Source organism: Streptomyces sp. NPDC002104, assembly GCF_053593795.1.
In genome coordinates this window covers 1-55857 of record NZ_JBSFDF010000042.1, presented here as the reverse complement: position 1 = coordinate 55857, position 55857 = coordinate 1, and the positions used below count along the sequence as shown (strand labels likewise).

The following is a 55857-nucleotide window of genomic DNA, read 5'->3' as shown; positions in this document are numbered from 1 at the left end:
TCGCGCCCGGCAGGCATCGGGGACACCTGCTCGGCGAGATCGATCAGCTCGTCCGTCGTGTCGCCCATCGCGGAAACCACGACGACCACTTGGTGGCCGTTCTTCTTGGCATCCACGATCCGCTTGGCAACACGCTTGATGCCTTCGGCATCGGCTACGGAGGAGCCTCCGTACTTCTGCACGACAAGGCCCACGTGCGCTCCTCGCTCAGTCCGTCTCATTGCTGGTGCAGTCTAACGAGAGGTCGCCATACGACCGCCTCGTACCACATCATGAGACGAAAGGATCAGCAGACGGGTTCCCCCGCCGATGGGATTCCGGGTGGATTTCGGCGGATGTCACCGCCGGCCGAGTTGGCCGAGCTCCTCCGCCATGACCTGGCCTGCCTGCTCCGCGAGCTCGTCCTCCGCCAGGTCCTCGTCCGTGTCCAGCCCGTCCAGGGCGGCCAGCGGCTGGTCGAGCCGGACGTGCGCGATCAGCGACTGCAGGGCGCGCAGCGTGGCCGATGCCGTCGGACCCCAGTTGGTGAAGTACGAGAACTGCCACCACCACAGCGCCTCGGTGATCCGGCCCGCCTGGTGGTGGATGAGGCCGTGCCGCAGGTCGGCGACCATGTCGGCCAGGTCGTCGGAGATCCGGTGCGGGACGGGCGCCTTGCGCGGCTCGTAGGGGTCGAAGACCTCCGAGTACACGTCGACCGGCTCCAGCATCACGGAGAACCGCTCGCGCAGGTCCTCCACGTCCGGCTCCGGGCCCAGGTCGGGCTCGTAGCGCTCGTCGGGCAGGACGTCCTGGTACGCGCCCAGCCGGCCGCCCGCCAGCAGCAGCTGGGACACCTCCAGGAGGAGGAAGGGCACCGCGCTGTCCGGGTCCTCGCCCTTGGCCACCTCGGTGACCGCGACGATGAAGGACTCGATCTGGTCCGCGATCGAAGCCGCGAAATCGTCCGGATCCAGTCCCAGGGCGTGCAGCGTTGCGTCAGACATCGAGAAGTCGCCTTCCTTCAAAGGCCCGCCCCAGCGTGACCTCGTCCGCGTACTCCAGATCTCCCCCGACGGGGAGCCCGCTGGCCAGGCGGGTGACCTTGAGGCCCATGGGCTTCATCATGCGGGCGAGGTAGGTGGCGGTCGCCTCGCCCTCCAGGTTCGGGTCGGTCGCGATGATCAGCTCGGTGACCGAACCGTCCGCGAGCCGCGCCAGCAGCTCCCGGATGCGCAGATCGTCCGGTCCGACGCCCTCGATCGGGCTGATCGCACCGCCGAGGACGTGGTACCGGCCCCGGAACTCGCGGGTCCGCTCGATCGCGACGACGTCCTTCGACTCCTCGACCACACAGATGACCGTCAGATCGCGGCGCGGATCGCGGCAGATGTTGCACCGCTCCTCCTGCGCCACGTTCCCGCACACCGCGCAGAACCGGACCTTGTCCTTGACCTCCAGCAGCGCGTGCGCGAGGCGGCGGACATCGGTGGGCTCGGCCTGCAGGATGTGGAAGGCGATCCGCTGCGCGCTCTTGGGCCCGACGCCGGGCAGCCTGCCCAGTTCGTCGATCAGGTCCTGGACCACGCCTTCGTACAACGGACTGCCTTCTTTCGGTACGGGAGGAATACCGAGCCGGCCGGGGAAGGCGGCTCGGGAAGGGGGCTAGAACGGCAGGCCGGGGATACCGCTGCCGCCGCCCAGGCCCTGCGCCAGCGGGCCCAGCTTCTGCTGCTGGAGCGCCTGCGCGTTCTCGTTGGCCGCCTGGACCGCCGCGACCACCAGGTCCGCGAGCGTCTCGCTGTCCTCGGGGTCCACGGCCTTCGGGTCGATCACCAGCGCGCGCAGTTCACCGGAACCGTTGACGGTCGCCTTCACCAGGCCGCCGCCGGCCTGGCCCTCGACCTCGGTGCGCGCCAGCTCGTCCTGCGCCACCGCGAGGTCCTGCTGCATCTTCTGGGCCTGCTGGAGCAGCTGCTGCATGTCGGGCATGCCACCACCGGGAATCACAGGTCACTCACTCCGTAGCGTCGGGCCAAGCGCCGGCGGCTTGGTCAATCCGAGCCTACGTGCTCCCCGGGCGCCGCGCCCTACGCCGTGAGGACCAACTCTTTCGAGTGAGGGAGCGGGCCTGCGCGTACCTGATGACGCCCCCCTTGCGGGCGGAAATCCCGGGAATCGTCGCCCATCGCGTCTCATTCGAAGGTAGGAAGAGCATGCGCATCATTGCGCACACGCGCACCACCACACGTTCAGCGCAGGCAAGAGGGAGTGCCCGGGTGAGTCAGCCGGAGATGCAGCCCGAGGGGCCACCCCGGGATCCCGCTGAGGACGGCGACCTTACCGGCCGGCCGTTTCCTCTCGGGGACTGGGGCGAGCCCGCCGAGCGGCTCGACGAGCTCTACCGACGGGTCGAGGCCGATGCGCTGCGCACCGCCGAGTGGTACCTGTCGGACCGGGCGTGGAAGCGCCGGGGGGCCCGGATCCTGCGGATCGGGGCCGCCGCCGGCGCGGTCACGGGCGCCGCGATGCCGCTGCTGGAGCTGACCGGCTCGCTGCCGGGAGCGGCCTCGTACGGCTATCTCGCGCTGCTCCTGGGCGCGGCCTGCCTGGCCTGCGACCGGTTCTTCGGCCTGACCTCCGGCTGGATGCGGGACGTGGCGACGGCGCAGGCCGTGCAGCGGCGGCTGCAGACCCTGCAGTTCGACTGGGCCACGGAGAACGTGCGCGAGATCCTCGGCCCGACGGAGGGCACCGCCAGCGAGGCCGCGGAGCGGTGTCTGACCGTGCTGCGGCGCTTTTCGGAGGACGTGACGGAGCTCGTGCGCTCCGAGACGGCGGAGTGGATGGTCGAGTTCAGCTCCGGCCCCGCCCCGCTGGTCATGCAGTCCCTGGGCGCGGGCGGATCCCGCTCGGAGGCGTACGTCCCGCCGGCCCGCTTCCCGCTCCCCCCGGGCACCCGCCCGAACATGCCCCGGCAGAGACCGCCGGAGCAGCCGCGCTGAAGGGGGACGGGGCCGGTTCCACCGCGTGGAACCGGCCCCGTCGTACGGACCCTGCGGGGCCCCGTCAGGGGCGGGATCCCCGTCAGCTGAAGATGATCATCGAGCCCTGGCCGAGGCTCCGGGTGGCCGCCGCGTGCAGGCCCAGCCATACGTGCCGCTCCCGCGCGAAGGGGCTGTCGTCGTACGGGATCGGCCCGGCCGGCTCCTCCAGCGACGTCGGCCGCCCCGGGGGCGCGGGCGCCAGCGGCGGGTTCAGGGGGTCTATCCCGATCGCGGGAGCCACCACCGCCAGCTCGCGCAGCAGGCCCTGCGCCGACCCCAGCGGCCCGCCCCCGGCCAGCAGCTCCTCATTGGCCAGCGGGTGCGCGAAGTCCACGGGGACGTAGGCCCCCGCGTGGTCGTAGTGCCACACCAGGTGCGACTGCTGAGCCGTCGGCTCGAACATCTCCAGCAGTTGCTCGTAGTCCCCGCCCAGCTCGTCCACCGGCGTCACCGGCAGCCCGCAGATCTGGAGCAGGTACGCCCGCCGCAGGAAGTGCAGGGCGTCGTAGTCGAAACCGGCCACCGGGGCGACGTCCCCGGACAGCCCCGGCATGTAGGCGAACACCGGCACGGACGGCAGTCCGGCCTCGCCCAGCGCCTTGTCGTACGAGGCGATCTCTTCCGCGAAGGGGTTGTCGGGGCTGTGGCACAGCACGTCGACAAGGGGGACCAGCCACAGGTCACAGGCCACTCGGCCTCCGATCAGTCGTTGCCGCCGATCGGGCCAGCGTAATGCGCCGGACACGCTCAGCGAAGGGGTGAGCAGAACCCAAGGTACGCAGGACGCGAACCCGCGCCGGATCCGCGCCGGATCCGCGCCGGATCCGCGCCGGTGGTGGGCCGGTGGTGGGCCGGGTGTACCGGCCGTTACGGCACGCCGAGTTCGAAGATGACGTAGCCGGCGTACCAGCCCGAGGTGACGGCGGCCGTGCCGAGGACGGTCAGCGCGGACGTCCGGCTCACCCGGCTGAGGGCGACGGCGATCGGGATGAACAGCGGGAAGGCGGGGAGCAGGTAGCGGGAGGTGTTGCCGAACATCTGCTGGCTGCCGAGGACCAGCACGATGGTGACCACGGTGTAGACGAGGAGGAAGACGGGCACCCGCAGCCGGACGAGCAGGACCAGCAGGACGGGCAGGGTGAAGACCAGGAAGACGGCGATCAGGTCCTCGGTCCCGAAGGCGAACAGGTAGTCGCCGTGGCCGAAGAGCACCCCGCGCAGCACGCGCAGGGTGTGCTGTCCGTAGTCGAAGTAGTGCAGCCAGGCGCCGCGCTGCAGGGTGAAGTAGCCGGTCAGGTCACCCATCCGCCAGCCGACCCAGGTGATGTACGCGACCATGCCGAGGGGCGCGATGACCATGGCCGCGACCGGGCCGAGGACGCCGTCCCGGCGCCGGTACAGGGCGATCAGGGCGGCCACGCCGAGCGCGGCGATCAGGGCGGAGGCGGTCGGCCGGTTGAGGCCCGCGACGAAGGTGATCGCGCCGGCCTGCAGCCAGCGGTGGGTCAGCACCATGTAGCAGGCCCAGACGGCCAGGGCGACGAAGAGCGAGTCGGAGTAGACCGCCCACTCCGCGCCCGAGCCGGGGAAGACCGCCCAGAGCGCGGCAGCGATCACGCCGGCCCTGTGGCCGGTCAGTTTCGCGGTCACGGCGTAGATCCCGGCCGCGGCGACGAACGAGGCGACGATCGAGACCAGCATTCCGGCGCCGTACAGACCGAGGCCGGTGCATTCGGAGACCAGGCGCATGAGCCCGGGGTACAGGGGGAAGAACGCCGAGGAGTTCTGCTCGTGGGTCAGCCACTGACCGGTCACCGCAATGAGCTGCGGGTCGTAGCCGTTCGCGGCCACCTCCCGGTACCACCAGCCGTCCCAGCTCTGCAGGACGTCCCACGGGTGGGCGCCGCCGCCGAACCGGTCGACTTTGGTCCGGAAGTCCCCGGAGGCGTCCAGCAGGTACATGAAGACGGCGAAGCCGATGAGCTTCGCCGCCCCGTACGCACCCAGCGCAGGGCCGAAGCGCCGGGCGGTCAGCCGCGTGCGCTCCTTGAGGGACACCGGTGGCGCGGTGGCCTCGATGCTCTTGTCGTCGGGTTCATCCACTTCTGGATCGTCGCATGCGAGCACCGGCGCTCACCCTGCCGGGTGACGATCGGACCGGGACGCCTTCAGGCCCGCGGCCCAGTCGAGACCGTGCTGGTTGTACGCGTGCACGAGGCGCCGTACCTCCTCCGCGTCCGCGCGGGTCACCGCGTCCATCAGTTCGTTGTGGCCGGCCCACAGGTCGGAGCGCAGGTTCGGCTGCGCCTTCAGGTGGGGCACGGCGAAAACCCAGCACTGCACCCGGATCCGGTGCAGGAACTCGGAGATGTAGATGTTGCCGACCAGCCCGCTCAGCTCCCTCCAGAAGCGGAGGTCGTAGCCGATCAGCACGTCGAGCGAGCCGTTCAGCGCCGCCCGCTGCGCCTCTTCCGCCCGGCGGCGCACCGAGACCAGCCGTTCGCCGGTGCCGGGGGCGGTGCCGCGTTCCACGAGCCTGCGGAAGATGCCTTCCACGATCAGCGTACGAGCTTCGATCATGCCCCGGAAGTCGTCCACGGTGAAGACGCGGACGCGGAAGCCGCGGTGCTGGACGGAGTCGAGCAGGCCCTGCGCGGAGAGATCGACGAGGGCCTCGCGCACGGGAGTGGCGGAGACCTCGTACTGCTCGGCGATCTGTTTGACGGTGAACTCGCTGCCTGCCGCCAGGCGTCCCGCGAGCACCTCGTCACGCAGCGCGTCCGCGATCTGCTGGCGAAGTGTGTTGCGGGTGACAGCGCCGCTGCCTGGCATAGGGGTCCGTCTCCATCTGTGGGCTTCGGACACCTTAGGCCAGGCGACGCGGCCGAAACCGTTCGGTTTGTGGCCGCTATCTGGATTTAGTGCCCGTTATCCGGACGGATCGGGGCTCTGTTCTTGATCGTTTCGCTCCTGCGCGAGGCCCGTTCGGGGCGCCCGCGCAGGAGCGTTCTCGCTGCTCGGAGGGGGTGCCGACGGCTTCGGGGGAGGTCCGGCCGTACGGCGGCCGGCCGAGCGGCCGGTCAGGTGACTCAGGCCGAAACGTGCCTGTCGGCCACGGTCAGCGCGTCGTCCAGCAGGGCGAGGCCCTCCTTGGCGTCCGCTTCCGTGATGTTGCACGGGGGGACGACGTGGGTGCGGTTCATATTGACGAACGGCCACAGTCCGGACGCCTTGCAGGCTGCGGCGAACTCGGCCATCGGCGCGTTGTCGGCGCCCGCGGCGTTGTAGGGGACGAGCGGCTCGCGCGTCTCCTTGTTCCGTACGAGCTCCAGGGCCCAGAACGTGCCGAGCCCCCGGACCTCCCCGACCGACGGGTGCCGCTCCGCGAGCTCGGCGAGGGCCGGGCCGATCACGTTCTCGCCGAGGTGGGCGGAGTGCTCGACGATGCCCTCCTCCTCCATCGCGTTCATCGTCGCGACGGCGGCGGCGCAGGCGAGGGGGTGACCCGAGTAGGTCAGCCCGCCCGGGTAGGGGCGCGTGGCGAAGGTCTCGGCGATCGCGCCGGAGATCGCGACGCCGCCGAGCGGGACGTAGCCGCTGTTGACGCCCTTGGCGAAGGTGATCAGGTCGGGGGTGACGCCGAAGTGCTCGGCGGCGAACCACTTGCCCGTCCGGCCGAAGCCCGACATGACCTCGTCCAGGATGAAGACGATGCCGTAGCGGTCGCAGAGCTCGCGCACGCCGGCCAGGTAGCCGGGGGGCGGGGTCATGATCCCGGCCGTGCCGGGGACCGACTCCAGGATGATCGCGGCGATCGTGGCCGGGCCCTCGAAGGCGATGGTGTCGGCGAGGTGGGTGAGGGCGCGCTCGCACTCCTCGGCCTCGGTGGTGGCGTGGAAGGGCGAGCGGTAGAGGAACGGCCCCCAGAAGTGCACGACGCCGGCGGCGGCCGTGTCGGAGGGCCAGCGGCGCGGGTCGCCGGTCAGGTTGATCGCGGCGGAGGTGGCGCCGTGGTACGAGCGGTAGGTGGACATCACCTTCTGCCGGCCGGTGTGCAGCCGGGCCATGCGGACGGCGTTCTCCACGGCCTCGGCGCCGCCGTTGGTGAAGAAGATCTTGTCGAGGTCGCCGGGGGTCCGCTGCGCGATGAGGCGTGCGGCCTCGGAGCGGACGTCCACGGCGAAACCGGGGGCCAGGGTGCAGAGCGTGGCCGCCTGCTCCTGGATGGCGGCGACGACCTTGGGGTGCTGGTGGCCGATGTTGGTGTTGACCAGCTGGGAGGCGAAGTCGAGGTAGCGCTTGCCGTCGTAGTCCCAGAAGTGCGACCCCTCGGCTCCGGCCACGGCGAGCGGGTCGATCAGGGCCTGGGCGGACCAGGAGTGGAAGACGTGAGCGCGGTCGGCGGCCTTGACGGCGGCGCCCGGGGTGACGTGAGGGGTCATACCCGTAACCGTAGAAGTGCGCAGGTGGGGAGGGATATCGGCGGTCTGTATGCGGGTGGGGGGCGGGTCTCGGCAGTCTGTCTGGCTGGCTGCCCGGGGGAATGATTGACAGCACGCTGTCATGATGTCAGCATACTGTCATATGGCGGCGGAACTGGAGGCGAGCACGATGAGCGAGACCCAGACGAAGACGCAGACCCAGACGCAGGCGCAGGCGCGGGGGAAGACGCAGACGCAGACGGGAACCGGGACGCAGACGGAATCAGGGACGCAGACGGACGCGGCCGGGAACCAGCCCCGCCCCGCGGCCCCGACGGTCCACGTGGCGGTGTACGACACCTACGCCGACTGGGAGACGGGCCACACCACCGCCCACCTCACCCAGCACGGCTATGAGGTCCGCACGGTCGGCGCCGCCGCCGGACGGCCCGTCACCACCATGGGCGGCCTCCGCATCCAGCCCGACCTGGCGCTGGCGGACCTGCGGCCCGAGGAGTCCTCCCTCCTCATCCTGACCGGGGCCGGGCTGTGGGACGCGGGCGACGAGCTGGCTCCCTTCGCGGCGAAGGCCGAGGAGTTCCTCGCGGCGGGCGTTCCGGTCGCCGCGATCTGCGGAGCCACGGCCGGTCTGGCCCGCGCCGGAGTCCTGGACGGACGTACGCACACCAGCGCCGCCCCCTTCTACCTCGGCGGCCAGCCGGGCTACGCCGGCGCCGGACGCTACGTCGAGGCCGACGCGGTCACCGACGGCGACCTGATCACGGCGGGCCCCACGGAGCCGGTGGCGTTCGCCCGCGAGGTCTTCGCCCGCCTCGGGGTGTACGAGCCGCACGTGCTCGACGCCTGGTACCGCCTGTTCCACGACTCGGACGCGAGCGCGTACCCGGTGCTGATGGCGGCGGAAGCGGAAACCGAAGCGGAAGCCGGAGCGGAAGCCGGAGCGGCCGCCGGGGCGGAAGGCGCAACCGAAGCGGACCCGAGCCATGCATGACGACTCCCCGGCCCCGCCCGCCTCCCCGGACGGCCAGGGCGACGAGGGGGGCGCTCCCGCCGATGGGGCGCCCCGGAACCCGGCGTCCCCGGACGGGGGCGCAGGGCCGGGGCCGCGGGAGGGCTCCCTGCGCGACCGGCAGGACCTCCTGAGCCGCACCGCCCTCGGGGTGTTCCGGCTCAACGGCCAGTTCCTCTCCGTATCGGAGGAGCTGGCCCGCCCGGCGGGGCTGACCGCAGCCTGGTGGCAGGTGCTCGGGGCCGTCCTGCGCGAGCCGCTGCCCGTCGCCGGCATCGCCCGGTCCATGGGCATCACCCGGCAGAGCGTGCAGCGCATCGCCGATCTGCTGGCCGCCAAGGGACTCGCCGAGTACGTGCCGAACCCGGCCCACCGGCGGGCGAAGCTGCTGCGTCCCACCGGGGCGGGGCGCGCCGCGGTCGCGAGGATCGGCCCGGGCCACGCGACCCTGGCCACCCTGCTCGCGGAGGCCCTCGGCGAGGAGGGCTTCGCCGAAACGGTCCGCGTCCTGGAACGCCTGTCGGCGACCCTGGACACCCTGGCGGCCCTGCCGGGCGGTCCGTCGGCGCCCTCTCCCCTTATGTGAGGAGGCTGCGGGGGTCGATGGCCCAGTGGTTGGCCGACAGCACCCGGTCCTCCGCGAACGTCACATCGCATCCAGCGATGAAACGGAAGCCGAGGGAGCGGCAGATGCCGTTGGAAGCACCGTTGCCCGTTGCGGGAAACGCGTGCACGAGTCCCCAGCGGTCCTCGTCCCGCGCCTGTTCGAGCAGGGTGCGGACGGCCAGCTTGGCCAGTCCGCGTCCCTGGTGTTCCGGCAGGACCATCCATCCGATCTCCGACATGGGCCCGTCCCCGGCGTCGTGGGACCACAGCGTGACTGTTCCCGCCACCCCTTCGGGCGCGTCCGGGTCGGGGACGATCATCTTGATCCAGTCGAGGTCTGCGGCCGCCCTGCGGACATCGCGCCGTACCTTGTCCGCCATCCCGTCGCGTGGCAGCGGCCCGCCCAGGTCGGCCATCATGACGGGATCGCACCGCATCCTGAGGTAGGCATCGACGTCACCCAGCTCGACGTTGCGCAACCGCACTGGCCCACTCCTCGCCTGGTCGGACTCCTCCCATGATCCGATACCCCGAATCCCCGCCCCCTGCACGCCCGCTCGGGGCCGGTGCCTCAGCCGCGGCGGGGTGCGGCGGGGACCGCGGGCAGCGGGCGCCGCAGGCGCGGCGGGGGCCGGCCGACGCGGGGCGCGAGCCCGCCGGAACCGCTGACGCAGCGGGCCGCAGGGACCACAGGCACGGGGTGAGCCCGCAGCAGGGACCGCAAACGCAGCGGGGGCCCGCCGGGACCGCAGACGCGACGGAAGCCCGCAGGGCCCGCAAGCGCAGCGGGGCCGGCAGACGCCGCTGACACGGCAGGAGCCCGCACGGACCACACGCACAGCGGGAGCCCACAAGGACCGCAGACGTGACGGAAGCCCGCAGGGACCGCTGACGCGACGGGGCCGCAGGGACCACAGGCACAGCGGGGGCACGCACGGACCGCAGGCGCGGCGGGGCCGCAGGGACCACAGGCACGGCGTGATTCCGGAGGGACCGCAGACACGGCGGGAGCCCGCAGGACCGCAGACGCCGCGGGGCTGCAGGGGCCACAGGCACGGGGTGAGCCCGCCGGGACCGCAAGCGCAGCGGGGCCGGCCACGACCGCACGCCCAGCCGGAGGCCGCCGGGCCGCGGCGGCCCAACACCTCGCGCACGTAGGGCTGGAGGGGAATCCCGGGTCGGGTGCGTCCGACCCGGCGGCCCGGCCCCGCGGCGGGCCTGCTCCAACCCCACCCCCACACCCCGCATCGCGTCCGGCCGCACTATTGTCGGGCTCCGGCGAGTCCCAGGGGGAGGGCCACCTGTCATGGAGCAACTGCACGCGCGCGATGCGGAGCACATCGGGCCGTACCGCCTGCTCGCCCGCCTCGGAACCGGCGGCATGGGCCAGGTCTACCTCGGCCGCGCCGAAGACCACGGCCAAGGCCCGGGTACCGGCGGCGGAGCCGGCCCCGGAGCCGGAGCCCCCAACAGCCCGGGCACGGGCACCCGCACCCGCACCCGCACCGCCGCCGTGAAGCTGATCCACCCCCACCTCGCCGCCCACCCCGACTTCCGCACCCGCTTCCGCCGCGAGGCCGACGCCGCCCGGCTCGTCGGCGGGGACTGGACCGTCGCCGTCCTCGACGCCGATCCCGACGCGGAGATCCCCTGGCTGGCGACCGCCTACATCGCCGGGCCGAGCCTGCGCCAGGCCGTGGGCCGCGACTTCGGGCCGCTGCCGACCGGCTCCGTACGGATTCTGGGCGAAGGGCTCTCGTACGCCCTCCAGGACATCCACCGGGCCGGCCTCGTCCACCGGGACCTGAAGCCGGGGAACATCCTGCTCACCGCCGACGGCCCCCGCGTCATCGACTTCGGCATCGCGCGGGCCCTGGGGGCCACCGCCGATCCCGCCCTCACGCAGACCGGCGAACTCCTCGGTTCCCCCGGCTTCCTCGCCCCCGAGCAGATCAACGGCACTCCCGTCACCGCGGCCTGCGACGTGTTCGGCCTCGGCGCGGTCCTCGCCTACGCCGCCACCGGCCGGCTGCCCTTCGGGGACCCGGACCAGCCCGGAGGCATCGCCGCGCTCCTGATGCGGGTCACCGAAGCGGAACCCGAGCTGGCCGGCGTACCGGCCGAACTGCGTGACGTCGTACGCGATTGCCTGCTCAAGGACCCGGCCGCCCGGCCCGCTCCCGCCGAGCTCCTCGAACGCCTCGCCCCGGACCGGAGGAACGCCTCCACCTCCGCGGAGGCCTGGCTGCCCGCGCCGCTCGTCGCGCGGCTCGGGCAGCACGCCATAGCCCTGCTGGACCGGGTGGACGCCGGGCCGTACCGCGCCGAGCCGCTGACCGTGCCCGCGCAGCGGACCGGTCAGGCACCGCAGCCGGAACCGGCCCAGGGCCCGGTCGCGCCGGCCCCCGCCACGGCCCCGGCCCCCGCCCCCGCCCCGACGCTCACTCCCGCGCCCGGGACGCACCCCGGCTCCGTCCATGACCAGGGCTCCGGCTACCGCCCCTTCCCCGACTCCGGTCCCACCGCCGGTGCCCGCTCCCGGCCCGCGACCGCCTCCACGGCCCTGCTCGTCGCCGTCGCCGCGGTCGTCGCCGTGGCGGCCGGCGGCACGGTGTACACGGTCATGAGCGGTCCCGGTGACGGTTCGCCCGGCATCGTCTCCTCCGGAGCCTCCCCGTCCGGCCCCTCCGGCCCCTCCGGCCCGCAGGGCACCACGGACGCGAGCACTGCGGGCACGGGCACGGGCACAGGCACAGGCACGGGCGTCACTCCGACCCCTTCCGTCACACCGGCCACGCTCCCCGAGGCCTACGTCGGCACCTGGCGGGCCGTCAACGGCGGGCAGAGCTGGAAGCTCACCCTCAGCCCCGGTACGACCGGCTCCACGGTCATGTCCCTGACCCTCCAGTCCCCCGGACTCGGCTGCGCCTGGACCGCGCCCCTGCGCTCCGCCGACGCCGGAGGCGTCGGACTCGACCCCTCCACGGTGATCTCCGGTGCGCCGCCCTCGTGTTCGCCGGGCGGCCGCAGCACGCTGCGGCTGCTCCCCGACGGGAACCTGGTGCGGGAGCTCGACGGCAGCACGGCCGCTCCCCTCACGTACCGGCGAAGCTGATTGTGTCGATGTCAATAAGCCTGTAGGCAAAGCTTGTTGCCCTCCACGATCCCGCCGCAAACTGCCGCACATGGAGCCGTTGAAGGTAGTGGCACGCCTGTGGGAGCGGATCGAGACACGCGACTGGGACGCAGTGGCCCTGCTCATCGCCGAGGACGCGGTGATCGAGTGGCCCGTGAGCAGCGAACGCATCGTCGGTCGCGACAACTTCATTGCCGTCATCAGCGATGACGACTACGCGGACGAGAGGTCCGTCGAGGTGCTCCGGATCCTCGCGGACGGCAATCTCGTCGTGACCGAGGTGGAGATACCCCAGGACCACGTCGTCTACCGCGCCGTCTCCCTGTGGACCGTACGGGACGGGCGGATCGCCGGCGCGCGGGAGTACTGGACCAGCCCCGGCCAGGACCCGGCGCCGCGCTGGCGTGCCGGTTTCGTCGAGCCGCTCGTGGAGCCCCTCACCACATCCCTGGCGGCCGACTGAACGGATCAGGCCCGGCCAACTGGCCCTGTCTGACACCTGAGTAGCCCCTGTCATACCTGAGAGCTACCTGGGAAGTGGGCTCTCCGGTGGGACGCCGACGAGGGCTCCCGATTCCTAACGTCGTGACCAGAGAAGAACGCACCACCGCCCCTCTGGCACGAGCGAAGGAACGGAACCCCATGAGCCGCCGCCCCACCGCACGTTCCGACAGCCGCTCCGGCAGCCGCGTCCACGGCCGCACCGGTGACCGCACCGGTGACCGCACCGGCGGCCGCCTGCGCCGCACGCTGCTGGCCGGACTCGTCGCCGCGGCCGTGGTGTTCCCCGTCTCCGCCGCCGCCTCCCCGGACGTGCCCGCACCCGCCCCGGCGGTCCTGGGCGAGGGCTCCGCCCTCCCCGTCCGGTACGCCGCCAACCTCGCCAACCTCGACGAGGCGGCCCGTACGGCCGAGGACGCCGGCCGCGGCGGCCGCGCGGTGAAGCTCAGGGCCATGGAGGCCGGCGGGGACGCCCGGTTCCTCGTTTTCGACGGGCGCGGCAAGGGCCGGGCGATAGAGGTGTTCGGCGATCTGGAGACAGCCGACCGGGTCGCGGTCCTGGTCCCCGGGTCGGACACGACCCTGGACACCTACCAGAGGTTCCGTGCCGGAGCCGTCTCCCTCCAGCAGCGCCTGCGGACCGAGCATCCCCGCTCCGCCGTGGTCGCCTGGCTCGGGTACGACACCCCCGGCACGGTCAGCCCGGCCGTCCTGACCACCGGCCGCGCCGACGAAGCCGCCGCCGCGCTGGGTGCCTTCCTCCCCCGGCTCGCCGGTCTCGCCGCGCCGGAGGCCCGCCTCTCGCTGCTCTGCCACTCCTACGGGTCCGTCGTCTGCGCCCGTACCGAGACCGGGTCCGAAGTCACCGACATGGCGCTGTTCGGCAGTCCGGGCACGGGCGCCGGTTCCGCCGCGCACCTGCCGACCCGGGCCAGGGTCTGGGCCGGGCGGGGCGGCTCCGACTGGATCTCCGGCGTCCCGCACGTCCGCGTCCTCGGAGTCGGCTTCGGCGCCGATCCCGTGGACCCGGCCTTCGGAGCCCGGCCCTTCGCAGCCGGCGAGGGCGGCCACAGCGACTACCTCAAGTCGGGCAGCGCGTCCCTGAACAGCCTCGCCGGGATCGTGCTCGGCGACTCCCCGGCCCCGTCCGTCCCAGCCCCGTCCGTCCCTGCCCCGTCCGTCCCCGCCCCGTCCGTCCTCGCCACCCCGGAGGTCTCCCATGCGCGTGCGTGAACCGCTTGCCCGCTGGTCCGCTCTCGCGGACCGCATCGACGCCGGAACCCCCGCCCACCGGGACCGGGCCGTGGACGCCCTCCGCGCCTTCGCCATCCTCGGCGTCGTGCTGGGCCACTGGCTGGTCACCGCCCTCACCACCGCCGACGGCGGCCTCGGCACCACCAGCCCGCTGGCCCACATGAGCGCACTGGCGCCGGTCTCCTGGGTGTTCCAGACCCTGGCCGTCTTCTTCCTGGTCGGCGGCCACGTCGCCGCCCAGGGCTACGAGTCGGCGCGCGGCCGCGGAGTCCCGTACGGGACCTGGGTGGGTCAGCGTCTCGGCAGGCTGTTCCGGCCGGTCGCCGCCGTGCTGGTCCTCTGGAGCCTCGCGGCCGGCGGCATGCTGCTCGGCGGTGTCGGGACGGACACCGTGCAGACCCTGCTCAAGCTCGTCCTGTCCCCCCTGTGGTTCCTCCTCGTCTTCGCCGCGCTCACCGCCGCGACCCCGCTCGTCGCCCGGCTGAGCCCGCTGTGGCCGCTGGCCCTGGTGGCCTCGGTCGACGTCTGGCGCTTCGGGTTCGGCGGGCCCGCATGGATCGGCTGGGTCAATGTGGCCGCCGGCTGGCTGGTGCCCTACACCCTGGGCGCCGCCTGGTCCCGGGGCGCCTTCGCCCGGCGCACCCCGGCCGCCCTGCTGCTGGGCGGCGGCATCGCCGCCACGGCCGCGCTGATCCTCTGGGGCGGGTACCCCGCCTCGATGGTCGGCGTCCCCGGAGCCGCGGTCTCGAACCTGAACCCGCCGACGCTGGCCGCCGTCGCCTTCGGTCTGGCCCAGTGCGGGCTGGCGCTGCTGCTGCGGGAGCCGCTGGCCCGGGTGATGAGCCGGCCGCGGGCCTGGGCGAAGGTGGCGCTGGTGAATCTGTCCGCCATGACGATCTTCCTGTGGCACCAGACCGCGATGATGGCCGTCACCGCCCTGGGGCTGCTGGTCTCCACCGATCTGCCCGGTCTGCACACCGTGCCCGCCTCCGCGCAGTGGATAGCCGCCCGGCTGCTCTGGCTGCCCGTGTTCGCGGCCGCGCTGGCGGTCTGCTGGGCCGCCTTCCACCCCTACGAGCAGGCCGGAGGCCGCCCCCGCGGGCGGGCCCGGCGCGGATCCGCCGGGACGGCGGTCACCCCCTCGCGGATCGTCGCCTCGTCCGCCCTGACCCGGGGGAACGTCTCCCCCGCAGCCCGAACCGCCTCAACTCCGGCCGGGGAAGCCACAGTCACCGGCCCGGCGGCTCCCGCCAAGGAGACCCTCCGTGCCTAGGGTGGACGACGTGAACGATCAGAGCGAGCCCTCACCCCCGGACCAGGCCCCGGCCCCGGCACAGCGCGCGGCTGCGGTTGCGGCTGCGGCTGCGGCTGTGGCTGTGGCCGGCAAGGAACCGGGAGGCTCTTCCGGCAGGGCTTCGGCCGTGGTGCGGGATGTGGCGCTGGGGCTCCTGGACCTGAAGGCCGACCCCCTTCCGAGGATGTCGAAGCCGCGCTGGCTGGCCTGGCTCCCTCACCTCGTGCTCCTCTATCTGGGCGTGGCCTTCTTCGCCGTGACCACGGAGCAGCTCGGCAACCACTACCAGGTCCACGGCTCGGTCCGGCAGTTGCTGGCGATCCTGGTCGGCGGGTCCATCGTGATCGCGATCCGGTGGCCGATGGCCGGGTACTGGCTCGGCCTGACCGCGGGAGCACTGATCGCCGCGCGGATCCACGACCACGTGGGCCAGGGCCAGAGCTGGCCGTGGATGCCCGTGGGGATATTCGCCTTCGCCCCGGTGCTGCTGCTGGTGGCCCTGCGGGTGCCGCCCCGGGTGACCGTCGGGGCGGTGACCCTGGTCGTCGCCTGCACCGGGCTGGCCGAGGGCTTCTTCAAGCCCGAGCACAGTGGTACCAGCGCCCCCGGGGCCATCCTCCTGTTCGCTTTCACCGGCCTCCTCGGCTACGCCCTGCGTGCCACCCGCCTGACCCGCACCAAGCTCGTCGAGCAGGAGACCCTCACCGAGGAGGAGCGCGCCCGGCGCACCCTGCTGGAGGAGCGCAGCCGGATCGCCCGTGAGCTGCACGACGTGGTCGCCCACCACATGTCCGTGATCTCCATCCAGGCGCAGGTGGCCCCTCACCTGGTGGAGAACCCGTCGGAGGAACTCAAGGAGAATCTGGCGGGGATCCGCGCGAATGCCGTGGAGGCGCTGACGGAGCTGCGCCGCGTGCTGGGGGTGCTGCGTTCCGAGCATCCGGACGAGGCGACCGATCCCCACCATCCGCAGCCCACACTGGCCGAGTTGGGCGGCCTCGTGGACAACGTGCGGGGGGCCGGGCTGGAGGTCACCGTGGAGATCGCGGGCATCCGCCGGGCGCTGTCGCCCGGTGTGGAACTGACGGCGTACCGGATCGTGCAGGAGGCACTGAGCAACTGTCTGCGGCACGCGCCGGGTTCCCGGGTCGAGGTCGGCATCGCCTACGGGCCCCGCGATGTGCACCTGTGCGTGGCCAACACGGCTCCCACCCGTCCGGCGCCGCCGACGATGGGAGCGGGGCACGGGCTGCTGGGGATGCGGGAGCGAGCGGGCATGCTGGGGGGTGAGCTGGCCGCCGGCCCCCGCCCGGACGGGGGGTACGAGGTGAGCGCCGTGCTCCCGATGGATCCCGTGTCCCCGAGCGGCGTGGCCTCCGCCGGCCCCGAGACGAAGAAGGACTCATGACTGCTGCCCCGATCAAGGTGATGATCGCCGACGACCAGATGATGGTGCGCCAGGGCTTCACCGTGCTCCTCGACGCCCAGCCCGACATCGAGGTCGTCGGGCAGGCCGTCGACGGGGCCGAGGCCGTGGCCAAGGTCGCCGAACTGGCGCCGGACGTGGTCCTGATGGACATCCGGATGCCCGGGATGGGCGGCATCGAGGCCACCTCCCTGATCACCGGCGCCCCCGGCTCCTCGGTGAAGGTGCTGGTGCTGACCACCTTCGACCTCGACGAGTACGTGTACGAGGCGCTGCGCGCCGGCGCCTCGGGCTTCCTCCTCAAGGACGCCTCGGCCGATCAGCTCGCCGAGGCGGTCCGTGTGATCGCCGCCGGGGAGGCGCTGCTCGCGCCGAACATCACGAAGCGGCTGATCACCGAGTTCTCCCGGCTGGGGGCTCCGCGGGCGCCTTCGAAGGCGCGGCTCGACGAGCTGACGGAGCGGGAGACGGAGGTCCTGTCGCTGGTGGCCCAGGGCATGTCGAACGCGGAGATCGCCGGGCACCTGATCCTGGCCGAGCAGACTGTCAAGACGCACGTCGGGCGGATCCTGGTGAAGCTGGGGCTGCGGGACCGCACGCAGGCGGCGGTGTTCGCGTACGAGACGGGTCTGATCCGTCCGACGGGCTACTGAACGGCCCGGGTAGTACTTGAGGGGGACCCCGGGAAATCCCCTTCAGCGGCGACGCGGACCAGGCCGGGGCCCGCCTACCGTGGGGAACATGACCGAGACGACCCACGGGGCGACCCCCCGGACACCCGAGCTGCGGCTGGCCTCCGGCTTCGCTCAGAGCCTGCGCGAGACTCTGATCACCGACGCCTTCGCCTACCGGCCCCTGCGTCCGATGCACACGGACGGGCCGCTAACCCGTCGGCTCCCGGCGCGGATACGGGTGGAGGCCGCACATCTGCCGCATGCGGTCGTCTGCACGGTGGCCTTCTTCATCGTGGTCTTCGCCACCGTCACGAGCGGGCTGCCGCAGGCCGTGTCCCTGGTGATGGGACTGCTGGCGGGTCTCCCTGTGGTGCTGACCCTGGTCCGGCCGGTCGCGGCGTTCTGGGCGGCCATGGCGGTCACCCTGGTCTTCGCGCTCCCCAACCAGTGGGATCCCAACTGGCCGTGGATTCCCGTCACGTTCGCCTCGTATCTGGCGACGGTGACCCTGGTGGCCCTGCGGACCAGTCCCCGGACCGCCGGCTGGATGTGGCTGCTGACGGTGCTGCTCGGCAGCGCGATATCGATCGTGCTCGGCGGGGGTCAGACGGTCAACATCGGCCCGATGGCCTTCGCCTCGGCGCTCACCCTGCTGGCCGTGAGCATCCGCAACATCCGCAAGCAGGCGGAGCAGGAGGTCACCGCGCAGCAGGAGGTCACCGCCGTCGAGCGGGACCGGCGGACCCTGCTGGAGGAGCGGACCACCATCGCACGGGAGCTCCACGACGTGGTCGCCCACCACATGTCGGTGGTGGCCATCCAGGCGGAGGCCGCGCCCTACCGGGTGAAGAATCCGCCGCCGGAGCTGGAGGCCGCGTTCGTCACCATCCGGGAGAACGCGGTGGCGGCCCTGACCGAGCTGCGCCGGGTGCTGGGCGTGGTCCGCTCCGCGGACTACGAGGCACCGGACGCCCCGCAGCCGACGCTGGCCTCGCTGGACGGACTGCTGGCCAATGTGCGGGAGGCCGGGCTGAGTGTGGACAAGACCGTGACGGGCGCGGTGCGCGAACTGCCGCCGGGCGTGGAGCTGTCGGCCTACCGGATCATCCAGGAGGCCCTGAGCAACACCCTGCGGCACGCGCCGGGCGCGATTGCCGGGGTGGAGGTCTCGTACGTACTGGGCGGGCTGGGCCTGCGCATCGTCAACGGGGCCGGCACCGGGGACGTGCGGCCCTCGCCGGGGGCCGGGCAGGGGGTCACCGGGATGCGTGAGCGGGTGGCCATGCTGGAAGGGGAGATGACCGCCGGGGAGCTGGACTCCGGGGGGTTCGAGGTGGCGGTGTTCATACCCGTGGCCGCCAACCGTCCGGACCCGGTGAAGGATCCGACATGACGATCCGCGTGCTCATCGTCGACGACCAGATGATGGTCCGGGAGGGGTTCTCCGTCCTGCTGAACGCGATGGACGGCATCGAAGTGGCCGGGGAGGCGGTGAACGGGCGGGAGGCCATCGCCCAGGTGGCGGCCCTGAAGCCGGATGTGGTGCTGATGGACATCCGGATGCCGGAGATGAACGGTCTGGAGGCGACCCGGGAGATCGTGGCCGCCGACACGGACGCGAAGGTGCTGGTCCTGACGACCTTCGACCTCGACGAGTACGTGTACCAGGCCCTGCGGGCCGGTGCGTCCGGGTTCCTCCTCAAGGACGCCTCCGCCCGCCAACTGGCCGACGGGGTGAGGGTGGTGGCCGCCGGGGAGGCACTGCTGGCCCCCTCCGTGACCAAGCGGCTGATCACGGAGTTCTCGAAGTTGTCGGAGACCCGGACGCAGGTGGGCTCGGGCGCGGTCACGGAGCTGACGGAGCGGGAGACCGAGGTGCTGGTGCTGATCGCCCAGGGGTTGTCGAACGCGGAGATCGCGGACCGGCTGATCATCGCCGAGTCCACCATCAAGACGCACGTGAGCCGGATCCTGGTCAAGCTGGGACTGCGGGACCGCACGCAGGCCGCGGTGTTCGCGTACGAGACACGGCTGGTGACCCCCGCTTAGACGGGCCGGGGCCCACCCCGAAAAGTTGTCCACAGCTGTGGACAACTTTTCGGACGGGCGTGGATCAAGGGATGCCAGGGCTCAGGCCACCAGGTCCCGGCGGCGCAGGGCGGTCAGGGCAGCGGCCAGGAGAGCCGCCGCCAGCGCGGTCAGCGTGAGCAGAGGAGCCCAGGTCAGGGCCTCGGAGCCGGGGATCCGGGGCAGGTGGGCGAAGGGCGACAGGTCGAGGACCGCCCGGGGGAGGTTCAGTGCGGGGCCGATCCAGCCGAGGGCCAGCGCGGCCCCGGCCACCGCCCAGGCGGCCGGCGCCTGGCCGGGGACCACCCCGTACAGGAGGGCCGCGACGGCCCCGATCACCCATACCGCGGGGAGCTGCGCGAGCGTGCCCCCGACGGTTCGCGCGAGGTCCGTGCCGTGGCCGAGGCCCAGGCCGAGCCCGCCGAGCAGCAGGATCAGCGCCGACCCGCCGAAGGCGACGGCCAGATGACCGGCGGCCCAGCGCAGCCGGCCGACGGAATGCGCCAGGACCGGCTCCGCCCGCTGCCCCGATTCCTCGGCGCTCAGGCGCAGTACCGCCGACACGATGAAGAGGGCGGCCACCAGCCCCAGCATCCCGGCCATCGTCGCCAGGAAGGCGTCGGTGAGGCCCGCCGCGCCACCCGCACCGCCCGCGCCGCCCATCCGTTCGATGATCTCCCGGGTCCTGGCGTTGTCACCGACCAGCTCGGCGGCTCCGTCCGCCATCCCCCCGAACACCGCACCGGCCAGCAGGAATCCGAGGCTCCAGCCGAGCAGCCCGCCCCGCTGCAGCCGCCACGCGAGCGCACCGGCGCTGCCGAGCCGCCCCTCGGCCGGGCCCGGGCGGACCGCCAGGAAGCTCATGCCGAGGTCGCGGCGGCCGGCGAGTGCGTAGGCCGCCGCCGTCTGGACCGCGAAGGACACCGCGAACAGGGCGAGCACCCACCAGCGTTCGGCCGCGAAGGCCCGTACGTGCTCCAGCCAGCCCAGCGGTGAGATCCAGGTCGCCGCCGACGCGCCGGCCACGGAGCCCGCGTCGCCCGCGGCGCGCAGGACGAAGGCCGCCCCCAGCAGCGCCCCGGCGAGCCCCTTGGCGAGCCGGGCGCTCTCGGTGAGCTGCGCCGTGACGGCGGCCGCCGACGCGAACAGCATCCCGGTGGCGCCGATCCCGAGCCCGAGGGCCAGCGCTCCGCCCGCGCCCCGGCCCGCGAGCCCGGCCGTGACGAGGAGGGCGACCGAGGCGTTGGCGGCCAGGGCCGCCAGCAGGGCCGCCGTCAGCGGGGCCCGGCGACCCACCATCGCCGCGGAAAGGAGTTCCTGACGGCCCGTCTCCTCCTCCTCGCGGGTGTGCCTGATCACGATGATCAGGCTCATGACCCCGGCGAGCAGCCCGGCGAAGACCCCGCCGCGCCAGGCGGTGAGCGCGCCGGTGGAATCGCCGAAGGCGGGGCCGTAGAGGGCGCGGAGCGAGCCGTTCGCGCTCATGGTGGAGAGGAGGCGGGCCCGTTCGGCCCCGGTCGCGTACACCGATTCGAGGGAGGCGGGGAGGCTGAGCACCAGGCCGGCCACGACCAGAATCCAGACCGGCATCATGAGGCGGTCGCGGCGCAGGGCGAGGCGCAGCAGGGCGCCGGTCCCGGCCAGTTGACGGTGGTTCATCGCGCTTCCCCCGTCTCCCCGGCGGCCGGGGCGTAGTGCCGCAGGAAGAGCTCTTCCAGGGTCGGCGGGGCCGCCGTCAGGGACCGTACCCCCGAGGTGGCCAGCGACCGCAGCACGGCGTCCAGCTTGTCCGTATCGGCCTGGAGCCGGATCTTCCCGTCCCGTACCTCCACGTCGTGGACGCCCGGCAGGTGCGCGAGGCCGTTGGGAGGCCCGGCGAGTTCGGCGCTGATCGACGTGCGGGTCAGGTGGCGCAGTTCGGCGAGGCTGCCGGTCTCGACCGTACGGCCCGTGCGGATGATGCTGACCCGGTCGCAGAGGGTCTCGACCTCGCTGAGGATGTGCGAGCTGAGGAGGACGGTGCGGCCGGCGGCCCGGGCCTCGCGGACGCAGCTCCGGAAGACCTCCTCCATCAGCGGGTCGAGCCCGGAGGTGGGCTCGTCGAGGATGAGCAGCTCCACGTCGGCGGCGAAGGCGGCGACGAGGGCGACCTTTTGCCGGTTGCCCTTGGAGTACGTGCGCCCCTTCTTGGTCGGGTCGAGTTCGAACCGCTCGATCAGCTCGGCGCGGCGCGCCCGGTCGAGGCCGGCCCGGCCGCCGCGCAGGCGGCCGTAGAGGTCGATGACCTCGCCGCCCGAGAGGTTGCGCCAGAGGGTGACATCGCCGGGTACGTAGGCGATGCGGCGGTGCAGCTCGACGGCATCGGCCCACGGATCGCCGCCGAGCAGTGCGACGGCGCCGGAGTCGGCGCGCAGCAGACCGAGCAGGACCCGGATCGCGGTGGACTTGCCGGCGCCGTTGGGGCCGAGGAATCCGTGGACCTCTCCGGTGGCTACCGCGAGGTCGAGACCGTCCAGTGCACGGGTGCGGCCGAACGCCTTGTGGAGTCCGGCGGCGCTGATTGCCTTCGTCATGTTTCCGAACGTACGCTTCTTTCACAATTTTGTGAAGGTCGGGAATCACGTAAAGTCGGGAGGGTGGCGGACGACATGAACGAAGACGTGATGGACGAGGCGGGCCCCCGGGACCGGGACGAGGAAGCGGTCTCCCGCTTCGTCGAGCGGTTCGCCGCGCAGCTGACCGAGGCGGGGATGCAGCGGATGGCGGCGCGCGTCTTCGCCCGGCTGCTCGCCAGCGACGGCGGCGCGATGACCTCGGCCGAGCTGGGCGCGGCCCTGCGGATCAGCCCCGCGGCCGTATCGGGGGCCGTCTCCTACCTCTCCCAGGTCAACATGGTCAGCCGGGAGCGCGAGCCGGGTTCGCGGCGCGACCGCTACGTGCTGCACAACGAGCTCTGGTACGAGACCTTCACCCGCCGGGACCAGATCCTGACCCACTGGGAGAAGACCCTCCGCGACGGCGCGGACAGCCTCGGCCCCGGTTCTCCCGCGGGCGCCCGGGTCGCCGAGACGGCGGCGTTCTTCGAGTTCATGCAGGCGGAACTCCTGGGCCTGATGGACCGCTGGCGCGCCCACCGCGCGACCCTGAACCTGCCGTAGCCCGGGTCGCCGGCCCTGTGGCGGCCCCCGGACCGTGCCGGCCTCCGGCCCCGTGGCGGCCCCCGGACCGTCCGCCTAGCGTGGCCCGGGGGGCCTGCTTCCCGGCCACGGGACTCAGGACACCGGACTCAGGGCACGGGACCCAGGACACGGGACTCCGTACACCTGACTCCGTACACCGGACTCAGGAGCAGAACCTCATGGCCGACAGCACCGCCCGCACCCCCGCCATCGTCCTCGTCCACGGCTTCTGGGGCGGCGCCGCCCACTGGGCCAAGGTCATCGGCGAGCTCCACCGCCGCGGGCACACCGACCTGCACGCCGTCGAGAATCCGCTGACCTCCCTCGCCGACGACGCCGAGCGGACCCGCAAGATGGTCCGGCAGATCGACGGGCCGGTGCTCCTCGTCGGCCACTCGTACGGCGGAGCCGTCATCACCGAGGCGGGCGACCTGCCCAACGTCACCGGACTGGTCTACGTCGCCGCCTTCGCCCCCGACTCCGGCGAGAGCCCCGGCGGGATCAGCCAGGAGAAGCCGCCCGCGGCGTTCGAGAACATCGCGCCCGACTCCGACGGCTACCTGTGGGTCCGGCAGGACAGGTTCCACGAGAGCTTCGCCCAGGACCTCACGCCCGAGGAAGCCCTGGTCATGGCCGTGACGCAGAAGGCTCCCCTCGCCTCCACCTTCGGCGACGCCGTCACCGCGCCGGCCTGGCGCGCGAAGCCGTCCTGGTACCAGGTCTCCACCGCCGACCGCATGATCCATCCGGACAACGAGCGCCGCATGGCGGCCCGGATGAACCCCCGCAAGACCGTCGAGCTCGACGCGAGCCACGCCTCCCTCGCCTCGCGGCCCGGCCCGGTCTGCGACCTCATCGAGGCGGCCGCCTCCGCCTGAGCGCGCCCCGCCGCCACACCCTGCGCGCCCGGCCCAGCTCCCGGGCGCGCGGCGCCCACACCACGGCCCCGGGCCCCGGGTCCCCGGCCAGCCACACGAACCGCTCCGGCGGCGGATCCGGCGCCGGCGACTGCGCCGGATCGGTACGGGGCCACGCACGCGCCGGCATCACCCGCCGCCCCAGCGGCCCCAGCGACAGCACCCACGGCCCGCCGCGGCCGCGGCCGCCGGAGCCGCCGCTCAGCACCAGCAGCGGCGGCAGCCCGTACCCGCGCAGCACCCGAACGTCGTACGGGGTCCAGCGCAGCTCCGGATCCCGCAGGACCCGGCGCACGCGCCGGGCGACGTGGAGCTCCCGGAGGGCGACGAACACGGGCAGGCACAGCACCCCCAGCAGGACCGCCCGCAGGGGCGCGGGGTGGGTGACCAGCGCCCCGATCAGCGCGGGCCAGCACAGCACCGGCAGCAGCAGAATCAGCAGCGCGTCCTGCCGCCAGTCGCCAAGCGCATCCCGCACGTCCGCCTCCCCGGGCACCCCGGACACGGGCAGCTCCGTCACGGGCACCCCAGGCACGAACGCCCCGGCCACCGGCAGCCCAGACACGGGCACTCCGGGCACGGACGGCCCGGCCACCGGCAGCCCAGGCACGCACGACTCCGTCACGGGCAATCCAGGCAAGGACGCCCCGGCCACCAGCAGCCCAGGCACGGGCGCCCCGGGCACGGGCAGCTCCGTCACGGGCGCCCCAGGCACGGGCGGCCCGGCCACCGGCAGCCCAGGCACGGGCACTCCGGGCACGGGCGGCACCGTCACGGGCACTCCGGACACGGACGCCCCGGACACCGGCAGCCCAGGCACGCACGACTCCGTCACGGGCAATCCGGGCACGGACGACCCGGACACCAGCAGCCCAGGCACGGGCACCCCGGGCACGGACGACCCGGACACCAGCGGCCCAGGCACCGGCACCCCGGGCACGGGCACTCCGGGCACGGGCAGCTCCGTCACGGGCGCCCCAGGCACGAACGCCCCGGCCACCGGCAGCCCGGGCACGGGCACTCCGGGCACGCACGACTCCGTCACGGGCACTCCGGGCACGGACGACCCGGCCACCAGCGGCCCAGGCACCGGCACCCCGGGCACCGGCACCCCGGGCACCGGCACCCCGGGCACCGGCACCCCGGGCACGGGCACTCCGGGCACGGGCACTCCGGGCACGGGCAGCTCCGTCACGGGCACTCCGGACACGGACGCCCCGGACACCGGCAGCCCAGGCACGCACGACTCCGTCACGGGCAGCTCCGTGACGGGCACTCCGGGCACGGACGCCCCGGGCGGCACCGGCGCCCCGGCCATCGGCGGCTCGTCGGCCGGCTCGCCGGCCGGGTCGCCGGTCACCATACGAAGTTCCTGCGGATGCCGAGGACGAAGCCGGAGGCGGTCGTCATCACGCCGAGGGCGCCCAGCGGGCCCGCCCACCGCACGCCCGGGCCGGCTGCGCCGACCTCGTGGAGGCGGCCCCGCCAGGGCCGGTGGGTGGCCGCCTTCGCCTCCTGCGCCGGGCAACGGAACGCGGCGGTCCGCTCCTGCTCCCCGAAGGCACGGTCCCGCCAGGGCATCACGCAGCTCCGCTCGTCCGCGCTCCGGCCGACCACCCTCAAGGACACCGTCGGGTCGTCGTAGGCCGCGCCGATCCCCGCGTTCCTGGCGAACGCGCACAGGGCGGCCCCGGTGAGCGTCACCCACCGGACCACCCCGATCCACCAGGGAACGTCCACGATCCCGCCCCGCGCCATCGCTCCCGCCTCCGCCTCCTGCGTCAGCGCTGCAGCGGCAGTGTCAGCCCCCAGGCACCGGGGCGCAAGGTCCACGTACGACGCCGGACCGGGCCGGTGATGCCGCCGTCCGACCGGTAGCGGAAGTCCTCCCCGGACACGGTCACCGCCGACGCCCGCACCCGCACCACCCGGCCGGAGCCGTCTCCGCCCCCGGATCCCGATCCGGGGACGGGGACGGGCCCAGCCCCGGTGCCGGCCCCCCGGCCCGCGCCCGCGCCCGCGCCGCCCGGACCCGGTGCCGCCAACGCCCTCATCCGGACCAGCACGTCCGCGAGCCCGTCGCCCTCCCGGGCCGACACGGCGAGGTCCTCCACCAGCCCGTCCACGTCCGCCAGGACCACCCCGTCGGCCTCCACCCGCAGCCGGTGGCCGCCACCGGACCCGGTGGCGGACGGCGCGCCCGCCGGGCGGCCGAACGTACGGACCAGCGAGCGGTACGCGTTCCACACCGACGGCCCGGCCGGCCGCGGCACGCCCCCGGGCCCGGACCGGGCCCCGGATCCGGATCCGGGCCCCACGGGCGGCGGCGGGATGCCGATCCCGCCCAGCACCACCCCGTCGCTGTCGTCGACCAGCAGGTCCCGCATGCAGACGGCCCCGTCCAGGACCGCCCGCGCGGCCGCCACGGCCGACAGCGGCACGCCGAGCTGCAAGGCCAGTACCAGGGAAGGCGCCGGCCCCACCGGAATCAGCGAAACGGCTCCCTCGGACAGCGCCCGCTCCCGGTGCAGCAGCCCGACGGCCCGTACGAGCGCACGGTCGTCGCCCACGATCACCGGCTGCCGATGACCCCGGCGGGCGAGGGCCCGCGCAAACTCCTCCCGTGAGTCCGGGAGACAAATTTTCGCCGCCGCTCCCGCTGACAACACATCTTTCGCAATTCGCACGGACTCGCCGTCAAGACGGCGGGCGACCGGGTCGACGAGCACGAGCAGACCGCCTACCGGCGCGCCCGCATGGCTCATGGTGGGCTCTGGAGCCGACACCTCGGTCCTTCCTCGGGTAGCATCTTTGTGCAAGAGGCCCTTGCGCTATTGCGCCAGGGCCTTCGTCTATTCCGGGGTACCGGTCCGACGGCTCAGCCTGCGGTGTACATCGTCGTACGCCCCCTGACCTTGGACATGCCCCATCCGGAAGAGGTGTACGCCTGTGCCCGCTCTTGTGCTGCTCGGAGCTCAGTGGGGTGACGAGGGCAAGGGAAAGGCCACCGACCTGCTCGGTGGATCCGTTGACTATGTAGTGCGTTACCAGGGCGGCAACAACGCCGGCCACACGGTCGTCGTGGGCGACCAGAAGTACGCGCTGCACCTTCTCCCTTCCGGCATCCTCTCCCCCGGATGCACCCCGGTCATCGGCAACGGTGTCGTCATCGACCCGGCCGTCCTGCTCTCCGAGCTGCGCGGTCTGAACGAGCGCGGCATCGACACCTCCAAGCTGCTGGTCAGCGGCAACGCGCACGTGATCACGCCGTACAACGTCACCCTCGACAAGGTCGGCGAGCGCTTCCTCGGCAAGCGCAAGATCGGTACGACCGGCCGCGGCATCGGACCGACCTACGCGGACAAGATCAACCGCGTCGGCATCCGGATCCAGGACCTCTACGACGAGTCGATCCTCACCCAGAAGGTCGAAGCGGCGCTGGAGGGCAAGAACCAGCTCCTCACCAAGCTGTACAACCGCCGCGCGATCGAGTCGGCGCAGATCGTCGAAGAGCTGCTCGGCTACGCGGAGCAGATCAAGCAGTACGTCGCCGACACCACCCTGATCATCAACAAGGCGCTCGACCAGGACAAGGTCGTGCTCTTCGAGGGCGGCCAGGGCACGCTGCTCGACGTCGACCACGGCACGTACCCCTTCGTCACCTCCTCGAACCCGACCGCCGGTGGCGCCTGCACCGGTGCGGGCGTCGGCCCGACGAAGATCAGCCGCGTCATCGGCATCCTGAAGGCGTACACGACCCGCGTCGGCGCCGGCCCGTTCCCGACCGAGCTGTTCGACGCGGACGGCGAGGCCCTGCGCCGCATCGGCGGCGAGCGCGGCGTCACCACCGGCCGTGACCGCCGCTGCGGCTGGTTCGACGCCCCGATCGCCCGCTACGCGACCCGCGTCAACGGCCTGACGGACTTCTTCCTCACCAAGCTGGACGTGCTGACCGGCTGGGAAGAGATCCCGGTCTGCGTCGCGTACGAGATCGACGGCAAGCGCGTCGAGGAGCTCCCGTACTCGCAGACGGACTTCCACCACGCGAAGCCGATCTACGAAAACTTCCCCGGCTGGTCCGAGGACATCACCAAGGCCAAGACCTTCGCGGACCTCCCGAAGAACGCCCAGGCGTACGTCAAGGCCCTGGAGGAGATGTCGGGCGCCCCGATCTCCGCGATCGGCGTGGGCCCCGGCCGCACCGAGACGATCGAGATCAACTCGTTCCTCTAGGCGGTCCGGGCACCTCCGGCAGTCCGTCCGAAGGGGCGGTGCGCACCTCGCGCACCGCCCCTTCGGCGTACCCGCACCCTTCTCCGCGCACCCGCGCACCCGCGCAACCGGGCACCCGGGCACCCGGGCACCCGGAAAAGAAATCCTCCGCGCCCTGTCACATCCGCGCGGTCCCGCGGGTCAGTGCGGTGGGACGCCAACGGGGCGGACCTGAAGGAGAGCAGCCATGACGAACATGCCGAACCCGACGAACACCTCGACCGGCACCCCGACCGGCACCCCGGCCGCCACCACCGCCTCCCGCTCGCGGATGCCCGACCCCGGCGCGTTCGTTCCCGAGCTGGCCGACATCAGCGCCGCCCTCTTCCGGGCCACGGGCAACCGCTCCGTGCCGCGCACCACCATGAGCCTCGTCCACCTGCGCGCCGGGCAGATCGTCGGCAACACCTACCTGACCACCCTGAACACCGGTTTCCTGCGCAAGGCCGGGGAGACCGAGGAGCGGATCACCGCCGTCTCCTCCTGGACGGACGCCCGCTGCTTCACCGGGGCCGAGCGGGCGGCGCTCGCCCTGGTGGAGGCGACCCTCCAGCCGGCCCCGTACGGCAGGGAGCGGGTTTCCGACGCGCTGTACGCGGAGGTCGCGGAGCACTACGACGAGAAGGCGCTCGCCACGCTCACCATCGCGATCGGCCAGATCAACTTCTTCATCGCCCTGGCCGTCATCGGGAAGCCGGCCCCGGTCACCTCGCTCGCGGACGAGCAGTGGGACTGACGGAGCTACGGAGCTACGGAGCTACCAGGCCAGCTGTGCGATCTCCTCCGACACCACCGCGCACGCGTCCGCCGCCGGGTCGATGAGGGGGAAGTGGCCCACCCCGTCCAGCAGGGTCAGGCCCACCATCTCCCCCGCCAGCGCGGCCGCCGCGACGTAGGCCTCCGACACCGCCTCCGGGACCACGATGTCTGCGCGCCCCTGGACCACGGCCGTCGCGATGCCGGTCGGGAGCAGCGCCGCCGGATCGGCGTACGGGCGCCGCGCGGCGAAGGCTTCGGCCCCGCCCAGGAGTTGCGCCGAGGCGCCCCCGCACACACCGAGCTCCTCCGCCACCGCGAAGTCCGCGATCGGGGCCAGCGCCACCACACCCCGCAGCAGCGGCGGCGAGGGCAGTCTCCAGCCGGCCGGGGCGTCGGGCGGGAGCACGTGCCGGGCCGCGGCCCACAGCGCGAGGTGGCCTCCGGCCGAGTGGCCGGTCAGCACCATGCGGCGCGGGTCGGCCTCCGGCAGGGCGCCGGCGGCCAGCTCCGGGAGGGCGTCCAGTGCGGCGGCCACGTCGTCGAAGGTCTCGGGCCAGCGGCCGGCGACCGGACCCTCGGCGTTCTGATGGGGCACGGGCAGCGATGCCGGGGACTGGCCCCGCCGGTACTCCACGTTGGCGACGGCGAAACCCTGCCGGGCCAGGAAATCCGCGAAGGGGCTGATGTGCTGCCGGTCGTACGGGGAGCGCCAGGCCCCTCCGTGCAGGACGACGACCAGCGGCGCGGAGCGCGCGGCGCCCGGCTGCGCCCGCTCCCCGCGCGGGGCGTGGAAGTAGACGGTCTGGTCGGGGTGTTCACCGTAGGCGGCCGTGGCGTCGGGGGTCACGGGCGGATGGGAGAAGGCCGAGGCGGCCTCGGCGGCGTCCCGTTCGACAGCGGGGTCCGTCATCGGCTCAACCTCCGGTAACGCAGGGGACGAGGGGGACTGGTGTTCCGGTCCGGCAGAGCGGGACCGTATCAGGCCGGAACGCTCCCCTCCGTGGCGGGCCGGGGAGATACCGGCGCGGGCGGGGCCGTAGCCCCGCCCGCGCGGTGATGTGACGTTTCGCTACCGGTTCACCCGAAAATGTGACCCAGTGTGCGCGCCGCACGCTCCGCGTCCGCGAAGCCCACGTACAGCGGGGTGAATCCGAAGCGCAGGACGTCGGGGGCGCGGAAGTCCCCGATCACCCCGCGGGAGATCAGCTCGCGCATGATCCCGTCGGCGTTCTCCGTGCGCAGCGACACCTGGCTGGCGCGCCGGTCGTGCCCGGTGGGGGTGACCACCTCGACCTTGCCCGCGGGGACGTACGCCGCCACGCAGTCGAGGAAGAAGTCGGTCAGCGCGAGGGACTTCGCGCGGACGTCCTCGACCGCGACCCCGTCCCAGGCGTCCAGGGCGGCCTCCAGCGCGAGCATGGACAGGATGTCCGGGGTCCCGACGCGGGCCCGCGCCACGCCCTGCGCGGCCTCGTAGGAGGGGGTCATCGCGAACGGGTCCGCGTGGCCGTTCCAGCCGGGCAGCGGTGAGTCGAAGGCGCCCTGGTGGCGGGCCGCGACGTACAGGTACGCGGGGGCGCCGGGGCCGCCGTTGAGGTACTTGTACGTACAGCCCACCGCGAGGTCCACCCCGTGGGCGTCGAGGCCCACGGGCAGCGCCCCGGCCGTGTGGCACAGGTCCCAGACGGCGAGCGCCCCCGCGGCGTGCGCGGCCGCGGTGAGGGCGGGCAGGTCGTGCAGGCGGCCGGTGCGGTAGTCGGCGTGGTTGAGGAGGACCACGGCGGTGTCGGGGCCCATCGCCTCCGCGGCGGCGGCCGGGTCGACCGGGACGACGCGCAGGCCCGTCATCCGGGCCGCCGATGCGGCGATGTAGCCGTCGGTGGGGAAGGTGGCGGCGTCCACGAGCAGCTCGGTCCGGCCGGGTGGGGCCAGCCGGGCGGCGCCGACGAGGGCCTTGAAGAGGTTGACGCTGGTGGAGTCGCCGACGACGACCTGCCCGGCGGCGGCGCCGACGACCGGGGCGATCCGGTCGCCGATGCGCTCGGGGGCGTTCCACCAGTTGGCCGCGCCCTCGGTCCAGGAGCGGATCAGGCGGGTGCCCCACTGCTCCGTGACCACCTCGGCGAGGCGTGCGGCGACCCCCGTGGGAAGCGCGCCGAGGCTGTTGCCGTCGAGGTAGACCACGCCCTCGGGGAGGGTGAAGCGGTCGCGGAGCTTGCCGAGGGGATCGGCCGCGTCCAAGGCTTCGGCGCGGACGGCCAGGTCGGTGCCCGGGTGCGTGTCAGACATGGCTGCGCGCCGTCCAGAGCTCCGGGAACACGTTCTTCTGGGCCCGCTTCTCCAGCCAGGTCACGCCGGCCGAACCGCCGGTGCCCGTCTTGGCGCCCATCGCGCGCCGGGTGGCGACCAGGTGGTCGTTGCGCCAGCGCCAGACGAGCTCGGCGACGTCGGTCAGGACCTCGCCGAGCCGGTGCAGGTCGAGGTGGGCGTCCGGGGTGGCGTACAGGTCCGTCCAGACGGCCTCGACCTCGGCCGAGGGCTCGTAGCGCTGCGAGAGGTCGCGGTCGAGGACCGACTGCGGGACCGGCAGGCCGCGGCGGGCGAGGAGGCTCAGCACCTCGTCGTAGAGGCTGGGTTCGTGGAGTGCCTTCTCCAGCTCCGCGTGGACGCGCGGGGCGCCGCGGTGCGGGACCAGCATGGAGGCGGCCTTGTCGCCGAGCAGGAACTCCATCCGGCGGTACATCGCCGACTGGAAGCCGGAGCCCTCGCCGAGGGCGGAGCGGTACGCGTTGAACTGGCCCGGGGTCAGCTGGGCGAGGGGGCGCCAGGAGGCGTTGAGGGCCTCCAGCTCGCGGAGGGATCGTTTCAGCGCGTCCATCGCGACGGGGAGCTCGTCCTCGCGGAGCGCCTTCGAGGCGGTCTCCCACTCGTGGACGATGACCGTGAACCACAGCTCCATGACCTGGGTGGTGACCAGGAAGACCATCTCGCCCGGGTCGTCCGAGCGCAGCTGCTGGAGGTGGGTGAGGACGTCCGCCTGGACGTAGTCCTCGTAGGGGGTCGTGCCGGCGAAGTCGAGGTTCGGGGTGTCCGAACCGCCGTCTCCGGAGGCATCAAGGGCGTGCGACATCGCTGTCTCCTCGATACGTGCTTCCGGGTAGCGGTCCGCTCCTTCCGGTGAGGTGAGTGGAGCTCCGGTCCCCTGTCCGCATCATAAGACGGTCCTGCCGCAGGGCTTCAATAGTCAGTGGCGCACGTCACTTTCCGCGACCGGAGGTTTTCGCGGCCGGAGGCTTCCGCACCCCGGGGCTGCCGCGGCCGAGGGCTTCCGCGCCCCGGGGCTTCCGCGGCCGGGCGGACCCGCGAGGAGCCCGCCCGGTCGCGGAAGGGTTCGCGTCAGGCGCCGAGAACGTCCGCGGCCGTCTCGGAGGAGTCGCGCAGGAAGGTCGAGCAGCGCTCGTACTCCTCCTTCTCGTCGATCGCGCCGGCCGCGCGGGCCAGGGCGTTCAGGGCGCGCAGGAAGCCGCGGTTCGGCTCGTGCTCCCACGGCACCGGGCCGTGGCCCTTCCAGCCGGCGCGGCGCAGCGCGTCCAGGCCGCGGTGGTAGCCCGTACGGGCGTAGGCGTACGACTCGACCGTGCGGCCGGCCTCGAAGGCCTCGTCGGCGAGGAGGGCCCAGGCCAGGGAGGAGGTCGGGTGCGCGGCGGCCACCTCGACGGCGGGGGTGCCCGCGGCGAGGGCCGCGATGCCCGGCTCGTCGGGGAGGTGGGTGGGGGCGGGGCCCCCGAGGAGGTTCTGGTGAAGAGACATGCCCACAGTCTGTCGGATGGGGAATGCCGGCACGCGGGAAGGGCCCGGCCCCGCCGTCCGTGGACGGTGGGGCCGGGCCCTTCCGGGAAAGCCGGGGCTACTTGAGCTTGGTGCCCGTGGAACGCAGGTTCGCGCAGGCCTCGGTGACGCGCGCGGCCATGCCCGCCTCGGCGGCCTTGCCCCAGGTGCGGGGGTCGTACTTCGACTTGGTGCCGACCTCGCCGTCGACCTTCAGGACCGCGTCGTAGTTGCGGAACATGTGGTCCACGACCGGACGGGTGAAGGCGTACTGGGTGTCGGTGTCGAGGTTCATCTTCACGACGCCGTTCTCCAGCGCGGTGGCGATCTCCTCGGCCGTGGAGCCCGAGCCGCCGTGGAAGACGAAGTCGAACGGGGAGGACTTGCCGTACTTCTCGCCGACGCCGGCCTGGAGGTCCTTGAGGAGCTCGGGGCGCAGGACGACGTTGCCCGGCTTGTAGACGCCGTGCACGTTGCCGAAGGAGGCGGCCAGCAGGTAGCGGCCCTTCTCGCCCAGGCCCAGGGCCTCGGCGGTGCGCAGCGCGTCGTCGACGGTGGTGTACAGCTCGTCGTTGATCTCGTGGCTGACGCCGTCCTCCTCGCCACCGGTCGGGGTGATCTCGACCTCAAGGATGATCTTCGCGGCGGCGGCCTTGGCGAGCAGCTCCTGGCCGATGGCCAGGTTGTCGGCCAGGGTCTCGGCGGAACCGTCCCACATGTGCGACTGGAAGAGCGGGTTCAGGCCGCGGGCCACGCGCTCGGCGGAGATCTCGAGCAGCGGGCGGACGTAGCCGTCCAGCTTGTCCTTGGGGCAGTGGTCCGTGTGCAGCGCGACGGTGATGTCGTACTTGGCGGCCACGATGTGCGCGAACTCGGCCAGGGCGGCGGCGCCGGTGACCATGTCCTTGTTGTACTGGCCACCCAGGAACTCCGCACCACCGGTGGAGATCTGGATGATGCCGTCGCTCTCGGCCTCCGCGAAGCCGCGCAGTGCAGCGTGCAGGGTCTGGGTCGAGGTCACGTTGATCGCCGGGTAGGCAAACTTGCCTGCCTTCGCCCGGTCGAGCATCTCGTTGTAGACCTCGGGGGTTGCGATGGGCATCTGTCCGCTCCTTGGATGTGCGGGGAGTGTGCTTATTGCGGGCCCTGACCTGGGGGCGACGTTGCCGTCGTGCCCATCTTTCCAGACTCGGGCCCCCACTCCACCTCCGCGACGGCCCCGCGCGGGCCGATCCCGGGGGTGTGTTTCACGTGAAACACACCCCCCGGCCCAAAAGACGCAGGTCAGGGCCTACTTCCGGACGTTCGGGGACCTAAGTCACCAGTTGTGCGGAAGCACGACCCACCGTCCAAGGGTTAGGACAAACCGAGGTCACCCAGCTGGTAGCCCGTGAGGTAGGGCAGCCCGGCGGCCGCGATGGCGTCCGCCGCGCCGCGGTCGACGATCGTCGCGACCGCGACGACCTCGCCGCCGGCCTCGCGGACCGCCTCGACGGCGGTCAGCGGGGAACCGCCGGTGGTCGAGGTGTCCTCGACCACCAGGCAGCGCTTGCCCTTCACGTCGGTGCCCTCGATGCGGCGCTGCATGCCGTGCGCCTTCTGCGCCTTGCGGACGACGAAGGCGTCCAGGCGCGCACCGCGCGCGGCCGAGGCGTGCAGCATCGAGGTGGCGACCGGGTCGGCGCCCAGGGTCAGGCCGCCGACGCAGTCGAACTCCAGCTCCGCGGTGAGGTCGAGCATGACCTGGCCGACCAGCGGGGCGGCTTCGCCGTCCAGGGTGATCCGGCGGAGGTCGATGTAGTAGTCGGCCTCGCGGCCGGAGGAGAGGGTCACCTTGCCGTGCACGACGGCCTTGTCCTTGATCTGCTGCAGAAGCGCATCGCGTACGTCACTCATGACCCTGAGCTTAATTGGGCACTACCCGAGCCGCCGCCACGTCCACGTCGTGGAGATCTCCAGCGGGTCCACGGGGGTGACCAGCTGCGGGAGGCTGTTCAGCCCGTTCGGCGGGCCCGACTGGGGTTCCACGCAGACCGCCTCGGACTCCTCGTCGTAGACGACCACCCATTCGGAGCGGCTGGTGACCTTCAGCTCCAGGGCGTCGGGCCAGGTGAGGGTGACGTCGACCCCGTACGGCATGCCGAAGCAGTCGTCCCAGGGACCGGGCTTGGGATCGATGCGGTTGCCGGTGGGCAGGTGGTCGTCTCCGCGCTCCTCCTGCCAGGCGGCCTCGAAGGCGATGCGGACGTCCTCGCCGCCGTTGCCCAGGTTGCGGTGGAACCAGGGGTGCCAGCCGGCCTGCGCCGGGAAGGAGTCCCCGTAGGTCTCGATGCCCATCGTCAGGGTCAGGGCGTTCTCGCCGAGCTCGAAGATCTGGGTGACCACGCCCTCGTACGGCCACGGGTCGGCGAGCGGGTACGTGAAGGCGGCCTCGGTGGCGGTGGCCCGGGCGGGGCGCCAGGCGGCGTCGCGGCCGAAGCCGTGGATGGCGTGCGGCGGGTGGTTGAGCGGCAGCTGGTGCAGGGTCGCGCCGTCCTGGAACTGCCCGTTCCTGGTCCGGCCGCACCACGGGACCATGGGGAAGGACCCGTAGTGGTCCCCCTGCCGCAGCAGCTCCGTCCCGTCGATGCGCAGACTGCTGATCCGGCAGCCGTTCTCCTGGTCGATGGTCACCTCGGCGCCGCCGGCGCGCAGTTGCGTACTCATGCCATGACCTTAGTCAGCCCGGCGGGGTGTTCAGGGCCGCACGGCGGGAAGCGGGCGCGTCCCGGTTCAGCCGCGGCGGCGCAGGGCCCGTCCCAGGAGGACCGCCGAGGCCACGGCCACGGCGGCGGCCGGGGCGATCCAGCGCAGGTGGGGGTTCGAGGTGGCGGAGGTGGGGGCGGGGACGGGGGCGTAGCGGCCGCGCGGGGGCGCGTGGTCGACCTCTTCCGCGCTGCGGCCGATCATCGTGCGGCGGGCGTGCGCGGCCTCGGCCGGCGGGCGCGGGGGGCCGGCGAGGTCGCCGAGGTCGGCCATGCCCTCGAAGGTGCCCTCCAGGAACGGGTCCAGGGACGGGGGCGGCACGTCGGTGTCGAACACGGACGCGGTGACCTCGGTGAACCCGGGTCCGGGGTCCGCGTCCTGGTCCGCGTCCTGGTCCCGGCCTTGGTCGCCGCCCTGGTCGCGGCCCTGGCCGCGGTCCTGCTCCGCGCTGTCCGCGGCCGCGTCCCCGGGTCCGGCGGCGTCGTCGACCGCGAGGGCCGCGAGGTGCCCGGCGGCCCGGTCCAGGAGGCGGTGCCCAGCCGTGGCGGAGGCGTCGGGCGCGAAGGCGGCGGCGCGGCCTTCGGCGGCGGACTCGGCGGTGAACTCCAGCCGGGTGCCGCCGTCCGCCTCGGTGAGGCGCAGGGAGAGGGAGAGCTTCACGCTCCCGCTCCCCCGCACCTCGGTGCCCTCGCCCGCCAGGGTGAAGCGGTCCGGGTCCTGCTCGGTGACGGAGAGGGTGCCGCGGTAGGTGACGGTGTGCCCGCCGACCCGCACCTTCAGCCGGCCGGACAGCGGCCCGGCCTCGGTGTCGGCGTCCTGCTGGAGCCCCGGCACGCAGCGTGCCACCCGGGCGGGGTCGCGCAGCACGGCGCGGACATCGGCGGCGGGAACCGGAACGAACACCTGATGCTCCATGCGGTCGAGCCTACCGACGCGGCCGCTCCCCGTCAGCGAGTGCTGCGGTCCGGATCCGCCGTGTTCGCGCGGTCGCCCGCGGCGCTCCGGCGCTCCGGCGCTCCGGGCACCCCACGGCTCCGGGCGCCCTACGAGTACCTCGGGTGCGGCAGCGTCGACGGCGGGAGGCCCGCCACCCGGGTGCGCTCCGTGTCCCGGGCCGCGTCGGCCAGGGACTGCGTGGACAGGGACCGCAGGGCGGGCGTCTCCCGGTCCACGCGCAGCCGGGGCACGCCGTCGCGGGCCGCCAGGACGAAGCCCCAGTCCTGCGGGAGCTTCGCGGCGGACGCGGCGGACGCGCCGAGCACCCGGTCGGGGCCCGCGGCGAAGCCCGAGAGGCGGCCGCCGGCGCTGTAGGGGGCGGTGCGCAGGCCGGCCGCGCGCAGGGTGGCCTCGACGGTCCAGTAGGTACGGGGCCTGGTGCCGGGCGGCCCCGCGTGGACGGCGAGCCGCCCGCCGGGGCGCAGGGCCCGCGCGGCCAGCCCGTAGAACTCCTGCGAGTACAGCTTCGTGCTGGGCGTGATCCCGGGGTCGGGCAGGTCGGAGACGATGACGTCGAAGCGGGCCCGGGCGCCGGGTGAGCGCAGCCAGCGGAAGGCGTCCGCGGTGACGACGCCGAGCCGCGGGTCCTCGTAGGCCCGCTTGTTCAGCGCGGAGAGCATCGGGTCGGTCCGGGCGAGCCGCACGACTCCGGGGTCGAGCTCGACGACGGTCACGGAGGCGACGTCGCGGTAGCGCAGCACCTCGCGGGCCGCGAGGCCGTCGCCGCCGCCGAGGACCAGGACCCGGGCGTGGGGGCCGGTCATCGCGGGGTGCACGAGGGCCTCGTGGTAGCGGTACTCGTCGTAGCCGCTGACCCGCAGGCGGCCGTCGAGGAAGAGGTCGAGGGAGCGCGGTGAGCCGTTCGGGGGACCGGTGAGGACGAGTTCCTGCACTCCTGTCTGGACGGCGACGCGGACCTCGCCGCCATAGACGGCGCGGCGGGCGACGCGTTCGAAGTCGTCGGCGAGGACGGTGGCGCAGCCCAGGACGGCGAGGACGGTGATGTTGACGGCGACGAGCAGCCAGCGGGAGCGGCGGCTCAGGTCCCGGCGGAACAGCCACAGGACGAGGCCGCCGCCGGCGATGACGTTGACGGCGCCGGTGAGCATGGCGCCGGTGAGCTGTCCGAGGACGGGCAGCAGCAGGAAGGGGAAGGCGAGGCCGCCGACGAGGGCGCCGACGTAGTCGGCGGCGAACAGGTCGGCGACGGCGCCGCCCGCGTCCTGTCTGCGGATGCGCTGGATGAGGACCATCAGCAGCGGGATCTCGGCGCCGATGAGGACGCCGATGGCGAAGGAGAAGGCGACCAGCGCGGGCCGGGACTCCCCCAGCCAGGCGAAGCTGGCGTAGAGCGCCATGGCCGAGAGCCCGCCGAGCAGGGCGAGGCCCGCCTCCACGAGGGCGAAGCCGAAGGCGGGGCGGGCGCGCAGGGCCTTGGCCAGCAGGGAGCCGACGCCCATGGCGAAGACCATGACGGACAGCACGACCGACGCCTGGGTGACGGAGTCGCCGATCAGGTACGAGCCGAGGGCGAGCAGCTCCAGTTCGTATACGAGCCCGCAGGCCGCGCAGACGAACACGGTGGCCAGGACGAGGAGTCGGCCGGTCCTGGGCCGTACGGGCAGGGCGGCCTGGACGCGGGCCGCACCGCGCGGCTCCGGAGCCGGAGGGCGGCGCCACCGGGTGCGGAGCACCCCGCGCGGGGCGGAACGGTCGATCATGAAGCGAACCGTACGTCACCACCTGCTCGCATCCGGTCACCCACATGGGTGTAAGTGGCGCACTGGTTCGGGCAGTTGGCGTAACCGCGGGGCAACTCCGCGACCCCGCGACCCCGGGGCCCCCGGATCGGCGCCGGGCGCCTCCGGAGGGGCCGGCGCCCCGGGAGGCCCAAGCGCCCTCGGAGAGGGGGGCCCGGCGCCCCCGGAGAGAGGGGCCGGCGCCCCCGGAGGGAGGGGCCCGGGCCGCCTAGATCAGCACCGGTGCGGGTGCCCCCAGCTGTGCGGCGCCCGCCGTGCCCGCGTCCGCGCCGGCTCCCGCGGCCCGTACGCCGACCCGGGTGCGCGTGGCGACCAACTGCCCTTCCTGCGGATACGCGTGCCAGGTCCGCCACCGGACCTGGCCCTCGTAGCGCTGCGCGAGCATGGCGGTGAAGGCGTGCGGGCTGCCGGGGAAGGTGCCGGCGAGCCCGTTCGGGTGGTCCGCGACCAGGGCGAGCAGTTCCTGGGCCCGTCCGGCGAAGGAGCCGCGCGAGAGGTTCTCGACCCGCGCGGCGAACTCGTACTCCCAGTCGCCGACGCGCTTGGCCACGCCGAGCGGAAGCGGGGTGCTGCTGCCGGGCATGCAGGCGACGGTCTCGGAGCAGAGCACGTCGCCCTCCTCCAGGAGCACCTGGTGGGAGGCTCCGAGCAGACGCAACTCCACTTTCGCGTCACCCAGTTCGAGATTCAGTACGGCCAGGGCGGGCAGCCGCTCCCGTCCCAGGGCCCAGGCGAGATCGGCGGCACGCGTGTCGGTATAGGTGGTCTGGAGGGTCGTGAGCATGAGTCGGCTCCGCAAACGCGCGAGGGAGATGGGCCGGGGCCCGCCAGCGGTAGTCAACGGGTGGGGGGACACCGGCACGGGTCCACAGGAAGTCCAGGGAGGTCCGAGGACTGGTCTACTCAACCGAGGGAATCATGAAAGGCACGGCACTCACAGCGTTTTTACCCAAGTTGCAGGGGTTTACATCCCCTCGGGGGCTACACAGTTCACGTGTTCAACCGCATGCCGCCCGTACGCCGTAATGCGCGGCCGTGACGTCCGAACAAGAAGACGCCCGACGGAAGTTGTGCCCGGCGGGCGCCTCACGTATGCGGGACGCGGTACGAAGGTGGTCCGGCGTCGAAGGCCATGGATCCATGCTGCCCCGTGTCAGCTGGAACCGCATCCTCCGCCGCCGCAGGACGAGGACGAGGAACCGCAGCTGGAGGAGGATCCGCAGCTGGACGACGAGGAGCCGCACGAGGAGGAGGAACCTCCGGAGTCGCTCCCGGCCCACCAGCCCGCACCGCCGCTGGCGGCGCTGCCGCCCCTGCGGCCCGCGCGTCCCCCGCGGCCCCCGCCACCCGACTTGACCGCCACCACGACGATCACCGCGACCACGATCACGAAGATCACTATTCCGAGGATCATCCCCCGACCCCTCTCTGCTCCCCCGGTTCCCCGGGGTGCGGGATCCCCTTCGTCCCGCGTGCTGGGGGGATGCCCGGGCCGTCCGCGGCCCAAAGCACACTTGAGCAAGTCCAGAGCTTCCCCGCAGGATTGCGTCCATGAGCGATCCCGAACGCACCAACGGCCCCGCCCGCCCCTTCCTCAACCGCAAGCTGGCGGCCTTCGGCACCACGATCTTCGCGGAGATGTCCGCCCTGGCCACCGCCACGGGATCCATCAACCTCGGCCAGGGCTTCCCCGACACCGACGGCCCCGCCGAGATCGCCGAGGCCGCGGTGCGCGCGATCCGCGACGGCCGGGGGAACCAGTACCCGCCGGGCCCCGGCGTCCCGGAGCTGCGTACGGCGATCGCCGCCCACCAGCAGCGCTTCTACGGCCTGTCCTACGACCCGGACACCGAGGTGCTCGTCACCGCCGGTGCCACCGAGGCCATCGCGGCCTCGCTCCTGGCCCTGCTGGAGCCGGGCGACGAGGTCATCGCCCTGGAGCCCTTCTACGACTCCTACGCCGCCTGCATCGCCATGGCCGGGGCCGTCCGGGTTCCGCTGACCCTGCGCGCCCCGGACTTCCGCCTCGACGTGGACGCGCTGAAGGCCGCGGTCACCCCCCGCACCCGCCTCCTGCTGCTGAACACCCCGCACAATCCGACGGGCACCGTCCTGAACCCCGCCGAGCTGGCCGCGGTCGCCGAGCTGGCCGTCTCGCGCGATCTGCTGGTCATCACGGACGAGGTGTACGAGCACCTGGTCTTCGACGGCGTCCACACCCCGCTGGCGAGCCTGCCGGGCATGCGCGAGCGCACGGTCACCATCTCCTCCGCCGGCAAGAGCTTCTCCTTCACGGGCTGGAAGGTCGGCTGGGTGACGGGGACGCCGGAGCTGGTCACGGCGGTCCGCTCGGCGAAGCAGTACCTGACGTACGTGTCCTCGGGCCCGTTCCAGTACGCCATCGCCGAGGCCCTCGCCCTCCCCGACGCCTACTACGACTCCTTCCGCGCGGACCTCGCCGCCAAGCGCGACCTCCTCTCCGACGGCCTCGCGGCGGCCGGCTTCGAGGTGTTCCGCCCGCAGGGCACCTACTTCGTCACCACCGACATCACCCCCCTCGGCGAGCACGACGGCGTGGCCTTCTGCCGGGCCCTGCCGGAACGCGTCGGGGTGGTGGCCATCCCGAACCAGGTCTTCTACGACGACAAGGCCGCCGGGGCCGCCCATGTCCGCTGGGCCTTCTGCAAGCGCACGGACGTCCTCCAGGAGGCGGTGGAGCGGCTGCGGCGGCTCTGAACGGGGTCGGTCCGGGGGCCCGGCGGCCCCGTCGTCGTAGGGTTTGCCCATCGTGGCGACCGGCCGGGAGCCCCCAGGAAGTCGGGACGCATGGCGACGCAGACGCAGACGCAGAAGCAGACGCAGAAGCAGGCGCTGAAGCGGACGCACGCGCGGACGCCGCCGGGCGGCTCCCGGCCCGGTCGGCTCACCGCCCGGGCCCGCCGGGTCCCGGGCGTGCTCCTCGCACTCGGCGTGTACGCGGCCGTGCGCGCCGTCGGCGTGCTCGCGGCCGCCGTGGCGGCGTGGTGGACCGGGCGCAGCCCCGTACGGGTGCTCGGGGAGTCCTGGGACTCCGTCTGGTACCTGCGGATCGCCGAGCACGGCTACGGCCGGACCCAGGTCTATCCCGGCATCGGGTCCGTGCAGAGCGACTCCGCGTTCTTCCCGCTCTACCCCGTCCTGATCCGCTGCGCCTCCCTCGTGCTGCCCGGCTCGCTGACCGTCGCCGCGCTGGCCGTCGCCTGGATCGCCGCGGGCACGGCCGCCGTGGGCGTGTACCGGGTCGGGGAGCACGTGCTCGGGGTCCGCGCCGGGGTGCTGCTCGTCGCGCTGTGGGCCGTGCTGCCGCACGCGCTCATGCTGACCCTCGCCTACACCGAGCCCCTGCTGGCCGCCTTCGCGGCCTGGGCCCTGTACGCCCTGCTGCGGGGCAGGTGGGGGTGGGCGGCGGGGCTCGCCGTGCTCGCGGGGCTGACCCGGCCCACCGGGATCGCGGTCGCCGCGGCCGTGACGGCGGCCGCGGCGTACGAGATCTGCCGGCGGCGGGGCCGCGCGCCCGCGCGGGTGTGGGCCGCCGGGCTGGCCGCTCCCGCGGGCTGGGCCGCGTACGTCCTGCTCGTCGGCGTGCGCCGGGACGATCCGCTCGGCGGCTACTTCGCCGTGCAGAGCGGCTGGGGCTCGCGCTTCGACTTCGGCGCGGGGGCGCTGCGCTCCGCCCGGCACGCCCTGGGCTCGCCGGGCTCGGTGGAGCTCGCCACGACGGTGACGGTGGCCCTGCTGGTGGCCGCGCTGGTGCTCGCCGGGCTGCTGGCGGCCGACCGGAGGATCCCGCTGCCGCTGCTGGTGTACACGGGCGTGCTGCTGGTGATGACCTACGGCGGCGCCGGCTTCTTCGAGTCGAAGCCGCGCTTCCTGCTGCCCGCGTTCCCGCTGCTGCTGCCGGTGGCGGCCCTCATGGCGAAAGCCCGGCCGCGCACCGCGGTCGTGGTGACCGGGGTGCTGGCCGGGCTCTCGTACGCGTACGGGCCGTACCTGCTGCTCGTGTCCGGGGTGGCGCCGTGACCGTGGCGCCCGCGGAGACCTAGTTGGTCTCGCTGTCCCCGTCCTCGCCGTCGGCCTTCCCGTCGGCCGAGTCCGCCGAATCGACGTCCTTCTCCAGGCCGAACTGCTCGACGAGCCACTTGTCGAACTCGATCGACGCGCGGACCCAGCTGACCGTGGAGGACACGAAGTGCTCCAGGCTCACGCCGGTGCCGATCAGCATCTGCGCCTCGCCGATCAGGCGGACCGAGCCGTCGTCGTGCGTGTGGCTGTAGACCTTGGGCCACAGCGTGCGGCGGTTCCAGTCGTCGATCGACTCCAGGAGCTGGGGCTTCTCGTCGATCTTGTGCGGGCGGTCGTAGAACGTCCGCACGGAGAAGACCTGCTGCTCGTCCTCGCCGCGGAACATGAAGTACGTGCGGAAGTCCTCCCACGGCGCCGCGAGGTCACCCTCGTCGTCGACGACGTACTTGAGCTCCATCTGCTCCAGGAGCTGCTTGACCAGGTCCTGGTCGGGGACGACGGGGCCCGCCGGTCCAGTGGCCTGCGGATCGGGCTGCTGCCCTCCGAAGTTCGGAATCGAGGCCGGGTCGATGCTCACCGTGTGACTTCCCTTCGTGCGGATGCCGCCATCCTCCCCCATCGCGCCCACCCCGTGTCCACCCCGGAAGGTCCCGATCCGCGCAGGGCGGACAGGAGTAGGGCCCGGGTAAGCCGGGCCCCGGCGGTGCCGGGGCCCGGCTTGGGGCGGTATGGCGGCGGATTCCGGGCCGGTACGGCGGCGGATTCCGGGCCGGTGCCGCGCCGGATTTCAGCGCCTTGTCACCGGGGCTTCCGCGGGGCTTCCGCGAGGCTTCCGCGGGGCTTCCGCGGGCCCGCTACAGCGCCTTGCCCACCAGCAGGCCGTCGCCCGCCACCGACACGCGGACGGTGTCTCCGTCGCGGACCTCGCCCGCGAGGATCTCCTTGGCCAGGCGGTCGCCGATGGCCGTCTGGATCAGGCGGCGCAGCGGGCGGGCACCGTACGCCGGGTCGTTGCCCTTCTCCGCCAGCCAGGCCAGGGCCTCGGGGGTCACGTCCAGGGTGAGGCGGCGTTCGGCCAGGCGCTTGGCCAGGCGGCCGATCTGGAGCTCGGCGATGTGGGCCAGCTCCGCCCCGCTCAGGGCGGAGAAGACGACCAGGTCGTCGAGGCGGTTGAGGAACTCCGGCTTGAAGGAGGCCCGCACCACGTCCAGGACCCGGGCCTTCTTCTCGTCCGCACCTGTGGACGGGTCCATCAGGAACTGGCTGCCCAGGTTCGAGGTCAGGATCAGGATGGTGTTGCGGAAATCCACCGTCCGGCCCTGGCCGTCGGTGAGGCGGCCGTCGTCGAGGACCTGGAGCAGGACGTCGAAGACCTCGGGGTGGGCCTTCTCCACCTCGTCCAGGAGGACGACGCTGTACGGGCGCCTGCGGACGGCCTCCGTCAGCTGGCCGCCCTCCTCGTAGCCCACGTAGCCGGGCGGGGCGCCGACGAGCCGGGCCACGCTGTGCTTCTCGCCGTACTCCGACATGTCGATGCGGATCATGGCCCGCTCGTCGTCGAAGAGGAAGTCCGCGAGGGCCTTGGCCAGCTCCGTCTTGCCCACGCCGGTCGGCCCGAGGAAGAGGAACGAGCCGGTCGGCCGGTCCGGGTCCGCGATGCCCGCACGGGTGCGGCGTACGGCGTCGGAGACGGCGCGCACGGCCTCGCCCTGGCCGATCAGGCGGCGGCCCAGCTCCTCCTCCATGCGGAGCAGCTTCTGGGTCTCGCCCTCCAAGAGGCGGCCGGCCGGGATGCCCGTCCAGGCGCCGACCACGTCGGCGATGTCGTCCGGGCCGACCTCGTCCTTGACCATGGTGTCGCGCGAGACCTCGGCCTCGGCCTCGGTGGCGTCCACGAGCTCCCGCTCCAGCGCGGGGATCTCCCCGTAGAGCAGCTGGGAGGCGGTGTCGAAGTCCCCGTCGCGCTGGGCGCGCTCGGCCTGGCCGCGCAGGTCGTCCAGGCGCTCCTTGAGCTCGCCGACCCGGTTGAGGGACTGCTTCTCCTTCTCCCAGCGGGCGGTGAGGCCCCGCAGGTCCTCCTCCTTGTCCGCGAGGTCCTTGCGGATCTTCTCCAGGCGCTCGCGCGAGGCCGGGTCGGACTCGTTGTTCAGGGCCAGCTCCTCCATGCGCAGGCGGTCGACCGAGCGCTGCAGCTCGTCGATCTCCAGCGGGGAGGAGTCGATCTCCATCCGGAGCCGGGACATGGACTCGTCGACGAGGTCGATGGCCTTGTCGGGCAGGAAGCGGGAGGTGATGTAGCGGTCGGAGAGGGTGGCCGCGGCGACGAGCGCACTGTCGTTGATGACGACCTTGTGGTGCGCCTCGTAGCGGCCCTTGAGCCCGCGCAGGATCGCGATGGTGTCCTCGACGCTCGGCTCCGCCACCAGCACCTGCTGGAAGCGCCGCTCCAGCGCCGGGTCCTTCTCGATCCGCTCGCGGTACTCGTCGAGGGTGGTCGCGCCGACCATGCGCAGTTCGCCGCGGGCCAGCATGGGCTTGAGCATGTTGCCCGCGTCCATGGAGGAGTCCCCGCCGGCGCCCGCGCCGACGACCGTGTGCAGCTCGTCGATGAAGGTGATGATCTGGCCGTCGCTGGACTTGATCTCCGCGAGGACCGTCTTGAGCCGCTCCTCGAACTCGCCGCGGTACTTGGCGCCGGCCACCATCGCGCCGAGGTCCAGGGAGACCAGCCGCTTGTTCTTCAGCGATTCGGGGACGTCGCCCTTGACGATGCGCTGGGCCAGGCCCTCGACGACGGCGGTCTTGCCGACGCCGGGCTCGCCGATGAGCACCGGGTTGTTCTTCGTCCGGCGCGAGAGCACCTGGACGACGCGGCGGATCTCGTGGTCGCGGCCGATGACGGGGTCGAGCTTGCCCTCGCGGGCGGCGGCCGTGAAGTCGGTGCCGAACTTCTCCAGGGCCTTGTACTGGCCCTCGGGGTCGGGGGTGGTCACCCTCCGCCCTCCTCTTGCGTTCTCGAAGGCCGACAGCAGCTTCTTCGCGGTCGCGCCCTGGGCGGAAAGGAGCTCGCCGGCCGCGCCGCCCTTGGCGGCGAGGGCGATGAGCAGGTGTTCGGTGGAGAGGTACTCGTCACCGAGCTTCCCGGCCTGCGCGTCGGCCTCGGCCAGTACGGCGAGCAGCTCGCGGGTGGGCTGCGGCGGCGCGACCGTGGAGCCCGTGACGCTGGGCAGGGCGGCGAGCAGGCGGTCCGCTCCCGCGCGTACGGCCGCCTGGTCGGCGTCGGTCGCGGCGAGCAGGTCGGTGATGTTCTCGTTGTCCTCGCCGGCGAGCAGCGCCAGCAGCAGGTGCGCGGGCGTCAGGTCCGCGTGCCCGTCCTTGACGGCCCTGGTCGTGGCCGCGTTCAGCGCGTCCCGGCTCCTGTTGGTCAGCTCGGCATCCACGTGCGCCTTCTCCCTTCCTCTCCTGTGTGTGCTTTACATGAGCAACCTGCACAAAGTTGAGTCTATTCCACTCAAGGTGGAGGGACGTACTCTTCGCGCATGTCGACTCCCCGCCCGGCCGGCACGGCCCGCCCGACCCAAGACGTACTCAACCCGACGCCGGAGTACCTCGCCTTCTGGCGGGAGCGGCACATCTGCACGCTGACCACCCACCGCCCCGACGGCAGCCCGCACGTGGTCCCGGTGGGCGTGACGTACGACCCGCAGGCCGGGCTGGCACGGGTGATCAGCAACAAGCACAGCAAGAAGGTCCGCAACGTGCTGGCGTCGCAGGGCGGCCCGCAGGGCGGGGCCCGGGTGGCGGTGTGCCAGCTGGATGGGCGGCGCTGGGCGACCCTGGAGGGCCGCGCGGTGGTCCGTGACGACGAGGCCTCGGTCGCGGAGGCGGTGCGCCGCTACGCGGAGCGGTACGGGCGGACGCCCTCGCCGAACCCGGACCGGGTGGTGGTGGAGATCAGCCTGGACCGGGCCATGGGGCGCGCTTAGGCGCAGGCGTCCGGCCGGGTGCGCCGGCGGGCCCGTTCCCGTACGGCCCGTTCCCGTACGGCTCGTTCCTGTGCGTTCCGACCTCTGGACAGGAACATCACAGCGGCGCCATCGTGGTCAGGTCCACGATGGCGCCGCTGTGTGGGGGGTAGTACCTGAGCGATCTGCGACGACAGGGGAATCGCTTCAGGCACTGCGGGGGGTGGCGGCGGAGTCGGGCTCGAAAAGTTGGTGATCACGCTGGTCCAGATTGACGAAGACCATGCCGTACCGGATCTCGCAGCGGACGGGCTGCGGCGCTCCCCGGGGACGACGCAGACAGCGGTAGGCGCGGACGTCCTCGTCCTCTTCCCGCACCACGATGATGGGCTGGCCGAAGAGGGTGACCTTCAGCGAGTCACCGGCATAGGGAATGGCACTGGTGAGATCGATGAACTGCCAGCCGGAGCGGTATGCCGATGCCATTTCACGGCGGAATCCGTGGTCGTCGGGGGTCATCAGGAAACCCGCGCAGGGATGGTGTCCCAGCCGAAGTCGTTCCCGACCTTCTTCTCGGCGGGCGCACTCGCACTGGTATCCGCGCTTCCCGTGTCCCCGTTGACGGCGGCGACTGCCCCAAAGATCGCGACGACGGAGAAAACAACGGCAAGCGCCGAGCGAAGCATTCTCTTATACATGGTCGGCTTCGTCCTCACTTGATGGAATCTTCTCCCCCGCACTGACAGACGATGGCTCATTCAGGCACGTCAGTGCCACAGGGACGATGCATCATGTTCTTACATGTTCAGGACCCTGGGGGGTGGAGATTTGCCGCAGAGCACAACAAACCCGACACATCACCACCCCGTCACGGAGATGTGCGCCGAGGGAACCCGACTCTACGCAGCGGCACTGAGCACCGGCCGCGTCGCCCGCGGTGAAGTGAAGAACGCCCCCTGCCTGCTCGAATTCGCCCTGCTGCGCCCCGACCCGGACGACGCGAACCAACTCCGCGCGGTTCCACCGTCCGTCGCGCTCGCCCAGCGGCTCCACCCGATCGAACGCGAGATCCAGGACCGGCGCCGAACCGCCGTGGATCTCACCGACGCTTTCGAGCCGTTCCTCGCCCTCAGCGCCCAGAGCCCCGCCAACACCCACGCCATCACGGTGCTGGAGGGATTCGACCAGATCAACGCGGCCATCGACCTCGCCACCGCCGAGTGCCACACCGAGGCCCTGACCGTCCAGCCGGGTGGCGCACGGCCGACGTTCAGCCTCAGTCAGTCCCTGGAGCGCGCCTCGCCGATGATCGACCGCGGCGTGAAGATCCGTACGCTCTACCAGCACACCGTGCGGCACAGCCAGGGCACGCTCGCCTATGTGGACAGGATCTCCACGGGCAAGGTGGAGATCCGCACACTGGAGGAGCTCATCGAGCGTCTCATGATCTTCGACCGTACGGTGGCCTTCATCCCCGCGAGCCATGACCGGCGGGTGGCGCTGGAACTGCGGCACCCCGGACTGATCGAGTACCTCATCAAGGTCTTCGAGCAGCTGTGGCGCCGGGCCGTACCGCTGAACGACAAGGTCACCTACACGCACAGCCCGGACGGGATCTCCGGCGTGCAGCGCTCCATCGCGCACCTCCTCATCGAGGGGCACGTCGACGAGGCCATCGCCCGGCGCCTCGGCATGAACGTGCGCACCTGCCGCGCGCACATCGCCAAACTGGCCACCGCCCTCGGCAGCGGCAGCAGGGCCCAACTGGGCTACCTCATCGCCGAGTCCGGCATCCTCCACGACTCGGGCCCCACGGACGCCGAGGGGCTGCCGGAGCCGCGCTGACGGCCTGCGGCCGGACCCGGGCGGCCACCTGGCTGCCCGCGGGCCTCCGACGCCCCGAGGGCGGCACACAGAGACGCACAGAGACGCACAGAGGCCCCGCCCGGACCCTTCGAGAGGGTCCGGGCGGGGCCTTGCGCACTACGGGCGTACGGGTCCGGCCACGGGCTGCGGGCTCCGCCTCAGCCCAGCGGCCGCTTCGGCGCCGGCCGCCAGACGACCAGGGCGTTGCCCGGCTGGGGCGCCTGGTACGGGACCAGGTCGCGCCGGTACGAGGCGTGCACCTGGGCCTCGCGCTGCTGGAGCACGGCGGCCGCGCCGTCGACGGCGCTCGAGAGCTCGGCCACGCGCTGCTGGAGCGCGGCGACCTGGTTCTCCAGCTCGATGATCCGCTTGATGCCGGCCAGGTTGATGCCCTCTTCCTGGGACAGTGCCTGCACCGTGCGGAGCAGTTCGATGTCACGGGCCGAGTAGCGCCGGCCGCGCCCGGCCGTACGGCCCGGGGAGACCAGGCCGAGACGGTCGTACTGGCGCAGGGTCTGCGGATGCAGGCCCGAGAGCTGGGCGGCCACCGAGATCACGTAGACCGGGGTCTCATCGGTGAGCTGGTAGTGGCTCCTACGGCGGCCGTCCATGTCATGCTCCCTTCGCGGACTCGAACAGCGCGGAGCGCGGGTCCTCGGACTCCGTCGCCTCGCGGTACAGCTCCATGGCCTCGCGGGCCTTGTCGTTCAGCTCGGTCGGGACCGCGACCTCCACCGTGACGAGCAGGTCGCCGCGGGTGCCGTCCTTGCGGACCGCTCCCTTGCCGCGGGCCCGCATCGTACGGCCGCCCGGGGTGCCCGGGGGCAGCTTCAGCGTCACCGAGGGGCCGTTCAAGGTCGGGACCTTGATGTCGGCTCCCAGCGCCGCCTCCGCGAAGGTCACCGGAACGGTCACCGTGAGGTTGTCGTCCTTGCGGCCGAAGACCGGGTGCGCGTCCACGTGCACGACCACGTACAGGTCACCGGCCGGGCCGCCGCGCTCGCCCGGAGCTCCCTTGCCGCGCAGCCGGATCCGCTGGGAGTCGGAGACCCCCGCCGGGATCCGGACCTGCATGGTCCGGGAACTGCGGGCCCGCCCGCTGCCCTTGCAGATGTCGCAGGGGGTCTCGGCGATGAGGCCGCGGCCCTTGCAGTCCGCGCAGGGGTCGGTCAGCGAGAAGCCGCCGCCGCTGCCGCGCGAGACCTGGCCGGTGCCGACGCAGGTCGGGCACACGCGGGGCGTGCCGTTCTTGTCGCCGGTGCCCGAACAGGCCTTGCAGGGCGCCTGCGAGGACATCCGGAGCGGGACCGTGGCCCCGTCCACCGCCTCCGTGAAGGAGAGGGTGACCTCCGACTCGATGTCCTGGCCGCGGCGCGGCTGGGTACGGGTGCCCGCACCCGCGCCGGCTCCGCCGCGGTTGAACAGGCCGCCGAAGACGTCGCCCAGTCCGCCGCCGCCGAAGCCGCCGCCCGCGCCGCCCTGCTGCTGGCCTCCGAAGAGGTCGCCGAGGTCGAAGTTGAACGAGCCGCCGCCGCCCCCGCCGGGACCGGGCCGGAAGGCCCCGTTCCCGAACAGGGCGCGGGCCTCGTCGTACTCCTTGCGCTTCTTGGCGTCACCGAGGATGTCGTTCGCCTCGGAGATCTCCTTGAAGCGCTCCTCGGCCGAGGCGTCGCCCTTGTTGGCGTCCGGGTGGAACTCGCGGGCGAGCTTCCGGTAGGCCTTCTTGATCTCGGCCTCGGTGGCGTCCTTCGGGACACCGAGAACCTTGTAGTAGTCCTTCTCGACGAAGTCCTTCGTGCTCATCCCCGGTGTCCCTCCTCTCGGACCGCTTCTTGTCCTACGTGCCGTACGTGTCGTGCAAAGGGCGCCTCAGCGTCAGCCCTTGTCGGGGGCATCCGCGTCCTTGTCCGACGCGGACTCGCCTTCCGCCGCCTCGGACTTCGGGGCCGCGCCCGGCTGGGGCTCGGCCACCGCGACCCGCGCGGGACGGATCGTACGCTCGCCGATGCGGTACCCCGGCTGCAGGATCGCCACGCAGGTGTCCTCGGTGACGTCCGGCGCGTACGAGTGCATCAGGGCCTCGTGGATCGTCGGGTCGAAGGGCTCGCCCTCCTTGCCGAACTGCTGCAGGCCCATCTTGGCCGCGGCGGTCTCCAGCGATTCGGCCACCGACTTGAAGCCGCCGACCAGCTCGCCATGTTCCCGCGCCCGGCCGATGTCGTCCAGGGTCGGGAGCAGTTCCGTCAGGAGGGACGCGACCGCGATCTCCTTGACGGCGATCCGGTCCCGCTCCACGCGACGGCGGTAGTTCTGGTACTCCGCCTGGAGCCGCTGGAGGTCCGCGGTGCGCTCGCCGAGCGCGGTACGGGCCTGGTCCAGCTGGGCCAGGAGAGCGACGTCGGGTGCTGCTGCGGAATCCCCGGCCGGGGCCGCGGCCTCCTCCTTGGAGGAAGCTGCGGCCTTCGGCTCGGCGGCGTCGTCTTCGGGCGTGCCGTCGGCGGGGACTTCGGGCTTCTCGTCGAAGCCCGGGGTCTCCTCCGACATCAGGCAGCGCCACCCTTCGGCTTCTCGTCGTCGACGATCTCGGCGTCGACGACGTCGTCGTTGGCGTCGGCCTGGCCGGCGTCACCGGTCGGCGCGCCACCGGCGGCCTGGGCACCGGCGTCGGCGTAGATCGCCTGGCCGAGCTTCTGGCTGACGGCACCGAGCTTCTCGGTCGCGGTGCGGATCTCGGCCGCGTCCTCGCCCTTGAGCTTTTCCTTCAGCTCGGCGATGGAGGCCTCGACCTCTTCCTTGACGTCGGCCGGGACCTTGTCCTCGTTGTCCTTGACGAACTTCTCCGTCTGGTACACCAGGCTCTCGCCCTGGTTGCGGGACTCGGCCGCTTCCTTGCGGCGCAGGTCCTCGTCCGCGTACTGCTCCGCCTCCTGGCGCATGCGGTCGACCTCGTCCTTGCCGAGCGAAGAGCCGCCGGTGACGGTCATCTTCTGCTCCTTGCCAGTGCCCAGGTCCTTGGCAGTGACGTGCATGATGCCGTTCGCGTCGATGTCGAAGGAGACCTCGATCTGCGGGACGCCACGCGGGGCCGGCGGCAGGCCGGTCAGCTCGAACATGCCGAGCTTCTTGTTGTACGCCGCGATCTCGCGCTCGCCCTGGTAGACCTGGATCTGCACGGACGGCTGGTTGTCCTCGGCCGTCGTGAAGATCTCGGACCGCTTGGTCGGGATCGTGGTGTTGCGCTCGATGAGCTTGGTCATGATGCCGCCCTTGGTTTCGATACCCAGGGACAGCGGGGTCACGTCGAGGAGCAGGACGTCCTTGACCTCACCCTTGAGCACGCCCGCCTGGAGGGTCGCGCCGATGGCGACGACCTCGTCCGGGTTGACGCCCTTGTTGGCGTCCTGACCGCCGGTGAGCTCCTTGACGAGCTCGGCGACGGCCGGCATGCGGGTGGAGCCGCCGACCAGGACCACGTGGTCGATCTCGGACAGGTTGATGCCCGCGTCCTTGATGACGTTGTGGAACGGGGTCTTGCAGCGGTCGAGCAGGTCCGCGGTCAGCTGCTGGAACTGCGAGCGCGTGAGCTTCTCGTCCAGGTGCAGCGGGCCCTCGGCGGACGCCGTGATGTAGGGCAGGTTGATCGAGGTCTCCGTGGAGGAGGACAGCTCGATCTTCGCCTTCTCGGCGGCCTCGCGCAGACGCTGGAGCGCCATCTTGTCCTTGGACAGGTCGACGCCGTGACCGTTCTGGAACTGCTTCACCAGGTAGTCGACGACGCGCTGGTCCCAGTCGTCGCCACCGAGGTGGTTGTCACCGTTGGTGGCCTTCACCTCGACGACGCCGTCGCCGATCTCCAGGAGGGACACGTCGAAGGTGCCGCCACCGAGGTCGAAGACGAGAATGGTCTGGTCGTCCTTGTCGAGACCGTAGGCCAGGGCGGCGGCCGTCGGCTCGTTGACAATACGCAGGACGTTCAGGCCCGCGATCTCGCCGGCCTCCTTCGTCGCCTGGCGCTCGGAGTCGTTGAAGTAGGCCGGGACGGTGATGACCGCGTCCGTGACCTTCTCGCCCAGGTACGCCTCGGCGTCGCGCTTCAGCTTCTGCAGGATGAAGGCGCTCATCTGCTGCGGGTTGAAGTCCTTGCCATCCAGGTTGATCTTCCAGTCAGTGCCCATGTGGCGCTTGACGGAGCGGATGGTCCGGTCCACGTTCGTGACCGCCTGGCGCTTGGCCACCTCGCCGACGAGGACCTCGCCGTTCTTGGCGAAGGCGACGACGGACGGCGTGGTCCTGGCGCCTTCGGCGTTGGTGATGACGGTGGGCTCTCCGCCTTCCAGAACGCTGACGACGGAGTTAGTGGTGCCCAGGTCGATGCCGACCGCACGTGCCATTTTGATTCCTCCAGCTGACTTGAGTGGAACAGACTCAAGAGTGCCCCACCGCTCCGGCGGTGTCAACAGAGGTGAGTCGAGGGGACTCAACCTTTAGGCTCCCCTTACGCTCAGGGAGGCTCGATTACGCCCGGGGACGCCCGGGGGATGCCGGAGGCGCACGGGGACGCCGGGGGGACGCCGTGTACGCCAGGAGACGCCCGGGGATACCCGGGAGCGCCATTCGGGGCACCGCGGCCGCGCGGCACCCGCGCACCGCCGGAGGGGTGCGGCACCGTGCTGGCATGCAGAAGCTGCTCCCGCTCCCGCTTCCCGCCGTGCCGCAGCTCCCGGCCCCGCCCTCGGCCAAGCGGGTGCTCGACCTCGCCGGGGCGGCGCTGCTGCTCGGGGTGCTCCTCGTACCGCTGCTGCTGACCGCCGCCCTGCTGTACGCGACCCAGGGCGCGGGCGTCCTCGTACGCGAACCGGCGGCGGGCCTGGCCGGGCGGCCGTACCGGGCGTGGCGCTTCCGCGCCGGCAAGGGCCGGCCCGGGGCGGCGCTGGAGCGGTGCGCGCTGGACGGACTGCCACAGCTGCTCAACGTGGTGCGGGGCGAGATGTCGCTGGTCGGGCCGCGGCCGCAGCCCGGCGGCGACCGGCCCGAGCGGCTCCTCGTACGGCCCGGGATGACCGGGCTGTGGCAGGTGAGCGCGCGTTCGGACCTGCCGTGGGAGGAGATGGACCTGCTGGACCGGCACTATGTGGAGAACCACTGGCTGGGGATGGACCTGGCGATCCTCGCTCAGACCCCGCGGGCGGCCTGGCGGCACAGGCGACCCTGAGCGACGCAGATCACCGCACGCTCGGCTACATTGCGGCGTCGGGACTGGGTAACCTCAAGCCTTGACTGGATAAGTTACCGCTTAGTAAGTGCCGCCCGAGGAGCCCTCCCATGCAACTCGCCGCGATCATCGTGTCGCTGGTCCTGACCGTGGTCGGCGTCGCGCTGCTCGCCCGAGCCGTGGCGCAGATCTACCGTTTCGTGAAGCTCGGACAGCCCGTACCGGCAGGCAGCCGTACGGACGACCCGAAGTCCCGAACGATCACCCTGGTCCGGGAGTTCCTCGGCCACAGCCGGATGAACCGCTGGGGCCTCGTCGGCTTCGCGCACTGGTTCGTCGCGATCGGCTTCCTGACGCTGCCGCCCACGCTGCTGCAGGCGTACGGGCAGCTCTTCCAGGCCGACTGGGTGCTCCCGATCGTCGGCGGCTTCCTGCCCTTCGAGCTCTACATCGAGTTCATCGGCCTGATGACGGTGCTCGGCATCGTCGTCCTGATGGGCATCCGCCTCGCGTCGCTGCCCTCGCGGGCCGGCCGCAAGTCCCGCTTCGCGGGTTCGAAGGCCTGGCAGGCGTACTTCGTCGAGTACATCATCCTGACCATCGGCCTCGCGATCCTGTGCCTGCGCGGCCTCGAAGGCGCGATCCACCACGTGGACTCGTACGAGCCCGCGTACTTCGTGTCGTACCCGCTGGTGCTGGCGTTCAAGGGCATGTCGCTCGGCGCGCTGCAGAACGCCATCTACCTCACCGCGATGATCAAGATCGGCACGTCGCTGATCTGGATGATCGTCGTCTCGCTGAACACCAACATGGGTGTGGCCTGGCACCGCTTCCTCGGCTTCCCGAACATCTGGTTCAAGCGGAACGCCGACGGCGCGGTCGCGCTGGGCGCGCTCCAGCCCATGACCAGCGGCGGCAAGGTCATCGACTTCGAGGACCCGGGCGAGGACGACGTCTTCGGCGTCTCGCAGGTCGAGCAGTTCTCGTGGAAGGGCATCCTCGACTTCTCCACGTGCACGGAGTGCGGCCGCTGCCAGTCGCAGTGCCCCGCCTGGAACACGGGCAAGCCCCTCTCCCCCAAGCTCCTGATCATGTCGCTGCGCGACCACGCGCACGCCAAGGCCCCGTACCTGCTGGCCGGCGGCGGCAAGGACATGGAGGGCAACGAGAAGGCGACGCCGGAGCAGCTCGCCAACGTCCCGGCCGCGGCTCTGGCCGAGGCCGAGCGCCCGCTGATCGGCACCGCCGAGGAGAACGGGGTCATCGACCCCGACGTGCTGTGGTCCTGCACGAGCTGCGGCGCGTGCGTCGAGCAGTGCCCGGTGGACATCGAGCACATCGACCACATCGTCGACATGCGGCGCTACCAGGTGATGATCGAGAGCGCGTTCCCGAGCGAAGCCGGGACGATGCTCAAGAACCTGGAGAAGAAGGGCAACCCCTGGGGCCTGGCGAAGAAGCAGCGCGTCGAGTGGACCAAGGAGGTGGACTTCGAGGTCCCGATCATCGGCAAGGACGCGGAGGACCTCTCCGAGTTCGACTACCTCTACTGGGTCGGCTGCGCCGGCGCCCTGGAGGACCGGGCGAAGAAGACCACGAAGGCCTTCGCGGAGCTGCTGAACATCGCGGGCGTCAAGTTCGCGATCATGGGCGGCGACGAGAAGTGCACCGGCGACTCCCCGCGCCGCCTGGGCAACGAGCCGCTGTTCCAGCAGCTCGCGCAGGAGAACGTCGCGATGCTGAACATGGCGTTCGGCGAGGACGACGAGGACGAGTCGACGAAGAAGCCGAAGTCGGCGAAGCGCATCGTCTCCACCTGCCCGCACTGCTTCAACACCATCGCGAACGAGTACCCGCAGCTGGGCGGCGAGTACGAGGTCATCCACCACACGCAGCTGCTCCAGCACCTGATCGACGAGGGCCGCCTCACGCCGGTGACCCCGGTCGACGGGCTGATCACGTACCACGACCCGTGCTACCTGGGCCGGCACAACAAGGTCTACACGCCGCCGCGCGAGATCATGTCGGCCGTGCCGGGCCTGCGCCAGCAGGAGATGCACCGCCACAAGGAGCGGGGCTTCTGCTGTGGCGCCGGTGGCGCGCGGATGTGGATGGAGGAGCGGATCGGCAAGCGCATCAACAACGAGCGCGTCGACGAGGCCCTGTCCCTGAACCCGGACATCGTCTCCACCGCCTGCCCCTTCTGCCTCGTCATGCTCACCGACTCGGTGAACGGCAAGAAGAACGAGGGCCAGGCGCAGGAACACGTCACGGTGGTGGACGTGGCGCAGCTGCTGCTGGAGTCGGTGAAGACGCCGGAGGCGGCGCCGGAGCCCGAGCCGGAGCCGGAGCCCGCGGTGGAGCCGGAGGCCGCGGTGGAGCCGGAGGCGGAGGCAGCGGCGGAGGTCGTCGCGGAGCCGAAGGCGGAGGCCGTCGCGGAGCCGAAGGCGGAGGCCGTCGCGGAGCCGAAGGCGGAGGCCGTCGCGGAGCCGAAGGCGGAGGCCGTCGCGGAGCCCAAGGCGGAACCCGCCGTAGAGCCGAAGGCGGAGGCCGTCGCGGAGCCCAAGGCGGAACCCGCCGTAGAGCCCAAGGCGGAGGCCGTCGCGGAGCCCAAGGCGGAACCCGTCGCGGAGCCCAAGGCCGAGATCGCGGCAGAGCCCAAGTCGGAGGCCAAGGCCGAGCCCGAAGCCAAGCCTGAGGCCGAGGCGACCGAGCCGAAGGCGGAAGCCCCGGTGGAGCCGGGGAGCGACGCCGAGGCGAAGTAGCCCGTACAGCACCGAACGCCGGAGCGGCCCGCCCCCCTGTGGGGGCGGGCCCGTGCGGCGATCGCGGTCCCGCGGCCAGGCGAACGCCAGGCCGGC

At 72.4% G+C, this 55857-nt stretch carries 52 protein-coding genes and 1 pseudogene (1 of these 53 only partly in view); 21 read left to right on the top strand and 32 right to left on the bottom strand.

Features of this window, described 5'->3' with window-relative positions; translation table 11 throughout:
• The 4 genes from ACWCP2_RS28580 to ACWCP2_RS28565 form a co-directional block, all read right to left on the bottom strand.
• Window positions 1-194, bottom strand: partial view of an aspartate kinase gene (locus tag ACWCP2_RS28580; RefSeq protein WP_266879870.1) — the 5' end (the start) only. Its footprint begins 1084 nt before the window's first position; 194 of the gene's 1278 nt are visible here — the first part of the coding sequence; the start codon lies at window positions 192-194; its stop codon lies beyond the left edge, outside the window.
• A gap of 144 nt (window positions 195-338) precedes the next feature.
• Window positions 339-986 carry a DUF5063 domain-containing protein gene (locus ACWCP2_RS28575; RefSeq protein WP_266879868.1) on the bottom strand — a complete coding sequence of 216 codons (648 nt, stop codon included), beginning with the start codon at window positions 984-986 and terminating at the stop codon, window positions 339-341.
• A complete protein-coding gene (recR, locus tag ACWCP2_RS28570; protein ID WP_243330636.1) occupies window positions 979-1578 on the bottom strand; it encodes a recombination mediator RecR in 600 nt (199 codons plus the stop codon). The genes ACWCP2_RS28575 and recR overlap by 8 nt, the downstream gene beginning before the upstream one ends.
• 66 nt (window positions 1579-1644) lie before the next feature.
• A complete protein-coding gene (locus tag ACWCP2_RS28565) occupies window positions 1645-1989 on the bottom strand; it encodes a YbaB/EbfC family nucleoid-associated protein (RefSeq protein WP_450911450.1) in 345 nt (114 codons plus the stop codon).
• Window positions 1990-2258: 269 nt separating this feature from the next.
• Here ACWCP2_RS28565 and ACWCP2_RS28560 point away from each other — a divergent pair, with 269 nt between their 5' ends.
• A complete protein-coding gene (locus tag ACWCP2_RS28560; protein ID WP_450911449.1) occupies window positions 2259-2984 on the top strand; it encodes an SLATT domain-containing protein in 726 nt (241 codons plus the stop codon).
• 82 nt (window positions 2985-3066) lie between these two features.
• On the opposite strand, the gene ACWCP2_RS28555 is transcribed toward ACWCP2_RS28560, so the two are convergent.
• From ACWCP2_RS28555 to ACWCP2_RS28540, 4 genes are all read right to left on the bottom strand, one after another.
• Complete coding sequence (locus tag ACWCP2_RS28555; RefSeq protein ID WP_450911448.1) at window positions 3067-3717, bottom strand: hypothetical protein; 651 nt, start codon at window positions 3715-3717, stop codon at window positions 3067-3069.
• 176 nt (window positions 3718-3893) lie between these two features.
• On the bottom strand, window positions 3894-5129 hold the full coding sequence (locus ACWCP2_RS28550; RefSeq protein ID WP_450911447.1) for a hypothetical protein: 1236 nt from the start codon (window positions 5127-5129) through the stop codon (window positions 3894-3896).
• A 30-nt stretch (window positions 5130-5159) separates the two neighbouring features.
• Entirely contained in the window at window positions 5160-5858 is a 699-nt protein-coding gene (locus tag ACWCP2_RS28545; RefSeq protein ID WP_450911446.1) for a GntR family transcriptional regulator, read from the bottom strand.
• 257 nt (window positions 5859-6115) lie between these two features.
• Window positions 6116-7468: an aminotransferase class III-fold pyridoxal phosphate-dependent enzyme gene (locus tag ACWCP2_RS28540; RefSeq protein ID WP_450911445.1), complete on the bottom strand. Its 1353-nt coding sequence runs from the start codon at window positions 7466-7468 to the stop codon at window positions 6116-6118.
• 322 nt (window positions 7469-7790) lie between these two features.
• Between ACWCP2_RS28540 and ACWCP2_RS28535 the strand changes: the two are divergent.
• Window positions 7791-8369, top strand: a pseudogene (locus ACWCP2_RS28535) (DJ-1/PfpI family protein); the annotation flags it as partial.
• A gap of 217 nt (window positions 8370-8586) precedes the next feature.
• A complete protein-coding gene (locus tag ACWCP2_RS28530) occupies window positions 8587-9063 on the top strand; it encodes a MarR family winged helix-turn-helix transcriptional regulator (protein WP_450911463.1) in 477 nt (158 codons plus the stop codon).
• Here ACWCP2_RS28530 and ACWCP2_RS28525 read toward each other — a convergent pair.
• Window positions 9056-9568 carry a GNAT family N-acetyltransferase gene (locus ACWCP2_RS28525; RefSeq protein WP_450911444.1) on the bottom strand — a complete coding sequence of 171 codons (513 nt, stop codon included), beginning with the start codon at window positions 9566-9568 and terminating at the stop codon, window positions 9056-9058. The genes ACWCP2_RS28530 and ACWCP2_RS28525 overlap by 8 nt on opposite strands.
• 821 nt (window positions 9569-10389) lie before the next feature.
• On the opposite strand from ACWCP2_RS28525, the gene ACWCP2_RS28520 reads away from it, so the two are divergent.
• The 8 genes from ACWCP2_RS28520 (at window position 10390) to ACWCP2_RS28485 (ending at window position 19417) form a co-directional block, all read left to right on the top strand.
• Window positions 10390-12198 (top strand): serine/threonine-protein kinase, encoded by a 1809-nt coding sequence (locus ACWCP2_RS28520; protein ID WP_450911443.1) that lies wholly within the window; start codon window positions 10390-10392, stop codon window positions 12196-12198.
• Window positions 12199-12268: 70 nt separating this feature from the next.
• Entirely contained in the window at window positions 12269-12682 is a 414-nt protein-coding gene (locus tag ACWCP2_RS28515; protein WP_450911442.1) for a nuclear transport factor 2 family protein, read from the top strand.
• Window positions 12683-12861: 179 nt separating this feature from the next.
• A complete protein-coding gene (locus tag ACWCP2_RS28510; protein ID WP_450911441.1) occupies window positions 12862-13953 on the top strand; it encodes an alpha/beta hydrolase in 1092 nt (363 codons plus the stop codon).
• Window positions 13940-15247, top strand: a complete 1308-nt coding sequence (locus tag ACWCP2_RS28505; protein WP_450911440.1) for an acyltransferase family protein — start codon at window positions 13940-13942, stop codon at window positions 15245-15247. Before ACWCP2_RS28510 ends, ACWCP2_RS28505 begins: the two co-directional genes overlap by 14 nt.
• Window positions 15248-15395: 148 nt before the next feature.
• On the top strand, window positions 15396-16676 hold the full coding sequence (locus tag ACWCP2_RS28500) for a sensor histidine kinase (RefSeq protein ID WP_450911439.1): 1281 nt from the start codon (window positions 15396-15398) through the stop codon (window positions 16674-16676).
• Entirely contained in the window at window positions 16673-17347 is a 675-nt protein-coding gene (locus tag ACWCP2_RS28495) for a response regulator (RefSeq protein WP_450911438.1), read from the top strand. The genes ACWCP2_RS28500 and ACWCP2_RS28495 overlap by 4 nt, the downstream gene beginning before the upstream one ends.
• An 88-nt stretch (window positions 17348-17435) precedes the next feature.
• Window positions 17436-18761, top strand: a complete 1326-nt coding sequence (locus ACWCP2_RS28490) for a sensor histidine kinase (RefSeq protein ID WP_450911437.1) — start codon at window positions 17436-17438, stop codon at window positions 18759-18761.
• Window positions 18758-19417: a response regulator gene (locus ACWCP2_RS28485; protein WP_450911436.1), complete on the top strand. Its 660-nt coding sequence runs from the start codon at window positions 18758-18760 to the stop codon at window positions 19415-19417. The genes ACWCP2_RS28490 and ACWCP2_RS28485 overlap by 4 nt, the downstream gene beginning before the upstream one ends.
• An 81-nt stretch (window positions 19418-19498) precedes the next feature.
• Here ACWCP2_RS28485 and ACWCP2_RS28480 read toward each other — a convergent pair whose 3' ends face one another.
• Together ACWCP2_RS28480 and ACWCP2_RS28475 are read right to left on the bottom strand one after the other, a co-directional pair.
• Entirely contained in the window at window positions 19499-21094 is a 1596-nt protein-coding gene (locus tag ACWCP2_RS28480) for an ABC transporter permease (protein ID WP_450911435.1), read from the bottom strand.
• Window positions 21091-22008 carry an ABC transporter ATP-binding protein gene (locus ACWCP2_RS28475; protein WP_450911434.1) on the bottom strand — a complete coding sequence of 306 codons (918 nt, stop codon included), beginning with the start codon at window positions 22006-22008 and terminating at the stop codon, window positions 21091-21093. Before ACWCP2_RS28475 ends, ACWCP2_RS28480 begins: the two co-directional genes overlap by 4 nt.
• A gap of 75 nt (window positions 22009-22083) precedes the next feature.
• Here ACWCP2_RS28475 and ACWCP2_RS28470 point away from each other — a divergent pair, with 75 nt between their 5' ends.
• Window positions 22084-22593: a GbsR/MarR family transcriptional regulator gene (locus ACWCP2_RS28470; protein ID WP_450911433.1), complete on the top strand. Its 510-nt coding sequence runs from the start codon at window positions 22084-22086 to the stop codon at window positions 22591-22593.
• Window positions 22594-22793: 200 nt separating this feature from the next.
• Entirely contained in the window at window positions 22794-23492 is a 699-nt protein-coding gene (locus ACWCP2_RS28465; protein WP_450911432.1) for an alpha/beta hydrolase, read from the top strand.
• Here the strand turns inward: ACWCP2_RS28465 and ACWCP2_RS28460 are convergent.
• From ACWCP2_RS28460 to ACWCP2_RS28450, 3 genes are all read right to left on the bottom strand, one after another.
• The gene (locus ACWCP2_RS28460) at window positions 23467-24009 is read right to left on the bottom strand and encodes a hypothetical protein (protein ID WP_450911431.1); all 543 of its coding nucleotides are present in this window, start codon (window positions 24007-24009) and stop codon (window positions 23467-23469) included. The two genes, ACWCP2_RS28465 and ACWCP2_RS28460, sit on opposite strands and share 26 nt — an antisense overlap.
• An 878-nt stretch (window positions 24010-24887) precedes the next feature.
• Window positions 24888-25289, bottom strand: a complete 402-nt coding sequence (locus tag ACWCP2_RS28455) for a hypothetical protein (RefSeq protein ID WP_450911430.1) — start codon at window positions 25287-25289, stop codon at window positions 24888-24890.
• 23 nt (window positions 25290-25312) lie between these two features.
• Complete coding sequence (locus tag ACWCP2_RS28450) at window positions 25313-26296, bottom strand: diacylglycerol kinase (protein ID WP_450911462.1); 984 nt, start codon at window positions 26294-26296, stop codon at window positions 25313-25315.
• 184 nt (window positions 26297-26480) lie between these two features.
• Here ACWCP2_RS28450 and ACWCP2_RS28445 point away from each other — a divergent pair, with 184 nt between their 5' ends.
• Together ACWCP2_RS28445 and ACWCP2_RS28440 are read left to right on the top strand one after the other, a co-directional pair.
• On the top strand, window positions 26481-27764 hold the full coding sequence (locus ACWCP2_RS28445; RefSeq protein WP_327305424.1) for an adenylosuccinate synthase: 1284 nt from the start codon (window positions 26481-26483) through the stop codon (window positions 27762-27764).
• 235 nt (window positions 27765-27999) lie between these two features.
• Window positions 28000-28539 (top strand): carboxymuconolactone decarboxylase family protein, encoded by a 540-nt coding sequence (locus ACWCP2_RS28440; RefSeq protein ID WP_450911461.1) that lies wholly within the window; start codon window positions 28000-28002, stop codon window positions 28537-28539.
• Between the two features lie 21 nt (window positions 28540-28560).
• Here ACWCP2_RS28440 and ACWCP2_RS28435 read toward each other — a convergent pair whose 3' ends face one another.
• The 11 genes from ACWCP2_RS28435 to ACWCP2_RS28385 form a co-directional block, all read right to left on the bottom strand.
• The gene (locus ACWCP2_RS28435) at window positions 28561-29472 is read right to left on the bottom strand and encodes an alpha/beta hydrolase family protein (RefSeq protein WP_450911429.1); all 912 of its coding nucleotides are present in this window, start codon (window positions 29470-29472) and stop codon (window positions 28561-28563) included.
• Window positions 29473-29639: 167 nt separating this feature from the next.
• The gene (gene kynU, locus ACWCP2_RS28430; protein WP_450911428.1) at window positions 29640-30851 is read right to left on the bottom strand and encodes a kynureninase; all 1212 of its coding nucleotides are present in this window, start codon (window positions 30849-30851) and stop codon (window positions 29640-29642) included.
• On the bottom strand, window positions 30844-31692 hold the full coding sequence (locus ACWCP2_RS28425) for a tryptophan 2,3-dioxygenase family protein (protein ID WP_450911427.1): 849 nt from the start codon (window positions 31690-31692) through the stop codon (window positions 30844-30846). Before ACWCP2_RS28425 ends, kynU begins: the two co-directional genes overlap by 8 nt.
• A 266-nt stretch (window positions 31693-31958) precedes the next feature.
• Entirely contained in the window at window positions 31959-32372 is a 414-nt protein-coding gene (locus ACWCP2_RS28420; protein ID WP_266879810.1) for a DUF3151 domain-containing protein, read from the bottom strand.
• A 97-nt stretch (window positions 32373-32469) separates the two neighbouring features.
• Entirely contained in the window at window positions 32470-33492 is a 1023-nt protein-coding gene (gene fbaA / locus ACWCP2_RS28415; RefSeq protein ID WP_243330679.1) for a class II fructose-bisphosphate aldolase, read from the bottom strand.
• Between the two features lie 254 nt (window positions 33493-33746).
• On the bottom strand, window positions 33747-34286 hold the full coding sequence (gene pyrE, locus ACWCP2_RS28410) for an orotate phosphoribosyltransferase (protein ID WP_450911426.1): 540 nt from the start codon (window positions 34284-34286) through the stop codon (window positions 33747-33749).
• Window positions 34287-34307: 21 nt separating this feature from the next.
• The gene (locus ACWCP2_RS28405; protein ID WP_450911425.1) at window positions 34308-35096 is read right to left on the bottom strand and encodes an aldose epimerase family protein; all 789 of its coding nucleotides are present in this window, start codon (window positions 35094-35096) and stop codon (window positions 34308-34310) included.
• Between the two features lie 66 nt (window positions 35097-35162).
• Entirely contained in the window at window positions 35163-36050 is an 888-nt protein-coding gene (locus ACWCP2_RS28400) for a CoxG family protein (RefSeq protein WP_450911424.1), read from the bottom strand.
• A 128-nt stretch (window positions 36051-36178) separates the two neighbouring features.
• Window positions 36179-37852, bottom strand: a complete 1674-nt coding sequence (locus ACWCP2_RS28395; RefSeq protein ID WP_450911423.1) for a polyamine aminopropyltransferase — start codon at window positions 37850-37852, stop codon at window positions 36179-36181.
• Window positions 37853-38099: 247 nt separating this feature from the next.
• Window positions 38100-38675, bottom strand: a complete 576-nt coding sequence (locus tag ACWCP2_RS28390) for a DUF2617 family protein (RefSeq protein ID WP_450911422.1) — start codon at window positions 38673-38675, stop codon at window positions 38100-38102.
• A gap of 369 nt (window positions 38676-39044) precedes the next feature.
• Window positions 39045-39305: a hypothetical protein gene (locus ACWCP2_RS28385; RefSeq protein WP_450911421.1), complete on the bottom strand. Its 261-nt coding sequence runs from the start codon at window positions 39303-39305 to the stop codon at window positions 39045-39047.
• A 137-nt stretch (window positions 39306-39442) separates the two neighbouring features.
• Between ACWCP2_RS28385 and ACWCP2_RS28380 the strand changes: the two genes are divergently transcribed.
• Together ACWCP2_RS28380 and ACWCP2_RS28375 are read left to right on the top strand one after the other, a co-directional pair.
• Window positions 39443-40627, top strand: a complete 1185-nt coding sequence (locus ACWCP2_RS28380) for a pyridoxal phosphate-dependent aminotransferase (protein ID WP_450911420.1) — start codon at window positions 39443-39445, stop codon at window positions 40625-40627.
• 90 nt (window positions 40628-40717) lie between these two features.
• Complete coding sequence (locus tag ACWCP2_RS28375; RefSeq protein ID WP_450911419.1) at window positions 40718-41950, top strand: mannosyltransferase family protein; 1233 nt, start codon at window positions 40718-40720, stop codon at window positions 41948-41950.
• A 19-nt stretch (window positions 41951-41969) separates the two neighbouring features.
• Here ACWCP2_RS28375 and ACWCP2_RS28370 read toward each other — a convergent pair whose 3' ends face one another.
• On the bottom strand, window positions 41970-42530 hold the full coding sequence (locus ACWCP2_RS28370) for a YbjN domain-containing protein (protein WP_450911418.1): 561 nt from the start codon (window positions 42528-42530) through the stop codon (window positions 41970-41972).
• 277 nt (window positions 42531-42807) lie between these two features.
• A complete protein-coding gene (clpB, locus tag ACWCP2_RS28365; protein ID WP_450911417.1) occupies window positions 42808-45393 on the bottom strand; it encodes an ATP-dependent chaperone ClpB in 2586 nt (861 codons plus the stop codon).
• A gap of 99 nt (window positions 45394-45492) precedes the next feature.
• Between clpB and ACWCP2_RS28360 the strand changes: the two genes are divergently transcribed.
• On the top strand, window positions 45493-45939 hold the full coding sequence (locus ACWCP2_RS28360; RefSeq protein WP_450911416.1) for a pyridoxamine 5'-phosphate oxidase family protein: 447 nt from the start codon (window positions 45493-45495) through the stop codon (window positions 45937-45939).
• A gap of 186 nt (window positions 45940-46125) precedes the next feature.
• Here the strand turns inward: ACWCP2_RS28360 and ACWCP2_RS28355 are convergent, their stop codons facing one another.
• Window positions 46126-46437, bottom strand: coding sequence for a (2Fe-2S)-binding protein (locus ACWCP2_RS28355; protein ID WP_388504736.1), 312 nt, complete (start codon window positions 46435-46437; stop codon window positions 46126-46128).
• Between the two features lie 282 nt (window positions 46438-46719).
• Here ACWCP2_RS28355 and ACWCP2_RS28350 point away from each other — a divergent pair, with 282 nt between their 5' ends.
• The gene (locus ACWCP2_RS28350; protein WP_450911415.1) at window positions 46720-47763 is read left to right on the top strand and encodes a helix-turn-helix transcriptional regulator; all 1044 of its coding nucleotides are present in this window, start codon (window positions 46720-46722) and stop codon (window positions 47761-47763) included.
• Between the two features lie 179 nt (window positions 47764-47942).
• Here ACWCP2_RS28350 and ACWCP2_RS28345 read toward each other — a convergent pair whose 3' ends face one another.
• The 4 genes from ACWCP2_RS28345 to dnaK form a co-directional block, all read right to left on the bottom strand.
• Window positions 47943-48395, bottom strand: coding sequence for a heat shock protein transcriptional repressor HspR (locus tag ACWCP2_RS28345; protein ID WP_450911414.1), 453 nt, complete (start codon window positions 48393-48395; stop codon window positions 47943-47945).
• A gap of 1 nt (window position 48396) precedes the next feature.
• Window positions 48397-49587, bottom strand: coding sequence for a molecular chaperone DnaJ (gene dnaJ / locus ACWCP2_RS28340; RefSeq protein ID WP_450911413.1), 1191 nt, complete (start codon window positions 49585-49587; stop codon window positions 48397-48399).
• A gap of 72 nt (window positions 49588-49659) precedes the next feature.
• Window positions 49660-50328: a nucleotide exchange factor GrpE gene (gene grpE, locus ACWCP2_RS28335; protein WP_450911412.1), complete on the bottom strand. Its 669-nt coding sequence runs from the start codon at window positions 50326-50328 to the stop codon at window positions 49660-49662.
• Window positions 50328-52175, bottom strand: coding sequence for a molecular chaperone DnaK (gene dnaK / locus ACWCP2_RS28330; RefSeq protein ID WP_399383286.1), 1848 nt, complete (start codon window positions 52173-52175; stop codon window positions 50328-50330). Before dnaK ends, grpE begins: the two co-directional genes overlap by 1 nt.
• Window positions 52176-52459: 284 nt before the next feature.
• Between dnaK and ACWCP2_RS28325 the strand changes: the two genes are divergently transcribed.
• Together ACWCP2_RS28325 and ACWCP2_RS28320 are read left to right on the top strand one after the other, a co-directional pair.
• Window positions 52460-52996 carry a sugar transferase gene (locus ACWCP2_RS28325; RefSeq protein ID WP_450911411.1) on the top strand — a complete coding sequence of 179 codons (537 nt, stop codon included), beginning with the start codon at window positions 52460-52462 and terminating at the stop codon, window positions 52994-52996.
• A 110-nt stretch (window positions 52997-53106) separates the two neighbouring features.
• Entirely contained in the window at window positions 53107-55761 is a 2655-nt protein-coding gene (locus tag ACWCP2_RS28320; protein WP_450911410.1) for a heterodisulfide reductase-related iron-sulfur binding cluster, read from the top strand.
• The last annotated feature ends 96 nt before the right edge of the window (window positions 55762-55857 follow it).

Bases quoted from the DNA above. Each gene is read 5' to 3' on its own strand.
- ACWCP2_RS28545 (WP_450911446.1), bottom strand. From the start codon at position 5,858: ATGCCAGGCAGCGGCGCTGTCACCCGCAACACACTTCGCCAGCAGATC.
- dnaK (WP_399383286.1), bottom strand. From the start codon at position 52,175: ATGGCACGTGCGGTCGGCATCGACCTGGGCACCACTAACTCCGTCGTC.
- ACWCP2_RS28470 (WP_450911433.1), top strand. From the start codon at position 22,084: ATGAACGAAGACGTGATGGACGAGGCGGGCCCCCGGGACCGGGACGAG.
- ACWCP2_RS28350 (WP_450911415.1), top strand. From the start codon at position 46,720: ATGTTCAGGACCCTGGGGGGTGGAGATTTGCCGCAGAGCACAACAAAC.
- ACWCP2_RS28400 (WP_450911424.1), bottom strand. From the start codon at position 36,050: ATGGAGCATCAGGTGTTCGTTCCGGTTCCCGCCGCCGATGTCCGCGCC.
- ACWCP2_RS28510 (WP_450911441.1), top strand. From the start codon at position 12,862: ATGAGCCGCCGCCCCACCGCACGTTCCGACAGCCGCTCCGGCAGCCGC.
- ACWCP2_RS28465 (WP_450911432.1), top strand. From the start codon at position 22,794: ATGGCCGACAGCACCGCCCGCACCCCCGCCATCGTCCTCGTCCACGGC.
- ACWCP2_RS28475 (WP_450911434.1), bottom strand. From the start codon at position 22,008: ATGACGAAGGCAATCAGCGCCGCCGGACTCCACAAGGCGTTCGGCCGC.
- ACWCP2_RS28385 (WP_450911421.1), bottom strand. From the start codon at position 39,305: ATGATCCTCGGAATAGTGATCTTCGTGATCGTGGTCGCGGTGATCGTC.
- ACWCP2_RS28425 (WP_450911427.1), bottom strand. From the start codon at position 31,692: ATGTCGCACGCCCTTGATGCCTCCGGAGACGGCGGTTCGGACACCCCG.
- ACWCP2_RS28380 (WP_450911420.1), top strand. From the start codon at position 39,443: ATGAGCGATCCCGAACGCACCAACGGCCCCGCCCGCCCCTTCCTCAAC.
- ACWCP2_RS28450 (WP_450911462.1), bottom strand. From the start codon at position 26,296: ATGAGCCATGCGGGCGCGCCGGTAGGCGGTCTGCTCGTGCTCGTCGAC.
- ACWCP2_RS28575 (WP_266879868.1), bottom strand. From the start codon at position 986: ATGTCTGACGCAACGCTGCACGCCCTGGGACTGGATCCGGACGATTTC.
- ACWCP2_RS28320 (WP_450911410.1), top strand. From the start codon at position 53,107: ATGCAACTCGCCGCGATCATCGTGTCGCTGGTCCTGACCGTGGTCGGC.
- ACWCP2_RS28515 (WP_450911442.1), top strand. From the start codon at position 12,269: ATGGAGCCGTTGAAGGTAGTGGCACGCCTGTGGGAGCGGATCGAGACA.
- ACWCP2_RS28480 (WP_450911435.1), bottom strand. From the start codon at position 21,094: ATGAACCACCGTCAACTGGCCGGGACCGGCGCCCTGCTGCGCCTCGCC.
- ACWCP2_RS28520 (WP_450911443.1), top strand. From the start codon at position 10,390: ATGGAGCAACTGCACGCGCGCGATGCGGAGCACATCGGGCCGTACCGC.
- fbaA (WP_243330679.1), bottom strand. From the start codon at position 33,492: ATGCCCATCGCAACCCCCGAGGTCTACAACGAGATGCTCGACCGGGCG.
- ACWCP2_RS28325 (WP_450911411.1), top strand. From the start codon at position 52,460: ATGCAGAAGCTGCTCCCGCTCCCGCTTCCCGCCGTGCCGCAGCTCCCG.
- ACWCP2_RS28485 (WP_450911436.1), top strand. From the start codon at position 18,758: ATGACGATCCGCGTGCTCATCGTCGACGACCAGATGATGGTCCGGGAG.
- grpE (WP_450911412.1), bottom strand. From the start codon at position 50,328: ATGTCGGAGGAGACCCCGGGCTTCGACGAGAAGCCCGAAGTCCCCGCC.
- ACWCP2_RS28505 (WP_450911440.1), top strand. From the start codon at position 13,940: ATGCGCGTGCGTGAACCGCTTGCCCGCTGGTCCGCTCTCGCGGACCGC.
- ACWCP2_RS28345 (WP_450911414.1), bottom strand. From the start codon at position 48,395: ATGGACGGCCGCCGTAGGAGCCACTACCAGCTCACCGATGAGACCCCG.
- dnaJ (WP_450911413.1), bottom strand. From the start codon at position 49,587: ATGAGCACGAAGGACTTCGTCGAGAAGGACTACTACAAGGTTCTCGGT.
- ACWCP2_RS28355 (WP_388504736.1), bottom strand. From the start codon at position 46,437: ATGACCCCCGACGACCACGGATTCCGCCGTGAAATGGCATCGGCATAC.
- ACWCP2_RS28495 (WP_450911438.1), top strand. From the start codon at position 16,673: ATGACTGCTGCCCCGATCAAGGTGATGATCGCCGACGACCAGATGATG.
- ACWCP2_RS28360 (WP_450911416.1), top strand. From the start codon at position 45,493: ATGTCGACTCCCCGCCCGGCCGGCACGGCCCGCCCGACCCAAGACGTA.
- ACWCP2_RS28375 (WP_450911419.1), top strand. From the start codon at position 40,718: ATGGCGACGCAGACGCAGACGCAGAAGCAGACGCAGAAGCAGGCGCTG.
- pyrE (WP_450911426.1), bottom strand. From the start codon at position 34,286: ATGAGTGACGTACGCGATGCGCTTCTGCAGCAGATCAAGGACAAGGCC.
- ACWCP2_RS28440 (WP_450911461.1), top strand. From the start codon at position 28,000: ATGCCGAACCCGACGAACACCTCGACCGGCACCCCGACCGGCACCCCG.
- ACWCP2_RS28390 (WP_450911422.1), bottom strand. From the start codon at position 38,675: ATGCTCACGACCCTCCAGACCACCTATACCGACACGCGTGCCGCCGAT.
- ACWCP2_RS28455 (WP_450911430.1), bottom strand. From the start codon at position 25,289: ATGGCGCGGGGCGGGATCGTGGACGTTCCCTGGTGGATCGGGGTGGTC.
- ACWCP2_RS28405 (WP_450911425.1), bottom strand. From the start codon at position 35,096: ATGAGTACGCAACTGCGCGCCGGCGGCGCCGAGGTGACCATCGACCAG.
- ACWCP2_RS28435 (WP_450911429.1), bottom strand. From the start codon at position 29,472: ATGACGGACCCCGCTGTCGAACGGGACGCCGCCGAGGCCGCCTCGGCC.
- ACWCP2_RS28395 (WP_450911423.1), bottom strand. From the start codon at position 37,852: ATGATCGACCGTTCCGCCCCGCGCGGGGTGCTCCGCACCCGGTGGCGC.
- kynU (WP_450911428.1), bottom strand. From the start codon at position 30,851: ATGTCTGACACGCACCCGGGCACCGACCTGGCCGTCCGCGCCGAAGCC.
- ACWCP2_RS28420 (WP_266879810.1), bottom strand. From the start codon at position 32,372: ATGTCTCTTCACCAGAACCTCCTCGGGGGCCCCGCCCCCACCCACCTC.
- ACWCP2_RS28540 (WP_450911445.1), bottom strand. From the start codon at position 7,468: ATGACCCCTCACGTCACCCCGGGCGCCGCCGTCAAGGCCGCCGACCGC.
- ACWCP2_RS28490 (WP_450911437.1), top strand. From the start codon at position 17,436: ATGACCGAGACGACCCACGGGGCGACCCCCCGGACACCCGAGCTGCGG.